Annotated in this window: 53 protein-coding genes and 4 tRNA genes (1 of these 57 cut by a window edge); 3 read left to right on the forward strand and 54 right to left on the reverse strand. The window is 60.6% G+C overall.

The window, feature by feature from the left end:
- Positions 1-955, forward strand: partial view of a diaminopimelate decarboxylase gene (gene lysA / locus QCE88_RS15295; protein ID WP_309903223.1) — the 3' portion only. The gene continues 308 nt to the left of window position 1, outside the view; the window shows 955 of its 1,263 coding nt (coding positions 309-1,263); its start codon lies beyond the left edge, outside the window; the stop codon is at positions 953-955.
- A 49-nt stretch (positions 956-1,004) separates the two neighbouring features.
- Here lysA and msrQ read toward each other — a convergent pair whose 3' ends face one another.
- The 5 genes from msrQ to QCE88_RS15320 form a co-directional block, all read right to left on the reverse strand.
- Entirely contained in the window at positions 1,005-1,649 is a 645-nt protein-coding gene (gene msrQ / locus QCE88_RS15300; RefSeq protein WP_309903226.1) for a protein-methionine-sulfoxide reductase heme-binding subunit MsrQ, read from the reverse strand.
- Between the two features lie 3 nt (positions 1,650-1,652).
- The gene (gene msrP, locus QCE88_RS15305) at positions 1,653-2,642 is read right to left on the reverse strand and encodes a protein-methionine-sulfoxide reductase catalytic subunit MsrP (RefSeq protein WP_309903228.1); all 990 of its coding nucleotides are present in this window, start codon (positions 2,640-2,642) and stop codon (positions 1,653-1,655) included.
- 150 nt (positions 2,643-2,792) lie between these two features.
- Positions 2,793-3,995 carry a c-type cytochrome biogenesis protein CcsB gene (ccsB, locus tag QCE88_RS15310; protein WP_309903230.1) on the reverse strand — a complete coding sequence of 401 codons (1,203 nt, stop codon included), beginning with the start codon at positions 3,993-3,995 and terminating at the stop codon, positions 2,793-2,795.
- 4 nt (positions 3,996-3,999) lie between these two features.
- Entirely contained in the window at positions 4,000-6,231 is a 2,232-nt protein-coding gene (locus QCE88_RS15315) for a cytochrome c biogenesis protein ResB (protein ID WP_309903232.1), read from the reverse strand.
- A 199-nt stretch (positions 6,232-6,430) separates the two neighbouring features.
- Positions 6,431-7,105: a c-type cytochrome gene (locus tag QCE88_RS15320; RefSeq protein ID WP_309903607.1), complete on the reverse strand. Its 675-nt coding sequence runs from the start codon at positions 7,103-7,105 to the stop codon at positions 6,431-6,433.
- Between the two features lie 312 nt (positions 7,106-7,417).
- Here QCE88_RS15320 and yihA point away from each other — a divergent pair, with 312 nt between their 5' ends.
- On the forward strand, positions 7,418-8,080 hold the full coding sequence (yihA, locus tag QCE88_RS15325; RefSeq protein ID WP_309903235.1) for a ribosome biogenesis GTP-binding protein YihA/YsxC: 663 nt from the start codon (positions 7,418-7,420) through the stop codon (positions 8,078-8,080).
- 255 nt (positions 8,081-8,335) lie between these two features.
- Entirely contained in the window at positions 8,336-9,334 is a 999-nt protein-coding gene (gene hemB / locus QCE88_RS15330; RefSeq protein WP_309903237.1) for a porphobilinogen synthase, read from the forward strand.
- 63 nt (positions 9,335-9,397) lie between these two features.
- On the opposite strand, the gene dsbD is transcribed toward hemB, so the two are convergent.
- The 49 genes from dsbD to QCE88_RS15575 form a co-directional block, all read right to left on the reverse strand.
- Positions 9,398-11,227: a protein-disulfide reductase DsbD gene (gene dsbD, locus QCE88_RS15335; RefSeq protein WP_309903239.1), complete on the reverse strand. Its 1,830-nt coding sequence runs from the start codon at positions 11,225-11,227 to the stop codon at positions 9,398-9,400.
- Positions 11,220-11,552, reverse strand: a complete 333-nt coding sequence (gene cutA, locus QCE88_RS15340) for a divalent-cation tolerance protein CutA (RefSeq protein ID WP_309903241.1) — start codon at positions 11,550-11,552, stop codon at positions 11,220-11,222. Before cutA ends, dsbD begins: the two co-directional genes overlap by 8 nt.
- A 171-nt stretch (positions 11,553-11,723) precedes the next feature.
- A complete protein-coding gene (gene rplQ / locus QCE88_RS15345; RefSeq protein WP_309903243.1) occupies positions 11,724-12,119 on the reverse strand; it encodes a 50S ribosomal protein L17 in 396 nt (131 codons plus the stop codon).
- A gap of 147 nt (positions 12,120-12,266) precedes the next feature.
- Positions 12,267-13,244 carry a DNA-directed RNA polymerase subunit alpha gene (locus QCE88_RS15350; RefSeq protein ID WP_309903245.1) on the reverse strand — a complete coding sequence of 326 codons (978 nt, stop codon included), beginning with the start codon at positions 13,242-13,244 and terminating at the stop codon, positions 12,267-12,269.
- Between the two features lie 134 nt (positions 13,245-13,378).
- Complete coding sequence (gene rpsD / locus QCE88_RS15355) at positions 13,379-14,002, reverse strand: 30S ribosomal protein S4 (RefSeq protein WP_309810351.1); 624 nt, start codon at positions 14,000-14,002, stop codon at positions 13,379-13,381.
- A 160-nt stretch (positions 14,003-14,162) separates the two neighbouring features.
- Entirely contained in the window at positions 14,163-14,567 is a 405-nt protein-coding gene (gene rpsK / locus QCE88_RS15360) for a 30S ribosomal protein S11 (protein ID WP_035506748.1), read from the reverse strand.
- 28 nt (positions 14,568-14,595) lie between these two features.
- Positions 14,596-14,961 (reverse strand): 30S ribosomal protein S13, encoded by a 366-nt coding sequence (rpsM, locus tag QCE88_RS15365; RefSeq protein WP_309833588.1) that lies wholly within the window; start codon positions 14,959-14,961, stop codon positions 14,596-14,598.
- A gap of 41 nt (positions 14,962-15,002) precedes the next feature.
- Positions 15,003-15,119, reverse strand: a complete 117-nt coding sequence (rpmJ, locus tag QCE88_RS15370; RefSeq protein ID WP_004199844.1) for a 50S ribosomal protein L36 — start codon at positions 15,117-15,119, stop codon at positions 15,003-15,005.
- Positions 15,120-15,139: 20 nt separating this feature from the next.
- Entirely contained in the window at positions 15,140-15,358 is a 219-nt protein-coding gene (gene infA, locus QCE88_RS15375; RefSeq protein WP_004521905.1) for a translation initiation factor IF-1, read from the reverse strand.
- A gap of 8 nt (positions 15,359-15,366) precedes the next feature.
- Complete coding sequence (gene secY / locus QCE88_RS15380) at positions 15,367-16,713, reverse strand: preprotein translocase subunit SecY (RefSeq protein WP_309903247.1); 1,347 nt, start codon at positions 16,711-16,713, stop codon at positions 15,367-15,369.
- Positions 16,714-16,754: 41 nt separating this feature from the next.
- On the reverse strand, positions 16,755-17,189 hold the full coding sequence (gene rplO, locus QCE88_RS15385) for a 50S ribosomal protein L15 (protein ID WP_309903249.1): 435 nt from the start codon (positions 17,187-17,189) through the stop codon (positions 16,755-16,757).
- Between the two features lie 29 nt (positions 17,190-17,218).
- The gene (gene rpmD, locus QCE88_RS15390; RefSeq protein WP_187609328.1) at positions 17,219-17,401 is read right to left on the reverse strand and encodes a 50S ribosomal protein L30; all 183 of its coding nucleotides are present in this window, start codon (positions 17,399-17,401) and stop codon (positions 17,219-17,221) included.
- A gap of 10 nt (positions 17,402-17,411) precedes the next feature.
- On the reverse strand, positions 17,412-17,930 hold the full coding sequence (gene rpsE / locus QCE88_RS15395) for a 30S ribosomal protein S5 (RefSeq protein WP_061170928.1): 519 nt from the start codon (positions 17,928-17,930) through the stop codon (positions 17,412-17,414).
- 14 nt (positions 17,931-17,944) lie between these two features.
- Positions 17,945-18,310, reverse strand: a complete 366-nt coding sequence (rplR, locus tag QCE88_RS15400) for a 50S ribosomal protein L18 (protein ID WP_061179115.1) — start codon at positions 18,308-18,310, stop codon at positions 17,945-17,947.
- Positions 18,311-18,322: 12 nt separating this feature from the next.
- Positions 18,323-18,856, reverse strand: a complete 534-nt coding sequence (gene rplF, locus QCE88_RS15405; RefSeq protein WP_309903251.1) for a 50S ribosomal protein L6 — start codon at positions 18,854-18,856, stop codon at positions 18,323-18,325.
- An 18-nt stretch (positions 18,857-18,874) separates the two neighbouring features.
- Positions 18,875-19,270 carry a 30S ribosomal protein S8 gene (gene rpsH, locus QCE88_RS15410; RefSeq protein ID WP_309833597.1) on the reverse strand — a complete coding sequence of 132 codons (396 nt, stop codon included), beginning with the start codon at positions 19,268-19,270 and terminating at the stop codon, positions 18,875-18,877.
- 14 nt (positions 19,271-19,284) lie between these two features.
- A complete protein-coding gene (gene rpsN, locus QCE88_RS15415; protein WP_016346471.1) occupies positions 19,285-19,590 on the reverse strand; it encodes a 30S ribosomal protein S14 in 306 nt (101 codons plus the stop codon).
- A 7-nt stretch (positions 19,591-19,597) separates the two neighbouring features.
- Entirely contained in the window at positions 19,598-20,137 is a 540-nt protein-coding gene (rplE, locus tag QCE88_RS15420; RefSeq protein ID WP_087049859.1) for a 50S ribosomal protein L5, read from the reverse strand.
- 14 nt (positions 20,138-20,151) lie between these two features.
- On the reverse strand, positions 20,152-20,460 hold the full coding sequence (gene rplX, locus QCE88_RS15425; RefSeq protein WP_309903254.1) for a 50S ribosomal protein L24: 309 nt from the start codon (positions 20,458-20,460) through the stop codon (positions 20,152-20,154).
- Positions 20,461-20,469: 9 nt separating this feature from the next.
- Positions 20,470-20,838, reverse strand: coding sequence for a 50S ribosomal protein L14 (gene rplN, locus QCE88_RS15430; protein WP_006998478.1), 369 nt, complete (start codon positions 20,836-20,838; stop codon positions 20,470-20,472).
- 295 nt (positions 20,839-21,133) lie between these two features.
- On the reverse strand, positions 21,134-21,406 hold the full coding sequence (gene rpsQ, locus QCE88_RS15435) for a 30S ribosomal protein S17 (RefSeq protein ID WP_309810376.1): 273 nt from the start codon (positions 21,404-21,406) through the stop codon (positions 21,134-21,136).
- Complete coding sequence (gene rpmC, locus QCE88_RS15440; RefSeq protein WP_309811713.1) at positions 21,403-21,597, reverse strand: 50S ribosomal protein L29; 195 nt, start codon at positions 21,595-21,597, stop codon at positions 21,403-21,405. The genes rpsQ and rpmC overlap by 4 nt, the downstream gene beginning before the upstream one ends.
- A gap of 10 nt (positions 21,598-21,607) precedes the next feature.
- Positions 21,608-22,024, reverse strand: a complete 417-nt coding sequence (rplP, locus tag QCE88_RS15445) for a 50S ribosomal protein L16 (RefSeq protein WP_309810379.1) — start codon at positions 22,022-22,024, stop codon at positions 21,608-21,610.
- Between the two features lie 2 nt (positions 22,025-22,026).
- Positions 22,027-22,821: a 30S ribosomal protein S3 gene (gene rpsC, locus QCE88_RS15450; RefSeq protein ID WP_309833599.1), complete on the reverse strand. Its 795-nt coding sequence runs from the start codon at positions 22,819-22,821 to the stop codon at positions 22,027-22,029.
- A gap of 11 nt (positions 22,822-22,832) precedes the next feature.
- On the reverse strand, positions 22,833-23,162 hold the full coding sequence (gene rplV / locus QCE88_RS15455) for a 50S ribosomal protein L22 (protein ID WP_309833602.1): 330 nt from the start codon (positions 23,160-23,162) through the stop codon (positions 22,833-22,835).
- A gap of 12 nt (positions 23,163-23,174) precedes the next feature.
- On the reverse strand, positions 23,175-23,450 hold the full coding sequence (gene rpsS, locus QCE88_RS15460) for a 30S ribosomal protein S19 (RefSeq protein WP_035967602.1): 276 nt from the start codon (positions 23,448-23,450) through the stop codon (positions 23,175-23,177).
- A 10-nt stretch (positions 23,451-23,460) separates the two neighbouring features.
- Positions 23,461-24,288 carry a 50S ribosomal protein L2 gene (rplB, locus tag QCE88_RS15465; protein ID WP_309833604.1) on the reverse strand — a complete coding sequence of 276 codons (828 nt, stop codon included), beginning with the start codon at positions 24,286-24,288 and terminating at the stop codon, positions 23,461-23,463.
- A gap of 2 nt (positions 24,289-24,290) precedes the next feature.
- A complete protein-coding gene (rplW, locus tag QCE88_RS15470) occupies positions 24,291-24,605 on the reverse strand; it encodes a 50S ribosomal protein L23 (protein WP_035967599.1) in 315 nt (104 codons plus the stop codon).
- Positions 24,602-25,222, reverse strand: coding sequence for a 50S ribosomal protein L4 (gene rplD, locus QCE88_RS15475; RefSeq protein WP_309903256.1), 621 nt, complete (start codon positions 25,220-25,222; stop codon positions 24,602-24,604). Before rplD ends, rplW begins: the two co-directional genes overlap by 4 nt.
- Positions 25,222-25,881: a 50S ribosomal protein L3 gene (gene rplC / locus QCE88_RS15480; protein WP_309903258.1), complete on the reverse strand. Its 660-nt coding sequence runs from the start codon at positions 25,879-25,881 to the stop codon at positions 25,222-25,224. The genes rplD and rplC overlap by 1 nt, the downstream gene beginning before the upstream one ends.
- Positions 25,882-26,105: 224 nt before the next feature.
- The gene (gene rpsJ, locus QCE88_RS15485; RefSeq protein WP_006998489.1) at positions 26,106-26,417 is read right to left on the reverse strand and encodes a 30S ribosomal protein S10; all 312 of its coding nucleotides are present in this window, start codon (positions 26,415-26,417) and stop codon (positions 26,106-26,108) included.
- Positions 26,418-26,558: 141 nt separating this feature from the next.
- Complete coding sequence (gene tuf, locus QCE88_RS15490; protein ID WP_309903260.1) at positions 26,559-27,749, reverse strand: elongation factor Tu; 1,191 nt, start codon at positions 27,747-27,749, stop codon at positions 26,559-26,561.
- A gap of 67 nt (positions 27,750-27,816) precedes the next feature.
- Positions 27,817-29,919: an elongation factor G gene (fusA, locus tag QCE88_RS15495; RefSeq protein ID WP_309903262.1), complete on the reverse strand. Its 2,103-nt coding sequence runs from the start codon at positions 29,917-29,919 to the stop codon at positions 27,817-27,819.
- A gap of 120 nt (positions 29,920-30,039) precedes the next feature.
- Positions 30,040-30,510, reverse strand: a complete 471-nt coding sequence (rpsG, locus tag QCE88_RS15500; RefSeq protein ID WP_006053291.1) for a 30S ribosomal protein S7 — start codon at positions 30,508-30,510, stop codon at positions 30,040-30,042.
- A gap of 183 nt (positions 30,511-30,693) precedes the next feature.
- The gene (rpsL, locus tag QCE88_RS15505; protein ID WP_006053290.1) at positions 30,694-31,074 is read right to left on the reverse strand and encodes a 30S ribosomal protein S12; all 381 of its coding nucleotides are present in this window, start codon (positions 31,072-31,074) and stop codon (positions 30,694-30,696) included.
- A gap of 218 nt (positions 31,075-31,292) precedes the next feature.
- Positions 31,293-33,140 (reverse strand): DNA helicase RecQ, encoded by a 1,848-nt coding sequence (gene recQ, locus QCE88_RS15510; protein WP_309903264.1) that lies wholly within the window; start codon positions 33,138-33,140, stop codon positions 31,293-31,295.
- 171 nt (positions 33,141-33,311) lie between these two features.
- On the reverse strand, positions 33,312-37,553 hold the full coding sequence (gene rpoC, locus QCE88_RS15515; RefSeq protein ID WP_309833614.1) for a DNA-directed RNA polymerase subunit beta': 4,242 nt from the start codon (positions 37,551-37,553) through the stop codon (positions 33,312-33,314).
- 21 nt (positions 37,554-37,574) lie between these two features.
- Positions 37,575-41,681 carry a DNA-directed RNA polymerase subunit beta gene (rpoB, locus tag QCE88_RS15520; RefSeq protein WP_309903266.1) on the reverse strand — a complete coding sequence of 1,369 codons (4,107 nt, stop codon included), beginning with the start codon at positions 41,679-41,681 and terminating at the stop codon, positions 37,575-37,577.
- A 367-nt stretch (positions 41,682-42,048) separates the two neighbouring features.
- Positions 42,049-42,423, reverse strand: a complete 375-nt coding sequence (gene rplL / locus QCE88_RS15525; RefSeq protein WP_309903268.1) for a 50S ribosomal protein L7/L12 — start codon at positions 42,421-42,423, stop codon at positions 42,049-42,051.
- 83 nt (positions 42,424-42,506) lie between these two features.
- Complete coding sequence (gene rplJ / locus QCE88_RS15530) at positions 42,507-43,004, reverse strand: 50S ribosomal protein L10 (protein WP_309833617.1); 498 nt, start codon at positions 43,002-43,004, stop codon at positions 42,507-42,509.
- A gap of 304 nt (positions 43,005-43,308) precedes the next feature.
- Entirely contained in the window at positions 43,309-44,007 is a 699-nt protein-coding gene (rplA, locus tag QCE88_RS15535; RefSeq protein WP_309903270.1) for a 50S ribosomal protein L1, read from the reverse strand.
- The gene (gene rplK, locus QCE88_RS15540) at positions 44,008-44,439 is read right to left on the reverse strand and encodes a 50S ribosomal protein L11 (RefSeq protein ID WP_061163555.1); all 432 of its coding nucleotides are present in this window, start codon (positions 44,437-44,439) and stop codon (positions 44,008-44,010) included.
- A gap of 146 nt (positions 44,440-44,585) precedes the next feature.
- Positions 44,586-45,143: a transcription termination/antitermination protein NusG gene (gene nusG / locus QCE88_RS15545; protein WP_050454953.1), complete on the reverse strand. Its 558-nt coding sequence runs from the start codon at positions 45,141-45,143 to the stop codon at positions 44,586-44,588.
- A 1-nt stretch (position 45,144) separates the two neighbouring features.
- Positions 45,145-45,525 (reverse strand): preprotein translocase subunit SecE, encoded by a 381-nt coding sequence (gene secE / locus QCE88_RS15550; RefSeq protein ID WP_309833620.1) that lies wholly within the window; start codon positions 45,523-45,525, stop codon positions 45,145-45,147.
- Positions 45,526-45,561: 36 nt separating this feature from the next.
- Positions 45,562-45,637 (reverse strand) — tRNA-Trp (locus QCE88_RS15555).
- A 66-nt stretch (positions 45,638-45,703) separates the two neighbouring features.
- A complete protein-coding gene (gene tuf / locus QCE88_RS15560) occupies positions 45,704-46,894 on the reverse strand; it encodes an elongation factor Tu (protein ID WP_309903260.1) in 1,191 nt (396 codons plus the stop codon).
- A 62-nt stretch (positions 46,895-46,956) separates the two neighbouring features.
- Positions 46,957-47,031, reverse strand: a tRNA-Thr gene (locus QCE88_RS15565).
- 16 nt (positions 47,032-47,047) lie between these two features.
- Positions 47,048-47,121: transfer RNA gene (locus tag QCE88_RS15570), tRNA-Gly, on the reverse strand.
- Positions 47,122-47,151: 30 nt separating this feature from the next.
- Positions 47,152-47,237 (reverse strand) — tRNA-Tyr (locus QCE88_RS15575).
- Between the last annotated feature and the right edge of the window lie 191 nt (positions 47,238-47,428).

Consider the following 47,428-nt stretch of genomic DNA (forward strand, 5'->3'; position numbering starts at 1 on the left):
TTCGGGCGTCGGCAAGTCGGCGGCGGAGATGCGCGAAGGGCTCGAAGCCGGCGTCAAGTGCTTCAACGTTGAATCGATTCCCGAACTGCATGCGCTGAACGACGTGGCGAAGTCGCTCGGCAAGACGGCGCCGGTGTCGCTGCGCGTGAATCCGGACGTCGATGCGAAGACGCATCCCTACATCTCCACCGGTCTCAAGTCGAACAAGTTCGGCGTGGCCTTCAGCGACGCCCGCGCCACCTACGCGCAGGCGCACGCGATGGCGCATCTCGATGTCGTCGGCATCGACTGCCACATCGGTTCGCAGATCACCGAGATCAGCCCGTATCTCGACGCGCTCGACAAGCTGCTCGAACTCGTGGAGCAGATCGAGGCCGACGGCATGCGCATTCGCCATGTCGATGTCGGCGGCGGACTGGGCATCACCTATGACGATGAAACGCCGCCGGCCATCGGCGACTTCGTGAATACGCTGCTCGATCACATCGAGAAGCGCGGCCATGGCGCGCGCGAAGTGTATTTCGAGCCGGGACGTTCGCTCGTCGGCAATGCCGGCGTGCTGCTCACGCGGGTCGAGTATCTGAAGCCGGGCGAGGAAAAGAACTTCGCCATCGTCGACGCCGCCATGAACGATCTCGCGCGCCCCGCGATGTACGAGGCGTTTCACCGCATCGTGCCGGTCGTGAAGCGCGACGCCGCCGCACACACCTACGACGTCGTCGGTCCGGTCTGCGAAAGCGGCGACTGGCTCGGGCGCGACCGCGAACTGACGCTCGTGCCGGGCGACCTGCTCGCAATCTGCTCGGCGGGCGCGTATGGCTTCGTGATGAGCTCGAACTACAACACGCGTCCGCGCGCCGCTGAAATCATGGTCGATGGCGAACGCGCGCGTCTCGTGCGCGAGCGTGAAGAGGTGAAGCAGTTGTTTGCCGGCGAATCGATTCTTCCGGACTGAAGGCCGGTAGCGCCAAACGGTGAAAAGCGATGCCGAGGCATCGCTTTTTTTATGCGCGCCGGTAGCGCGTACGGAGCCACGCGATCACGCGCCAGCCGAGCAGCACGATCACGATCGCGCCATAGATCTTCGGCAGTTCGAGGTCGTGCTTGCCCGCCTTCATCCACCAGAAATGCAGAATGGCGAGCGTCGCGACCAGATAGATGGTCCGGTGCAACGCCTGCCAGCGCCGTCCGAGCTTGCGCACCATCGCTTTCGGCGACGTTGCCGCAAGCGGGATCAACAGCACGAACGCCGCGAACCCGACCGTGATGAACGGCCGCTTGCCGATGTCCTTCAGCATCGCGGCGACATCGAACCATTTGTCGAACCAGATGTACGTCGTGAAATGCAGCACGGCGAAGAAGAACGCGTACAGGCCGATCATGCGCCGGAAACGCAGCAGCGCCGTGACGCCGGTGAGCCGCCGCAGCGGCGTCACCGCCAGCGTGATGCACAGATACACGAGCGTCCAGAGTCCGGTCGAGCGCGTGATGAATTCGATCGGATTCGCGCCCAGTCCGCCGGTCACGCCGAGCAGGATCAGGCGCGCGAGTGGATACAGCATCGCGACGAACACCACGACCTTGACCGGCACGATCCATCTCGGACCGGTCGCGGCGCGCGTGCTCTTGATCTGGGAAGCGGACGACATCGTTCAGAAGTTCTTCTTCAGATCCATGCCCGTGTACAGCGAGGCGACCTGATCGCCGTAGCCGTTGAACATCAGCGTCTTGCGCTTCGGCGTGAAGAACCCGTCCTCGCCGATGCGCCGCTCGGTGGCCTGGCTCCAGCGCGGATGATCGACGTTCGGATTCACATTCGAGTAGAAGCCGTATTCGCTCGGTGCGTAGAGATTCCAGCTCGTGGCCGGCTGCTTCTCGACAAAGCGAATCTTCACCAGCGACTTCGCACTCTTGAAGCCATATTTCCAGGGCACGACAACGCGCACCGGCGCGCCGTTCTGGTTCGGCAACACCTGTCCATAAAGGCCGACCGTCAGCAACGTGAGCGGGTTCATCGCCTCGTCCATGCGCAGGCCCTCGGAGTAGGGCCATTCGAGGATCGGCGTCGAGAGACCCGGCATCTGCGACGGATCCGCCAGCGTGATGAACTGCACGTACTTCGCGTTGCCCGTCGGCTCGGCGCGCCTGATGAGTTCCGAGAGCGACACGCCGATCCACGGAACCACCATCGACCAGCCTTCGACGCAGCGCAGCCGGTACACGCGCTCTTCGAGCGGCGCGAGCTTGAGCAGGTCGTCGATGTCGTACACTTTCGGATTCTTGATCGCCCCTTCCACCGACACCTTCCACGGCCGCGGACGCAGCGTGCCCGCATGTTCGACGGGATCGCCCTTGTCGGTGCCGAACTCGTAGAAGTTGTTGTAGCTCGTGATGTCCTTGAACGGCGTGGCCTTGTCGAGCGCGACGAATTTCGGATTGGTCGTCGCGGCGAGTTTCGGGCCGCGCGCGTCGGGCGACGTAAGCGTCGCGTGCGCGACGCCGCTCATTCCGGCCAGGCCCGTTGCTGCGAATGCGCCGATCGAGCGCAGCGCGCGCCGCCGGTTTTCGAACACCGCTTGCGGCGTGATTTCATGCCGCGCGATGTCGTCGCCGTAAAGACCGCGGTTTCGTTTGATCCCCATCCCGATTGCTCCAGAACGGCCGCGACAAGACGCAGCCCATGCATTCATATACGGTGAAACAGCAGTTTGGATGCCCGTATTCCAGCGTCGCATAAAAAAACCGCCAGCGGGATGCATGGCGGTTTTCTTCTCGCTTCACGGCACGACGGATCAGAGCTTGCCGTAGCTGTGCAGACCGGACAGGAACATGTTCACGCCGAGGAAGGCGAACGTCGTGACGACCAGACCCGTCAGCGCCCACCACGCGGCCGCAGCGCCGCGCAGGCCCTTCATCAGACGCATGTGCAGCCAGGCCGCGTAGTTCAGCCAGACGATCAGCGCCCAGGTTTCCTTCGGGTCCCAGCTCCAGTAGCCGCCCCACGCTTCCGCGGCCCACAGCGCGCCGAGAATCGTGGCGATAGTGAAGAACGCGAAGCCGACGGCAATCGACTTGTACATCACGTCGTCGAGCACTTCGAGCGACGGCAGGCGATCCGCCAGGAAGCCGCGTTGCTTGGAGAGATAGGCCACCGACACCATCGCCGAGAGCGCGAAGCTGCCGTAGCCGATGAAGTTCGCCGGCACGTGGATCTTCATCCACCAGCTTTGCAGCGCGGGCACGAGCGGCTGGATCTGCTGCGCGTCGCGGGCGATCGAATACCACATCAGGAAGCCGACCGCCGCGCTGATCACGAGCAGCACGAATGCGCCCATTTGTCGCGTCGAATAGTGCTGTTCGTAGTAGAGGTAGAACAGCGCCGTGATCAGGCAGAACAGCACGAACACTTCGTACAGGTTCGAGATGGGAATGTGGCCGACATCCGTGCCGATCAGGTACGACTCGTACCAGCGCACCATCAGCCCGGTGAAGCCCATCAGCACCGCGAACCAGGTCATGCGCGAACCGATCGCGCCGCCCGTCTGCGAGCGCGACACGAGGCCGATCCAGTAGAACAGCGTCGCCAGCACGAACAGCGCGCTCATCCACAGGATCGCCGACTGGCTAGACAGGAAATACTTGAGGAAGAAATTGGTGTCGGCGCGCGCGAGGTCGTGCTGGTACAGCTGAATGGAAAACAGCGACATCACCGCGATCATCGCGATCAGCAGGCGCACCGGTTTCCAGCGCCAGCCGAGCGTCACGAAGGTCGGTACGGCGGCGACCAGCACCGCCATGTCGTACACGTCCATGTGCGTGTGATAGCGGTTCAGCGCGAAACCCGCGCCCGCGACCATGGCGAGCGCAAACAGCCAGTCGATGACAGTGAGCCTGCGGAGGAACGGGCGATCGTCGAAAGCGGCGACGTCGGGGAGAGCCGAAGTCGGACGATCGGTCTTGAGAGGGGCGTGGGAGGAAGACTGTGTGAGGTCCATGATCTTACCGTGTTGAAACTTCCGAGCTCGATGGCTCGGATTGCGAATGCTCGGACGCATCCGATGGCGGGGCCGCGTCGGCCGGCGCGGCGGGTTGGGCGTCGAGCGCTGCGGCAATCCGCGCGCGCGTCTGAACGAATTCCTTCTCGAAGTCGAATGTGCGGCGCGCCGTGGACATCGCCATCAGCACGCTGGCGCCGCCTTGTCCTGAGTCTTTGAGCCAGAACCACAGGCGCCGTTCGCGCACGTAAAACATCGAGAAAATGCCGACCACCAGCAGAAGGCTGCCAAGATACACCAGATTTTTACCCGGCGCGCGCGTCAACTGGAATACCGAAGCTTGCACCTGCTTGAAGGTATCCAGTTGCAGAAAGACTGGAGAACCGTACAGAAAGCTGTCGGAAAGCGCATTGATCGACGACTGTATGAACGCGCTGTTCTTCTCGTCCACTTTGACGGCGGCCTCGCCGTTCTGTTCGCGTGAAATCTGCCAGACGTCCCACATCGCGCCTTCGAGCATGCGCATCAGCAGGCCCGCAGCCTTTTCCTGCTCGGCCTTCGGCACCGATTTGTCGATGAACCCCGCGATGCTCTGGAAACCGCCAATCATCTGCGGATTTTCAAGAGCCTTGCCGGCTTCGTCCGCGCCCGCGAACAGGTTCAGCACGCGAATCGCGCTTTCCTCGAGATGCTTCTGCAACTCGACGTTTTCGTGCGGCACCGAACGCAGTGCGAAGCGGTGCGCCGCCTCGGTGCGCGTCGCCGGATTCGCGAGCGCCGCGCGCAAGTCCATCCATTGCTTGACGGTGCCTTGTGCGTCGGCGGGAATGCGCAGGTAGCGGAACGGATCGTTCGGGCTCAGGCGCATACCGGCAAGGAACATCTGCTGGCCGCTGACATCGACCGGCAGCATGTAGTTGCTGTATTCGCGCGCCTGGCCGTCGGTGCCGCGCACCTTGTACTGCACCGACGGACCGATGTTGCGCAGGTCGGTCGGCCGGGAGGTCTTCGCGCCGGAACCCAGGCGTTCGTCGAAGGCATCGCGCAAGGTTTCCTTCTTGCCGACGCCGCGCGCGTCCGGTGCGCCGTTGCCGTCCGTCATGTTCTCGACGTTGATGGCGCGGAAATCGGTGAACTCGACCGTTTCACCCTGCGCACCCTTGAACTGCGTGCCGATGGGCGCCGTGCCGCCGATCGTGCCCGTGAACGGCTCGGTCTTCGCGCTGCTGCCGGTCATCGGCCACGCGGTCATGTCGAGCTTCGAACCGCCGTCCTGAAAGCTCGACTGGTAGATCGAGATGCCGTCGTAGGTGAAGGGCTTGTTGACTTCGACACGCGCCGGAATGCGCTTGCCCGTCTTGTGATCGATCACGACGATGTCGCTCGCGAACAGCTTCGGCATGCCGGTCGAGTAGTAATCGACGATGAACTTGTTCAGCTGGATGGAGAACGGCAGGTCCTGGATGACCGAGCCTTCCGGCTGGTTCAGGATGGCCGTGCCGACATACTGCCCTTCCGGCACCCACGCGTAGCCACGGAAGGTCGGGTTCGACGTGGACAGGCGATGCTCGGGGGGAATGTCGTTGATGACCGCGTTGCTGTTGATCGGCGACTTGTTGAACATCCACATTTGCAGGCGGATGGGCAGGTTGCTGTCGAGCAGGCCGCCGAGACAGATCACCACGATCGCAAGGTGCGCTGATATGTAGCCGATCTTCGTCATCGCGCCGCGCTTGCCGGCGATGAGCGTGGCGCCCGTGTCGGTCTGGCGCGTGACGGTGCGGTAGCCCATCTTCGCCGAGAGGCGTTCGAGCGTTGCCGCGGTGTGCGCACGATCCGCCGATACCGCGAATTCGCCCTTGTGATGGAACGCGCGCAGTCCGCCTTCGTGCACGCGATCCTTCCAGCTCTTGAGGTCCGCGATCATCTTCGGGCCGTTGCGGATCACGCACAGCGACACCGAGATCACGAGGAAGATCAGGATCAGCATGAACCACCACGCGCTGTACACGGTGTAGATGCTGATGCCGCGGAAGATGTCCGCCCAGAACGGGCCGAACTGATTGACGTAGTTGGGATACGGGTCGTCCTGCGTGAGTACCGTACCGATAATGCTCGCAATGGCCAGGATGACCAGCAAGGCGATGGCGAAGCGCATCGAACTCACGAGTTCGACGAAATGCCTGACGGCGCGGCGACTCGACTTCGACTGCATTCCCGATGTGGTGACGCTCATTCAAACTCCGGCTGGACAGCAAAAAAGGGTGGAGACGCTGACGGTCGACCAGACCGACGTCCCACCCTTTTTCTTGTTTTCGCGCCGGTCTTCTCGGACGTGTCCGGGACCGGCTTCGTAGTATGGGCGATTCCCGTTATGCGCGCTGGGAACCGCTGGACGCTGACTGCTGCGTTTTTAGTGGGATCGCTTCTCGCGATCAATGCAACCCGGCGATGTAGTCGGCTACCGCCTTCATCTCCGCTTCATTCAGGCGTGAGGAGATCTGATGCATGGGCTCGCTGTTGGCGCGTTGTCCCGATGCGAACGCATTCAACTGCGCGACCGTGTATTCGCCCCACTGCCACGACAGCCGCGGATACTGCACCGGAATGCCCATGCCCGTGGCGCCGTGACACGCGGCGCAGGCCGGTACGCCCTTGTCTGCAATACCGCCGCGATAGATCTTCTGACCCAGCGCGACGTCGTTCTTGTCGCGCGCGTAATTGGGCTTGGCCTTCTGCTGCGAGAAGTAGGCGGCGACGTTCAACATGTCCTGATCCGACAGCGCGCCCGCTATGCCCGCCATGATCGGATTGTTACGCGCCGGCGCCTTCGCACCTGGCTGCGTCTTGTAATCCTTCAACTGCTTGACGATGTACTCGGCGTGCTGCCCCGCAAGCTTCGGAAACGCCGCGCCGGCACTGTTGCCGTCTGCCCCGTGGCATGCCGCGCACACCTGCGTGGCGATGGCCTGCCCCCTCGTGGCATCCGGCTTGGCCGGCTGCGCGGGCTCGGCCGCGTTCACTGACATCGATACCGCCAGACCACTCAAACCTGCACCGAAAGCCGCCGCTGCCCGAATCACCACCAGAGACCTGTACAGTCGGTTCATTCGCGTACCCTGTTTTTCGTCTTGTGAGAATGTGAGGTTCTGCAAAAAACGACGGCGATCAATGGTCGCCGCAAGAGTCCCGAACTCGCCGAACGATGAGGCGCCAGAACGCCTCCAGTGTGTCTCGCTCCGATCCCATGAATGCTGTGGGTGCCGCTTGCGGCTTGGGTCTTGCGTGCCCGTGCTGATCTTCAAAAATCCGTCGTATTGTACAATAACCCGCTGCACGCAAAGACGCCAGTCGGGGCATGCCCAGTATTTGCCGGGTTCTCAAGGCTTTGGTTTTCGCAGCTTCTTCGATGGAACCCGCCCATGTCATTCCTGCTTCACCAATCCCGCTTCTTCACCACCGTCAATCATCTGCGCGATCTGCCGCCCACGCCGCAGCCCGAAATCGCGTTTGGCGGACGCTCGAACGCCGGTAAATCGACGGCCATCAACATCCTGTGCAACCAGAAGCGGCTCGCCTTCGCGAGCAAGACGCCCGGGCGCACGCAGCATATCAATTACTTCGCCATCGGGCCGCAGGACGCGCCGGCCGCCTATCTGGTCGATCTCCCCGGCTACGGTTATGCCGAAGTGCCCGGTGCCGCGAAGGAACACTGGCAACGCCTGCTTTCCACCTATTTGCAGAGCCGCGCGCAGCTGCGCGGCATGATCCTGATGATGGACTCGCGCCGGCCGCTGACCGAGCTGGATCGCATCATGATCGACTGGTTTGCGCCCACCGGAAAGCCGATCCACGCGCTGCTCACGAAATGCGACAAATTGACGCGACAGGAGATGATCAACACGCTCCGTTCGACCAAGAAATCGTTCGCGGAGTATCGGGACGCGGGTTATCGCGGCGAGTTGAGCGTCCAGTTGTTCTCCGCGCTCAAGCGCACCGGCCTCGACGAAGCGCATGAACTGATCGAAAGCTGGCTGACGCCCAAGGAAGCGGGCGAGAACGCGCAGGACAGCGCGCCTGAATGAAGGATCGGGAGCACGCCCGAACATAAAAAAACCCGCCGCATGACGGCGGGTTAACAGCCTGATCGAATTCCGACAGGCGCCCGCTCAGGGAGGAGAAGCGGGGAGTCCAGCGACAAGCGCCTCGCTCGATCGGTATGATATACCATTGACCGCTAACGGTTTCAGACGTGCCCAAGTGCTTGTTTGACAAGGATTTACACGTTTTCGAAGTCGCTTTTTGGCATCCTCTGCAGATCACTCACTCGAGTCAAGAACATGAGCTTTTATCCCCATCATCGCCCGCGCCGCATGCGCCGCGATGACTTCTCACGCCGGTTGATGCGCGAGAACATCCTCACCACGAACGACCTCATCTATCCCGTTTTCATCGTTGAAGGCGCGAACGAGCGTCAGGCCGTGCCGTCGATGCCCGGCGTCGAACGCACGTCCGTCGACCTGCTGATGAAGGTTGCGGAGCAATGCGTCGAACTGGGCGTGCCGGTGCTGTCGCTGTTTCCGGCGATCGAGCCGTCGCTCAAGACGCCCGACGGCCGCGAAGCCACCAATCCCGAAGGTCTGATCCCGCGCGCCGTCCGCGAATTGAAGAAGAACTTCCCGATGCTTGGCGTGCTCACCGACGTCGCGCTGGACCCGTACACGAGCCATGGCCAGGACGGCGTGCTCGACGAAGAAGGCTACGTGAAGAACGATGAGACCAGCGAGATTCTTGTCGAGCAGGCGCGCACGCAGGCTGAGGCGGGCGTGGACATCGTGGCGCCGTCGGACATGATGGACGGCCGGATCGGCGCGATTCGCGAGATGCTCGAAAGCGATGGCCACATTCACACGGGCATCATGGCCTACGCGGCGAAGTACGCGTCGGCGTTCTATGGTCCGTTCCGTGATGCCGTAGGCTCGGCGGCGAATCTCGGCAAGAGCAACAAGATGACGTATCAGATGGATCCGGCCAACACCGACGAAGCCATGCGCGAAGTGCGCATGGACATCGAGGAAGGCGCGGACATGGTGATGGTCAAGCCGGGCATGCCGTATCTGGATATCGTGCGACGCGTGAAGGACGAGTTCCGCTTCCCGACTTATGCGTATCAGGTGAGCGGCGAGTACGCGATGATCAAGGCCGCGGCGCAGAACGGCTGGATCGACCATGACAAGGTCATGATGGAAGCACTGCTCGCGTTCAAGCGCGCAGGCGCCGATGGCGTGCTGACCTACTTCGCGCTTGATGCCGCAAGGATTCTGCGAGCGTCGAAATAACGCTGTGCTGATGCGCTAGCGCAATGAACGAAGGGCGATGCTTCGCGGCATCGCCCTTCTTGTTTAACCGTTTGTCGGACCGAGCTTGTCGAGGCTCTTCAGGAACGTTTCCGCCGATTCATACCCGACCACGCGCGCGACTTCGTTGCCTTGCGCGTCGAAGAAGATGATGCCCGGCGGTCCGAACAGCCCGAAGCGCTTGAGCAAGGTCTGATCGTCGGCGTTGTTGGCGGTCACGTCGGCCCGCAGGAGATTGAGTTGCGCGAGGCGCGCCTGCACGCGGGCATCGGAGAAAGTCAGCTTCTCCATTTCCTTGCAGGACACGCACCAGTCGGCATAGAAATCGAGCATCGCGGGCCGCGCCGCCGCCTTCACTGCCGTGTCGAGTTGCGCCGACGAACGCACTGGCGCGAAGATCGGTCCTTGCGTCTGGGCGCTCGTTGCGGCGGAAGCGTCGCCACGCGCGACCAGTACGGCAAGCGGGCGCAGCGGATCGGTCGAGCCGGCGGCGAGCCCCACGATCAGCGTGGCTGCCCAGATCGCCAGGGCCGCGCCCAGGCCGCGTCCGAGCCGCTTCCAGATGCCAGTGGGGACGTTGCCGTCCGGCGAAAACAGTCCGAGCGACGCCGCCGCAATCAGCAGCCACAGCGCGGCCAGCAACATCTGTACGGCACCGCCAAGCACCGGCCAGACGATCCACAGCGCAGCCGCCAGCAACACGACACCGAAGAACACTTTCACGCCGTCCATCCAGACGCCGGCGCGCGGCAGAATGGAACCCGCGCCGAGCCCGATCACGAGCAAGGGCACGCCGAGTCCGACGCCCATCGCAAACAGCGCCGCGCCGCCGAGCAGCGCGTTGCCCGTGTGCGCGATGAAGGCGAGCACCGCGAACAACGGCGCCGTCATGCACGCGCCGACGACCAGCGCCGACAGCGCGCCCATCACGGCCACGGCGACGAACTTGCCGCCGCTGCGCTTTTGCGACGCCTGGTTCACGCCGCTCTGCCAGCGTTCGGGCAGGGCGATGTCCATTCCGGAGATGAGCGTGAGCGCAAACGCCGCGAGCAGCACGCCGAACGCGCCGAGCACCCAGGGATTCTGCAGCCACGCGCCGAGACTTTGACCGACCAGCGCGGCCGCGATGCCGAGCACGGTATAGACGAGCGCCATGCCGATCACATACGACACCGACAGCGTGAATCCGCGCGTCCGCGTCACGCGGGCGCCCTCGCCGACGATGATGGCGGAGAGGATCGGGATCATCGGATATGAGCACGGCAGGAGGCTGAGCACCATGCCCGCCAGGAAGTACAAGCCGACGACCGTGAAGAAGCCGCCGCCCTCCAGCATGGACTGCGCATAGTCGGCGCTTGTCGCGCGTTCGAACCAGGAAGTGTGGGTGTCCGTGGACGGTGTGTTCGCGGTTGCGGCCGGCTGGAGAGCCTCGCCTTTCACGCGATACGTCTTCTCCATCGGCGGATAACAAATGCCCTGGTCCGCGCAGCCCTGCGAGGTCACCGCGAGTTCGAACGGCCCTTTCGCCTGCGTGACCGGAATGCGGATCAGCAACTCGCCGCGATAGGTCTCGACGTCCTTGTTGAAGGTCTGATCGAAGTGGACTTTTCCAGGCGGCAGTTGCGCCGTGCCGATCGTCGCGTCGCCGCTCTTCACCGCGAACGCGAAGCGCTCGCGGTACATGTAGTAGCCGTCCGCGATCTTGTAGCGCACGTCGACCTCGCCGGGCTTTTCAGACGCGCTGAACTTGAAGGCGACGGAGGGATCGAGGAAGTCGTCGGCGGCATGAGCACCTGCCGACAGCAGCACGAAAGCGGTGAGAAGCAGGCACGCGGCCAGGATCCGGCGCGCGACAAAACGAGGAAGCTCAAACATGAATAGGGCGCTGCGTTTCTGCGTTGACCCATTGGCCATAATCCGGCGATGCATCCACCTGCCAGATGAGGATTTCGGGTGTTTCATAAGGATGACGGGCGCTCACGAAGCGCTGCAGTTCGTCCGCCCGCGCGACGCTCGTCTTGAACAACAACTGCACCTCGTGCGCGGTTTCCAGCGCGCCCTTCCAATGATAATGCGATGCCACGGCGCCGAGATTCGTCACGCACGCCGCGAGACGCGCTTCGAGCACTGCTTGCGCCAGTGTGTCGGCGGCGGCTGCGTCGGGCAGCGTGGACAGCATCAACACAACGGGAACGTTCACTCGGAAACTCCAGAACGGCGGCGCGGCATCTTGCGTATCGTAGCATCGAGGCCGTGGGCTCACCTCGGTCGCCCTGCGCGCTGAAAAGCCGCAGCCAAGAGACGCACCCGAAAAAGCAAAAAGGCCAAGCTATGCGCCTGGCCTTTTCGTGAACACGTGCTGCCGCGAAACTTATTCGGCTTCTTGCACGTCGTCCGCTTCTTCGACTTCCGGACGATCCATCAGCTGGACCAGTGCCATCGGTGCGTTGTCGCCGACGCGGAAACCGAACTTCAGGATGCTGAGGTAGCCGCCCGGACGGTTTGCGTAGCGCGGGCCGAGCACGTCGAACAGCTTCGTGACCGAATCGCGATCGCGCAGGCGGTTGAACGCCAGGCGACGGTTCGCGAGCGACGGCTTCTTGCCCAGCGTGATGAGGGGCTCGACGACCTTGCGCAGTTCCTTGGCCTTCGGGAGCGTCGTCTTGATGACTTCGTGCTCGATGAGCGAGTTCGACATATTGCGGAGCATTGCCAGACGATGGCTGCTCGTGCGGTTCAGTTTCCGCAGACCATGCTTATGACGCATTTGAGTTCCTTAACGAGTTTAGAGCCAGCTCTTCTATTGCGCCCCGAAATGTCGAATGGGGTGCACGGGCCGGTCGAACAAAAAAAGCAAGACGCGGATTCTAAAGGAAAATCCGCGCCCTTGCCAGTATCGCTTGAGACTTCGTTCTTACTTGTCGAGACCAGCCGGCGGCCAGTTTTCGAGCTTCATGCCGAGCGTCAGACCACGCGAAGCCAGAACTTCCTTGATTTCGTTCAGCGACTTGCGGCCCAGGTTCGGCGTCTTCAGCAGCTCGTTTTCCGTGCGCTGGATCAGGTCGCCGATGTAGTAGATGTTCTCGGCCTTCAGGCAGTTCGCCGAGCGAACCGTGAGTTCGAGGTCATCCACCGGACGCAGCAGGATCGGATCGATCTGCGGTGCACGCGAAGGCGCTTCCGCAGCCGCTTCCGTACCTTCCAGCGCCGCGAACACCGACAGCTGATCGACCAGAATGCGGGCCGACTGGCGGATCGCTTCTTCCGGCGAGATCACGCCATTGGTTTCGATGTTCATGACGAGCTTGTCGAGGTCGGTACGCTGCTCGACACGCGCGCTTTCCACTGCGTAGCTCACGCGGCGAACCGGCGAGAACGAAGCATCCAGCACGATGCGGCCGATGATCTTGGCCGACTCTTCGCCGTAGCGGCGCACGTTGCCCGGCACATAGCCGCGGCCCTTCTCGATCTTGATCTGCACGTCGAGCTTGCCGCCCTTCGACAGATGCGCGATCACGTGCCCGGGATTGATGACCTCGCAGTCGTGCGCGAGCTCGATGTCCCCGGCCGTAACAACGCCTTCGCCTTCCTTGCGCAGCGTCACCGTGACTTCGTCGCGGTTATGCAGCTTGAAGACCACACCCTTCAGGTTCAACAGCAGGTTGACCACATCCTCTTGCACACCGTCGAGCGTCGAGTATTCGTGCACGACGCCTGCGATCGTCACTTCGGTCGGCGCGTAGCCGATCATCGACGACAGCAGCACACGCCGAAGCGCATTACCCAAGGTGTGGCCATAGCCGCGTTCGAACGGCTCCATAACCACTTTCGCGTGGTTCTCACCAAGCGATTCAACTGCAATGATCTTGGGCTTCAACAAACTGGTTTGCATAGGTTTTCCTTTTCAATACCCTCGGCTCGTTACACCGATAAGGCTGACCGGTGACAACCTGAAAATAAACAGCCGAGGCCACCTCTTGCCACGAGCAATCAGGCTCCCCGGCTGTCCATCCGTTACCGCCGCGATTAACGCGAATACAATTCGACGATCAGGCTTTCGTTGATGTCACCGGCGATGTCGCTACGCTCGGGCATCGACTTGAACGTGCCTTCGAACTTCTTTGCATCGACCGACACCCAGCTCGCCATGCCGCCTTGCTCCGCCAGCGACAGGGCTTCGACGATACGGGCTTGCTTGCGCGATTGTTCGCGCACGGACACGACATCACCCGACTTGACTTGCAGCGACGGGATGTTCGCGACCTGGCCGTTCACCATGATCGACTTGTGGCTGACGAGCTGGCGTGCTTCCGCGCGCGTCGAGCCGAAGCCCATGCGATACACCACGTTGTCGAGACGCGATTCGAGCAATTGCAGCAGGTTTTCGCCCGTCGGGCCCTTGCGGCGGTCGGCTTCAGCGAAGTAGCGGCGGAACTGACGTTCCAGCACGCCGTAGATGCGCTTCACTTTCTGCTTTTCGCGCAGCTGGGTGCCGTAGTCGGACGTACGCGCGCCCGAGGTGCGGCCGTGCTGGCCGGGCTTGCTGTCGAGCTTGCACTTGTCGGCGAGCGAACGGCGTGCGCTCTTCAGGAACAGATCGGTGCCTTCACGGCGGGACAGCTTTGCTTTGGGACCGGTATAGCGTGCCACTTTGCATCCTTAAAAATTGATCACGCAGACGTCACTGCAGCGTCCATCTGCGCTAGTCCGAACCCTTTGGGTCGAACGGTGGGCTTAGTCAAAACTTCATAACGCACGAAACCCGCCGATACTCACGCATCGACAGGAAACATGCGGTCGCGTCGTCGACTTAGATACGACGGCGCTTCGGCGGACGGCAACCGTTGTGCGGGACCGGCGTCACGTCGGAGATCGCGGTGATCTTGATGCCAAGACCATGCAACGCGCGCACCGCCGATTCACGGCCAGGACCGGGGCCCTTGATCCGCACTTCGAGGTTCTTCACGCCGTATTCCAGTGCCACACGGCCTGCCGACTCGGCTGCGACCTGGGCTGCAAACGGGGTCGATTTGCGCGAACCCTTGAAGCCCTGACCACCGGAGGTTGCCCATGCCAGCGCATTACCTTGACGGTCGGTGATCGTGATAATGGTGTTGTTGAACGACGCGTGAACGTGAACCACGCCCTCGGCGACGTTCTTCTTGACCTTCTTGCGAACGCGTTGCGCCGCGGAGTTGTTCGAAGCCTTAGCCATTACGTTTTCCTGTAACTGTCAGTTCCGCTTACTTCTTCAGCGATTGCGCTGCACGACGCGGACCCTTGCGCGTACGGGCATTCGTGCGCGTGCGCTGGCCACGCAGGGGCAGACCCTTGCGATGGCGCATGCCGCGGTAGCAACCCAAGTCCATCAGGCGCTTGATATTCATCGTCACTTCACGGCGCAGGTCGCCTTCGACGATGAACTTGCCCACTTCGTCACGCAGCTTTTCGAGGTCTGCGTCGGTGAGGTCCTTGACCTTCTTCGAAAATTCAACACCAGCGGAGGTGCAGATGCCGCGCGAACGCGTGCGACCGATGCCGAAGATTGCCGTCAGGCCGATCTCGGTATGCTGGTGATTCGGGATGTTAACCCCTGCGATACGAGCCATTGTTTTTCCTCAAACAAAAAGCGCAAGCAAAAGCGCGGCGTTCAGCCTTGACGCTGTTTGTGGCGCGGATCAGAGCTGCAAATCACGCGCACAACGCCCTTGCGCTTGATGATCTTGCAATTGCGGCAAATGCGCTTAACCGATGCCATCACTTTCATGATATTACCCTTTTTTCAAATCACTTCGCCCGGAACACGATCCGTGCACGAGACAGATCGTAAGGCGTCAATTCAACCGTAACCTTGTCGCCCGGAAGAATGCGGATGTAGTGCATCCGCATCTTTCCGGAAATATGACCCAGGACGACATGGCCATTTTCCAATTTCACCCGGAAAGTAGCGTTGGGGAGGTTTTCAATGACCTCACCCTGCATCTGGATAACATCGTCTTTGGCCATGGTCCTAATCAACGCATCGGGACGTTGCCACCCTTGAAGTTCGCCTTCTTGAGCAGCGATTCATATTGTTGCGACATAACGTACGACTGCACCTGAGCCATGAAGTCCATCGTGACGACGACAATGATCAGCAGCGACGTTCCACCAAAATAAAACGGCACATTCCAGCGCAACACCAGAAACTCAGGCAGCAGGCACACGAATACGATGTAGATCGCCCCCGCCAGCGTCAGACGCGTGAGGATGCGGTCGATATATCGTGCAGTCTGATCGCCCGGACGGATACCCGGAACGAATGCACCGCTCTTCTTCAAGTTGTCGGCGGTCTCCCGGCTGTTGAACACCAGTGCGGTGTAGAAGAAGCAGAAGAAGACGATCGCCAACGCATACAGCAGCACGTACACAGGTTGACCAGGCTTCAGGGCCTCGGCCACATTGTGCAGCGTGTTCGCGAACCAGCCGGTGCGCGACCCCGAACTGAACCAGTTCAGGATGGTTGCCGGGAAGAGGATGATCGACGACGCGAAGATCGGCGGAATCACACCCGACATGTTCAACTTCAGCGGCAGATGAGACGACTGTCCGCCGTAAATCTTGTTACCGACCTGGCGCTTCGCATAGTTCACGAGGATCTTGCGTTGACCGCGTTCGATGAACACGACCAGATACGTGACCGCCGCGATCAGCACGACGATGATGATCGCCGAGATGATGCTCATTGAACCGGTGCGAACCAGCTCGAACAGACCACCGATTGCGTTCGGGAAACCCGCCGCGATACCGCCGAAGATGATGATCGAAATGCCGTTGCCAAGCCCGCGTTCCGTGATCTGCTCACCGAGCCACATCAGGAACATCGTGCCCGTCACCAGCGTGACAACCGTCGTCAGCCTGAACACCATGCCCGGGTCGAGTACGAGGCCCGGTTGATTTTCCAGCGCAACCGCGATACCGAACGCCTGGAAGGTTGCGAGCACCACGGTGAATATCCGCGTGTACTGCGTGATCTTGCGTTGCCCCGCCTGCCCTTCCTTCTTCAGCGCCTCCATCTGCGGCGAAACGATCGACAGCAACTGCATGATGATCGACGACGAGATGTAGGGCATGATGCCCAACGCAAAGATCGTGAACCGTGACAGCGCGCCACCCGAGAACATGTTGAACATGCCGAGGATGCCGCCTGACTGGCTTTGGAACAGCTTCGCCAGTTGGTCCGGATCAATGCCAGGAACCGGAATATGCGCACCAATGCGGTAGACGACCAGCGCCAGCAGCAGGAACACTGCCCGCCGGCGCAAATCGCCAAATTTCGCCGCGCTTCGACCGGTTTTTGCGAGACTCGGGCTGTTAGCCAAGAACCTTCTCCGATGCTAGTGCTAGTAACGGCGAAAGCGCGTTACTCGGCGAACGAGCCGCCAGCGGCTTCGATTGCAGCGCGAGCGCCCTTCGTTGCCATCAGGCCCTTCACCGTAACCTTGCGGGTGATCTCGCCGGTCTTGATGATCTTCGCGCTCTTGATGAGCTCGCCGACCAGACCTGCTTGCTTCAGCGCCAGAAGATCGATTTCGTCGACCGGCAGCTTTTCGAGATCGGTAAGGCGCACTTCACCAACGAATTCCTTCGTCAGCGAGGTGAAGCCGCGCTTCGGCAGACGGCGTTGCAGAGGCATCTGACCGCCTTCGAAGCCGACCTTGTGAAAGCCGCCCGAACGCGATTTCTGTCCCTTGTGGCCGCGACCTGCAGTCTTGCCCAGGCCCGAACCGATGCCGCGGCCGACGCGACGCTTTGCGTGCTTCGCGCCTGCTGCCGGCTTCAGGTTATTCAATTCCATGTTCAACTCCTTGGATCCGTAGGTCGCGCTCAGGCGATGACCTTAACGAGGTACGAGACCTTGTTGATCATCCCGCGCACTGCCGGCGTGTCCTGCAACTCGGAAACCGAGTTCAGGCGACGCAGGCCGAGGCCACGCACCGTAGCGCGGTGCGTTTCGCGGGTCCCGATCAGGCTCTTCACGAGCTGAACCTTGACAGTTTTATCAGACATGGTGACCACCTTAGCCCAGAATGTCTTCGACGGACTTACCGCGCTTCGCCGCAATGTCAGCCGGCGTGGACTGCTTGCGCAGACCGTCCAGCGTTGCACGAACGAGGTTGTACGGGTTCGTCGAACCGTGGCTCTTGGCCACGACGTTTTGCACGCCCATCACGTCGAACACTGCGCGCATCGGGCCGCCAGCGATCACGCCAGTACCGTCCTTCGCCGGAGCGAGGAGGACTGCCGAGGCGCCGTGCTTGCCGTGCACTTCGTGTTGCAGCGTGCCGTTCTTCAGGGGCACCTTGAACATGTTGCGGCGGGCTTGTTCCATTGCCTTCTGAACGGCAACCGGAACTTCCTTTGCCTTGCCCTTGCCCATGCCGACGCGGCCATCACCGTCGCCAACCACGGTCAGTGCGGCGAAGCCGAGAATCCGGCCACCCTTCACGACCTTGGTCACGCGGTTGACCGAAATCATCTTTTCGCGCAGGCCGTCGTCGCGTTCGTCAGCCTGAACTTTCGCTTGCATCTTTGCCATGACGAATTCTTCCCTTAGAACTTGAGCCCGGCTTCACGCGCCGCATCAGCCAGCGCCTTCACGCGGCCGTGGTAGCGGAAACCCGAGCGGTCAAAGGCGACGGATTCGATGCCGGCTGCCTTGGCCTTTTCGGCGATACGCTTGCCGATCAAGGTCGCGGCGTTGACGTTGCCGCCCTTGCCCGACTTGTCGGCCAGTTCGGCACGCACTTCAGCTTCCAGCGTCGAGGCGCTTGCCACGACCTTCGTGCCGCATGCCGAGAACACTTGCGCGTAGATATGCGTGTTCGTGCGATGCACGGCCAGACGCGGAACCTGCAGCTCAGCGATCTTGACACGCGTCTGACGAGCGCGGCGCAGGCGAGATTGAGTCTTATCCATGATTGCGCACCCTTACTTCTTCTTCGTTTCTTTGAGGATCACGACCTCGTCGGAATAGCGCACGCCCTTGCCCTTATAAGGCTCCGGCGGACGATATCCGCGCACTTCCGCCGCGGTCTGCCCGACTTTCTGCTTGTCGATCCCCTTGATCACGATTTCGGTCTGCGACGGGGTTTCAGCCTTGACGCCTTCCGGCATCTGGTGCACCACGGGGTGCGAGAAACCCAGCGACAGGTTCAGCTTGTCGCCTTGCGCTTGCGCACGATAACCGACGCCAACCAGCGTCAACTTGCGCTCGAAACCCTTGGTAACGCCCTGCACCATGTTCGCCACCAGGGCGCGCATCGTGCCGGACATCGCGTTTGCTTCGCGGCTCTCGTTCGTCGGAGCGAGTTGCAGCGTGCCGTTTTCGTTCGTCAGGCTCACCAGCTTGTTGGCCGGCTGCGAAACGGTACCGAGCGGGCCCTTAACGGTGATGACGTCGCCCTTGACGGCCACTTCGGCGCCTTGCGGCAGCACGATCGGGCTCTTACCTACTCGAGACATGTTTCTTCTCCTTAGGCGTTAAGCGACGTAGCAGATGACTTCGCCGCCGACGCCGGTCTGGCGCGCCTTGCGGTCGGTCATCACACCCTTCGGCGTCGACACGATTGCAACACCGAGGCCATTCATGACCTGCGGAATGTCGTTGCGACCGCGGTACACGCGCAGGCCAGGCTTCGAAACGCGCTCGAGGCGTTCGATGACCGGGCGGCCGGCGTAGTACTTCAACGCGATATTCAATTCGATTTTCGCGCCTTCAGCCTTCACCGCGAAATCGTCGATATAACCTTCGTCCTTCAAAACCTGCGCAATCGCAACCTTGACTTTTGACGAGGGCATAGTCACCGAAACTTTCTCGACCATCTGCGCATTGCGGATGCGAGTCAGCATATCGGCGATAGGATCACTCATGCTCATTTATGTTTCTCCTATTACCAGCTCGCCTTGGTCAGGCCAGGGATTTCGCCGCGGAAAGCGATCTCACGAATCTTGCCGCGGGCGAGTCCGAACTTGCGGAACGTGCCACGCGGACGACCCGTGATCGCGCAGCGGTTACGCTTGCGAGTGGGGTTCGAATTACGCGGCAGTTGTTGCAGCGCCAGACGTGCGAAGTAACGCTCTTCGTCCGACTTGCTTGCGTCGTCGATCACAGCCTTCAGCTCAGCACGCTTCGGAGCGTACTTGGCTGCCAGGCGCGCGCGCTTCTTTTCACGTTCGATCAGTGCCAGTTTAGCCACGGTAACCTCAGTTTCTGAACGGGAACTTGAAGCCGGCGAGCAGCGCCTTTGCTTCATCGTCAGTCTTCGCGGTAGTCGTGATGCTGATGTTCAGCCCACGCAGCGCGTCGATCTTGTCGTAGTCGATCTCGGGGAAAATGATCTGCTCTTTCACACCGATGTTGTAGTTGCCACGACCGTCGAATGCACGGCCCGACACGCCACGAAAGTCACGCACACGGGGCAGCGCAACGGTCACGAAACGGTCGAGGAATTCGTACATCGCTTGGCCGCGCAGCGTGACCATCGCGCCGATCGGGTAGCCCTGACGAATCTTGAAGCCTGCGATTGCCTTGCGCGCCTTCGTGATGACCGGCTTCTGGCCGGCAATCTTCGTCAGGTCGCCCACGGCGTTTTCGATGATCTTCTTGTCAGCGACGGCTTCGCCAAGGCCCATGTTCAGGGTGATCTTGGTGATGCGCGGCACTTCCATGATGGACTTGTAGCCGAACTTTTCCACCAGTTGCGGCACAACCTTTTCTTTGTAAATCTCTTGCAGACGAGCCATTTTTTAACTCCGCGTCAGGCGTTGAGCGTGGCGCCCGTCGACTTCAAGAAGCGAACCTTCTTGCCGTCTTCGAGCTTGATGCCTACGCGTGACGCCTTGCCATTCGCGTCGATCAGAGCGACGTTCGAAATATGCAGCGGCATCGACTTAGCTTCCACGCCGCCTGTCGTTCCCTTCATCGGGTTCGGCTTCACGTGCTTCTTGACGAGATTGATGCCCTCGACGGTGACACGGTCTTCCGCAACGACCAGCACGGTACCGCGCTTGCCCTTGTCTTTGCCGGCTGTGACGATGACTTCGTCACCCTTGCGAATCTTGTTCATCGCGACTCCTTACAGCACTTCCGGCGCGAGCGAAACGATCTTCATGAATCGTTCGCTACGCAGTTCACGCGTAACCGGCCCGAAAATACGCGTTCCGATCGGCTCGAGCTTCGTGTTCAGCAGAACGGCGGCATTGCCGTCGAACTTGATGAGCGAACCATCCTGGCGACGCACGCCCTTGGCCGTACGAACGACCACGGCGTTGTAAATTTCGCCCTTTTTCACGCGTCCGCGCGGCGTCGCTTCCTTGACGGTCACCTTGATGATGTCGCCAATGCTTGCGTAACGACGCTTCGAGCCGCCGAGCACCTTGATGCACATGACTTCACGCGCACCCGTGTTGTCGGCCACTTCAAGCCGAGTTTCGGTCTGGATCATGGTTTATCTTTCCCAACTTAATCCGATTGCACCACCATGGCGCAGCCGGTCAGTCTTGGTCCCGTCAGCCAAATGGCTGCTTGGGTTAGAACAGGCAGCAACGGCAGACGAAACCCGCCATCGCAATCCGGTGAATCTGTCGACTCAGGCTGACGCCTAAGCCGGCTTCCCCCACCAATTTCGCCCGCGACGGGGCTCCCACAAAGAGGGAAGACCGAGATTATAACAAACAATCTCGGTCTTGCAAGCGAAACTTACTGCGATACAACTACTACAGCATCGCCGAGAATCGGCTTCAGATCACGCGAGCGGCTTCAACCAGCTTCGACACAACCCAGGCCTTCGTCTTCGAAATCGGACGGGTTTCCTGGATTTCGACGAGATCGCCTTCGTTGTACGTGTTCGCGTCATCATGCGCGTGGTACTTCTTGGAGCGCACGACGTACTTGCCGTAGATCGGATGCTTCACGCGGTGCTCGACCAGCACGGTGACCGTCTTGTCCATCTTATTGCTGACGACCTTGCCGACCAGAGTCCGCTTGAGCGAGGTTTTTACGCTTTCGTTCATTTCTGGTTCGCCTTCTCAGTCATGACGGTGCGCACACGCGCGATGTCGCGACGGACCTTCTTCAGCTGGCTCGTGTTGGTGAGCTGCTGTGTCGCGAGTTGCATGCGCAGGCCGAATTGCGCCTTCAGCAGGTCCGACAGCTCTTTGTTGAGCGCGGCCTGGTCTTTCTGGTGAAGTTCAGATGCCTTCATCATTTACTCCTTAGGCGCCGAGCTGACGCACGACGAAGTATGTCTTGAGCGGCAGCTTGGCTGCAGCCAGACGGAACGCTTCGCGCGCCAGTTCTTCGGTGACACCGTCCATTTCGTACAGCATCTTGCCCGGTTGAATTTCAGCGACGTAGTACTCCGGGTTACCTTTACCGTTACCCATACGCACTTCGGCCGGCTTTTGCGAAATCGGCTTGTCCGGGAAAATACGGATCCAGATCCGGCCACCACGCTTGATGTGACGCGTCATCGCACGACGCGCAGCTTCGATCTGACGGGCGGTCAAACGGCCGCGACCGATAGCCTTCAGGCCGAACTCACCAAACGACACTGCGTTGCCGCGCGTCGCCTTGCCGGTGTTACGACCCTTCTGCTCTTTGCGATACTTTCTGCGTTTCGGTTGCAGCATCGTTATTCTCCAGTCTTCGCGTCACCGCCAGCGCGACGGGGTGCACCGCGACGCGCGCCAGCCGGAGCGCCTTCACCGTCACGACGCGGACGGCGGTCGCCACCCGGACGTGCGTTGCGGCGCGGACGCTTTTCTTCCGCCGCTTCTTCCACGACCGGCGCTTCGTTGCGGCCCAGGGTGTCGCCCTTGTAGACCCACACCTTCACGCCGATGATGCCGTACGTCGTCTTCGCTTCCGACGTCGCGTAGTCGATATCCGCACGCAGCGTATGGAGGGGCACGCGACCTTCGCGATACCACTCGGTACGAGCGATTTCGATACCGTTCAGACGACCCGCGCTCATGATCTTGATGCCCTGGGCACCGAGACGCATCGCGTTCTGCATCGCGCGCTTCATCGCGCGGCGGAACATGATCCGGCGCTCGAGCTGTTGCGTGATCGAATCAGCGATGAGCTGAGCATCCGTTTCCGGCTTGCGGATTTCTTCGATGTTGACGTGAACCGGAACGCCCATGCGCTTTTGCAGCTCGGACTTCAGCAGTTCGATGTCTTCACCCTTCTTGCCGATGACGACGCCCGGACGCGAGCTGTAAATCGTGATGCGTGCGTTCTTCGCCGGACGCTCGATGACGACGCGACCGACCGAAGCGTTCTTCAGCTTCTTCTTCAGATATTCACGAACACCGATGTCTTCCTGCAACATCGCCGCGAAATTGTTGTTGTTCGCGTACCAGCGCGAAGCCCAATTGCGGCTGACGGCCAAACGGAAGCCAGTCGGATGAATTTTCTGTCCCATCGTATGGCTCCTTAATTCCCGACCGTCACAGTGATGTGACAGGATTGCTTCTCGATGCGGTTACCGCGACCCTTAGCGCGTGCGGTGAAACGCTTTAGCGAAGCAGCCTTGTCGACGAAGATGCTCGTGATCTTGAGCTCGTCGATATCAGCGCCTTCGTTGTGTTCCGCATTCGCGATCGCAGACAGCACGACCTTCTTGACGATACCCGCCGCCTTCTTCGGCGAGAACGTCAGAACGTTCAGCGCCTTGTCGACCGGCAGACCACGGATCTGGTCAGCCACAAGGCGCGTTTTCTGCGCCGAGATGCGGGCACCGCGATGAATTGCCTTCACTTCCATCTTGATAGCCCCTTATTTCTTGGCCTTCTTGTCGGCTGCGTGACCCTTGAACGTACGGGTCAGTGCGAACTCGCCAAGCTTGTGGCCGACCATGTTTTCCGTGACATACACCGGAACGTGTTGACGGCCGTTGTGAACAGCGATCGTCAGACCGATGAAGTCCGGCAGAATCGTCGAACGACGCGACCAGGTCTTGATCGGCTTCTTGTCACGCGTCGATGCAGCCGACTCAACCTTCTTCAGCAAATGAGCGTCGCAGAACGGACCTTTTTTAGCAGAACGTGTCATTGCCTACTCCTTAACGCTTGTGACGGCGCTGGACGATCATCGTCGTCGTGCGCTTGTTGCTACGGGTGCGATAGCCCTTCGTCGGCGTACCCCACGGGCTCACCGGATCGCGACCTGCAGCCGTCTTGCCTTCACCACCGCCGTGCGGGTGATCGACCGGGTTCATTGCAACGCCGCGCACCGTCGGACGGATACCGCGCCAGCGGTTCGCGCCTGCCTTGCCGATTTGACGGAGGCTATGCTCTTCGTTGCCCACTTCACCGATCGTCGCGCGGCACTCGACGTGCACGCGGCGGATTTCGCCCGAGCGCAGACGCACTTGTGCGTACACGCCTTCACGAGCCAGCAGCATGGCCGACGTACCAGCCGAACGCGCCATCTGCGCGCCCTTGCCCGGCAGCATTTCGATGCAGTGAATCGTCGTACCGACCGGGATGTTGCGGATCGGCAGGGTGTTACCCGCGCGGATCGGCGCTTCCGAACCGGACATGAGTTGCGTGCCGACCGCCACGCCCTTCGGCGCGATGATGTAGCGACGCTCGCCGTCTGCGTACAGAACCAGCGCGATGTTTGCGCTACGGTTCGGGTCGTACTCGAGACGCTCGACCTTTGCCGCGATGCCGTCCTTGTTGCGACGGAAATCGACGATACGGTATTGCTGCTTGTGACCACCGCCCTGGTGACGCGTGGTGATACGGCCGTTGTTGTTACGGCCCGCCGACTTGGATTGCGAGTCGAGCAGCGCTGCGTGCGGCTTGCCCTTATGCAGATCCTTGTTGACGATCTTGACCATCGCGCGGCGACCCGGCGAGGTCGGCTTAACTTTCACGATTGCCATGATTACTTGGCCTCCGCTTCAAAGTTGATTTCCTGGCCGGGCTTCAGGCAGACGTACGCCTTCTTCACGTCCTTGCGCTTGCCGTTGAAACGGCCAAAGCGCTTTGCCTTGCCTTTCGTGACGAGCACATTGACGGAATTGACTTCGACCTTGAACAGCAGCTCGACAGCAGCCTTGACTTCCTGCTTCGTGGCGTCCGGTGCGACTTCGAACACGACTTGTTCGTTCTTGTCGGCAACCAGCGTCGCCTTTTCGGAGATCACCGGCGCGAGCAGAACTTGCATCAAACGATGATCGTTTTTGCGAACTTCGCTCATGACAGCAACTCCTCGATCTGAGCGACCGCAGCCTTCGTGATCAGGATCTTCTTGAAGTAGATCAGCGAGAGCGGGTCGGCGTAACGCGGCTCGACAACGGCCACGTGGGCCAGGTTGCGCGACGCGAGGTACAGGTTCTCGTCGACCGTATCGGTGATGACCAACACGGAATCGAGACCCATGGCCTTGAATTTTTCGGCCAGCAGCTTGGTCTTCGGCGCTTCGAGCGTGAGCTCTTCAACCACCGAGATACGGCCTTCGCGAGCCAACTGCGAGAAGATCGAGCGCAGACCTGCGCGATGCATCTTCTTGTTGACCTTGTGCGAGAAGTTCTCTTCCGGCGAGTTCGGGAAGATACGGCCACCGCCGCGCCACAACGGGCTCGACGACATACCGGCACGAGCGCGGCCCGTACCCTTCTGACGCCACGGCTTCTTCGTGGTGTGCTTGACCTGCTCGCGGTCCTTCTGCGCGCGGTTGCCGCTGCGTGCGTTCGCCTGATAGGCGACGACGACCTGGTGAATCAGGGCTTCGTTGTAATCGCGACCGAACACGACGTCCGATGCGTTCACGCCAGCGCCTTCCTGACCATTGGCATTCAGGAGCTTAAGTTCCATTATTTCGCTCCTTTCACAGCGCGCGTCTTGACGGCCGGGGTCACGAAGACCTTGCCGCCCTTCGCACCCGGAACAGCGCCGCGGACGAGCAGCAGGCTGCGCTCGGCGTCGATGCGGGCGATTTCGAGGTTTTGAACCGTGACGGTGTCGTCACCGAGGTGACCCGTCATGCGCTTGCCCGGGAACACACGACCCGGATCCTGCGCCATACCGATCGAACCCGGAACGTTGTGCGAACGCGAGTTACCGTGCGATGCACGGCCCGATGCGAAGTTGTAGCGCTTGATCGTGCCGGCGTAGCCCTTACCGATCGACGTGCCTTGCACATCAACCTTCTGGCCCACTTCGAAGATATCCGCTGCGATGACGGCGCCATTCGACAGTTCACCTGCCTTGGCTGCATCGACGGGGAATTCCTTGAGGATTTCACCGGCTTGAACGCCGGCTTTGGCGAGGTGACCCGCCAACGGCTTCGTCACGCGCGATGCGCGGCGAGTACCGAATGCAACCTGAACGGCGGTATAACCATCCGTTTCAACGGTCTTGATCTGCGTCACGCGGTTGTCCGACACGTCCAGCACGGTGACGGGGATCGAGTCCCCTTCAGGCGTGAAGATACGGGTCATACCAACCTTGCGACCTACGAGTCCAAGGCTCATCGTTTTCTCCATTCCCAACTGCGATTGGTCGGGGCTGATTTACAAGTGCCGCCTGCGTCACGGAAGACTGGAGCGGCTTTTCAAACGCATTTTTCGTGCGGATAGGCGCGAAAAGCCTTGGAGTATAACAAGGCATTTCGATTCCCGCAAGCAATTCAAAGACTTAGCGCTCCGTGTCGGCTGCCTTTGTCAGATGACAACGTGCCGCCGGAGCTTTTTGAGACTTACTGCAGCTTGATTTCGACGTCGACGCCAGCGGGCAGGTCGAGCTTCATCAGCGCGTCAACGGTCTTGTCCGTCGGATCGACGATGTCCATCAGGCGCTGGTGCGTACGAATTTCGAGCTGGTCGCGCGACGTCTTGTTGACGTGCGGCGAACGCAGGATGTCAAAACGCTGAATGCGCGTCGGCAGCGGCACCGGGCCACGGACGATTGCGCCAGTCCGCTTCGCCGTATCGACGATTTCGGCTGCCGATTGATCGATCAGGCGATAGTCGAAAGCCTTCAGACGAATCCGGATTTTTTGGTTCTGCATGACAATTCCTTGGAAAGAGCGAGGCGGTCTTGCACCGCCGATTGGCAAAAGAGCGTGGAACCGGACACACGTGGAGGACGCGCATCCGGTCCCGGTCTGTTACTGCTTTACTACGAGTTCAAATCGAGCAAGCCCGATATATTACTCGATAATCTTCGCCACGACACCGGCGCCGACGGTACGACCGCCTTCACGGATAGCGAAACGCAGACCTTCTTCCATGGCGATCGGGGCGATCAGCTTGACCGTGATCGACACGTTGTCGCCCGGCATCACCATTTCCTTGTCCTTCGGCAGCTCGATCGAGCCCGTCACGTCCGTCGTACGGAAGTAGAACTGCGGACGGTAGTTGTTGAAGAACGGCGTGTGACGGCCGCCTTCGTCCTTGCTCAGCACATACACTTCAGCCGTGAAGTGCGTGTGCGGCGTGATCGAACCCGGCTTGGCCAGAACCTGGCCACGCTCCACGTCTTCACGCTTCGTGCCGCGCAGCAGGATACCAACGTTGTCGCCTGCCTGACCCTGGTCGAGCAGCTTGCGGAACATTTCCACGCCCGTGCACGTCGTCTTCACCGTCGCCTTGATGCCGATGATTTCGATTTCTTCGCCGACCTTCACGACGCCACGCTCGATACGACCCGTCACCACCGTGCCGCGACCCGAGATCGAGAACACGTCTTCCACCGGCATCAGGAACGAACCGTCAATGGCGCGTTCCGGCGTCGGGATGTACGAGTCCAGCGCGTCGGCCAGGCTCATGATCGCCACTTCGCCCAGCTCGCCCGTGTCGCCTTCCAGCGCCAGCTTGGCCGAACCCTTCACGATCGGCGTGTCGTCGCCCGGGAAGTCGTACTTCGACAGAAGCTCGCGCACTTCCATTTCGACCAGCTCGAGCAGCTCGGCGTCGTCGACCATGTCGCACTTGTTCAGGAACACGATGATGTACGGCACACCGACCTGACGCGCCAGCAGGATGTGCTCACGCGTTTGCGGCATCGGGCCGTCAGCGGCCGAGCACACCAGGATCGCGCCGTCCATCTGTGCGGCGCCCGTGATCATGTTCTTCACATAGTCAGCGTGGCCCGGGCAGTCGACGTGTGCGTAGTGGCGGTTAGCCGTTTCGTACTCGACGTGCGCGGTGTTGATCGTGATGCCGCGTGCCTTTTCTTCCGGTGCCGCGTCGATCTGGTCGTATGCCTTCGCTTCGCCGCCGAACTTCTTCGTCAGCACCGTCGTGATCGCTGCCGTCAGCGTGGTCTTGCCGTGGTCAACGTGACCGATCGTGCCCACGTTCACGTGCGGCTTGGTCCGCTCGAATTTACCTTTTGCCATGATTACCTTCTTTCAGAGATTGTTTGTCGGTTGAAGCTTGTGGCTTGCGCCGAATGACTTGCGGGTATTACTTACCCTTGGCGTTGATGATCGCTTCGGAGACGTTGCGCGGAGCTTCGGCGTAATGCTTGAACTCCATCGTGTACGTTGCGCGGCCTTGCGTCAGCGAGCGCAGCGACGTCGAGTAGCCGAACATTTCCGACAGCGGCACTTCGGCGCGAACGATCTTGCCGCCGCCAATCATGTCTTCCATGCCCTGGACGATACCGCGACGGCCCGACAGGTCGCCCATCACGTTGCCCATGTAGTCTTCCGGCGTTTCGACTTCAACGGCCATCATCGGTTCAAGGATGACCGGGCTTGCCTTGCGCATTGCTTCCTTGAAGGCCATCGAGCCGGCCATGCGGAATGCGTTTTCGTTCGAGTCCACGTCGTGGTACGAACCGAACGTCAGGTGCACCTTCACGTCCACGACCGGGAAGCCAGCCAGCACGCCCGACTTCAGCGTTTCCTGGATACCCTTGTCCACGGCCGGGATGTATTCGCGCGGAATCACGCCGCCCTTGATCTCGTCCAGGAACTCGTAGCCCTTGCCCTGCTCGTTCGGCTCGAGCGTGATGACCGCGTGACCGTACTGGCCGCGACCACCCGACTGCTTGACGAACTTGCCGTCGACGTCTTCGGCCTTGCTGCGGATCGTTTCGCGGTAAGCCACCTGCGGCTTGCCGACGGTCGCTTCCACGCCGAATTCGCGACGCATACGGTCGACCAGAATTTCCAGGTGGAGCTCGCCCATGCCGGAAATAATGGTTTGGCCCGATTCCTCGTCCGTTTGAACGCGGAACGACGGATCTTCCTGTGCCAGACGGTTCAGCGCCAGACCCATTTTTTCCTGGTCGGGCTTCGTCTTCGGCTCGACGGCCTGGGAAATCACCGGCTCCGGGAAAATCATGCGCTCGAGCACGATCGGGTGCTGCGGATCGCACAGCGTGTCGCCCGTGGTCGCTTCCTTCAGGCCCACTGCCGCCGCGATGTCGCCCGCGCGCACTTCCTTGATTTCTTCGCGCTGGTTCGCGTGCATCTGCAGAATACGGCCAAGGCGTTCCTTCTTGTCCTTGGTCGCGTTCAGCACGGTGTCACCCGAGTTCACGATGCCCGAATACACGCGGAAGAAGATCAGCTGGCCGACGAACGGGTCCGTCATGATCTTGAACGCGAGCGCCGAGAACTTCTCGTCGTCCGCTGCACGGCGCTGTGCCTTCTCGCCGCTTTCGAGTTCGCCTGTAACCGGCGGAATGTCAACCGGCGACGGCAGGAAGTCGATCACGGCGTCCAGCATGCGCTGCACGCCCTTGTTCTTGAACGCGGTGCCGCACAGCATCGGCTGGATTTCGCACGCGATGGTCCGGTCGCGGATCGCCTTGACGATTTCCGCTTCGCTCAGCTCTTCGCCGCCGAGATACTTTTCCATCAGCTCTTCGGTGGCTTCCGCCGCCGATTCGATCATCTTCTCGCGCCACTCGTTGCACGTGTCGACGAGTTCAGCCGGAATGTCGACGTAGTCGAACTTCGTGCCTTGGGACGCTTCATCCCAAATGATCGCCTTCATCTTGATCAGGTCGACCACGCCGGTGAACGTGTCTTCCGCGCCGATCGGCACGACGACGGGAACCGGATTCGCCTTCAAACGCGTCTTCAGCTGGTCATAGACCTTGAAGAAGTTCGCGCCGGTGCGGTCCATCTTGTTGACGAATGCGAGACGGGGAACCTTGTACTTGTTCGCCTGACGCCACACGGTTTCCGACTGCGGCTGCACGCCGCCCACTGCGCAGTAGACCATGCACGCGCCGTCGAGGACGCGCATCGAGCGCTCCACTTCGATCGTGAAGTCGACGTGCCCCGGGGTGTCGATGATGTTGATGCGGTGCTCGGGATAGTTGCCGCCCATGCCCTTCCAGAAGGCGGTGGTGGCAGCCGACGTGATCGTGATGCCGCGCTCCTGCTCCTGCTCCATCCAGTCCATCGTTGCGGCGCCGTCGTGAACTTCACCAATCTTGTGGTTCACGCCCGTGTAAAACAGGATGCGCTCGGTCGTCGTCGTTTTGCCGGCGTCGATGTGAGCGCTAATACCGATATTGCGGTAGCGCTCGATAGGTGTCTTGCGAGCCACTTTGGATCCTTTTTCGGGTCGACGCGACGGCCAATTGCCGACCGCGTCCTAAGACAAACGGGCGAGGCGCCTGGAGTAGCGCACCCGCCCTGATTTTCCGTTATGCCCTGGAGCGGGAGCTTAGAAACGGAAGTGCGAGAATGCCTTGTTGGCCTCTGCCATGCGGTGAACTTCGTCGCGCTTCTTCATTGCGCCGCCACGGCCTTCAGCCGCTTCCGAGAGTTCGCCTGCAAGACGCAGGGCCATCGACTTTTCGCTGCGCTTCTTCGCGGCTTCACGCAACCAACGCATCGCCAATGCCATACGACGCGAGGGACGCACTTCGACCGGAACCTGGTAGTTGGCACCACCAACGCGACGGCTCTTCACTTCGACCACCGGCTTCACGTTGTTGAGCGCAACCGTGAACACTTCCAGCGGGTCCTTGCCACCCTTGGTCTGGATCTGTTCAAAAGCGCCGTACACGATACGCTCGGCAACCGACTTCTTGCCGGAGAGCATCAGCACGTTCATGAACTTGGCTACATCTACGTTACCGAACTTCGGATCCGGCAACACTTCCCGCTTGGGGACTTCGCGACGACGCGGCATGATTCTTCCTTTACTTTTTCAGTTGGAGCAGTTTTCCGCTCCGCGGCCACCAACAAACCCGATCCATCTCTTCGACTAAACCAGCTTGGCCGGGTGACCACTTACTCGACAGCACCGGCATGTCCGGCACTACCGCCTTAACCGCCTTGCGGCGACCTGATTGTCCTGCAGCAGACCAGCGACTTACTTGCCGGCCTTGGCACGCTTCGCGCCGTACTTCGAGCGAGCTTGCTTACGATCCTTGACGCCCTGGGTATCCAGCGAGCCGCGGACCATGTGGTAACGCACACCCGGCAAGTCCTTCACACGGCCGCCGCGAATCAGCACGACCGAGTGCTCTTGCAGGTTGTGGCCTTCACCGCCGATGTACGAGATGACTTCGAAACCGTTCGTCAGACGAACCTTGGCAACTTTACGAAGTGCCGAGTTCGGCTTCTTCGGGGTCGTGGTGTACACGCGAGTGCACACGCCACGACGTTGCGGGCAGTCCTGCAGGGCCGGCGACTTGCTCTTCGTCGTTTCCGACGTGCGGCCTTTGCGAACCAGTTGATTGATGGTTGGCATTGTTTAATCCTAAAAATGAACAGAATCAGCGCAATTCCAGTCGGGCAAAGCGAACAAAATTGCGCGTTTTGTGCTCTCGCCGATGGTTTTCACTCCCAGCGCCCGCTAAGCAAGCGGTACGGAGGAATTCCAAAAACGAGAACCAAGCATGATATTCTGAAAATCCCAATCGGGTCAATACGTTGCGCCGAAATCAGAGGGTTTTCAGAGAACGTGACTCAGGCGGAGCCGACTACATCGAGCAACTCGTCACCAAAGCGTTCCAGCTTGCGAACGCCAATGCCGGGAATATGCCGAAGATCGTCGATCGTATCGGGGTCGCTGCGAGCGATTTCCGCCAGCGTCGCGTCATGGAAGATGACATAGGCCGGCACGCCGTCGCTTTTGGCCGTGTCGGACCGCCAGGCCCGCAGGCGTTCCCAACGCGTCTTCTCCCGCGCAGACATGCCGGCAGTGGGATCGGCGCGTTCACCGGTCCGCGCAGAGCCTTGACGGCTGCGCGCAGGCTTCACGTACTTGCGCAGCGTGACACTCTCCTCGCCCTTGAGTACGGGCTTGCTGGCATCGGTCAGCACGAGCGCGCCGAAGCCGTCGTGGTCCACGGCCAGATAGCCGAACGCCACCAGTTGGCGGAACACCGCACGCCATTCGGCTTCTGCAAGGGCCTCGCCCAGGCCAAAGGTTGAGAGCTTCTCGTGCCCCCGCTGCAGCACCTTTTCGCTGCGCACGCCCCGCAGAATGTCGATTAGATGTCCCGCACCGAAATGAAAGCCGCTCGCCTTCTGTGCACGATACACGCACGACAGCGCCATCTGCGCCTCGCGAGTGGCGTCGAAGGACGCGGGCGGCTCGAGACAGGTATCGCAATTGCCACACGGCGTACTGTGTTCACCGAAATACGCCAGCAGCCGCACGCGCCGGCAGGACGCGACTTCACAGAGGCCCAGCAACGCATCGAGCTTGCCGGTCTGCACGCGCTTGTGCGCGTCGTCCGCCTCCGACTCGTCGATCATCTTGCGTTGCTGCACGACGTCGCCGAGACCGTAGGCCATCCACGCATTCGCGGGCATGCCGTCGCGGCCGGCCCGTCCGGTCTCCTGATAGTAGCCTTCGACGCTCTTCGGCAAATCCAGGTGCGCCACGAAGCGCACGTCCGGTTTGTCGATGCCCATGCCGAAAGCGATCGTCGCGCACATGACGACGCCGTCCTCGCGCTGGAACATTTCCTGATGGCGCTGGCGCTTCTCGAACTCCATGCCCGCGTGATACGGCAACGCGTGAAGGCCCTGCCCCTTCAGCCATTCCGCCGTCTCTTCCACCTTGCGGCGCGACAGGCAATAAATGACGCCCGCATCCGTGGTGCCGTCCTTGTTCGTGTGTTCGGCGCGGATGAAATCCAGCAACTGTGAACGGGCATTGTCCTTCTCGACGATCCGGTAGCGAATGTTCGGCCGATCGAAGCTCGAAACGAAGATGCGCGCTTCATCCAACGCGAGACGGTGCACGATTTCGTCGCGCGTAATGGCGTCCGCCGTTGCTGTGAGCGCGATGCGCGGCACATTCGGGAAGCGCTCGTGCAGAACGGATAGCTGGATGTACTCCGGCCGGAAATCGTGCCCCCACTGCGACACGCAGTGCGCTTCGTCGATGGCGAACAGGCCGACTGGCGCGCTGTCGAGCAGATCGAGAAAGCGCGGCGTCATCAGCCGTTCTGGCGCGACATAGAGCAGGTCGATCTCGCCGTTGCGCAGCGCGCGCTCCGTGGCCGCCGCCTCGGCGCCCGACAGCGTGGAATTCAGATACGCGGCACGCACGCCGACCTCGGTCAGCGCGGCCACCTGGTCCTGCATCAGCGCGATCAGCGGCGACACCACGATGCCCGCGCCGAAGCCCGCCTCACGCCGCACCAGTGACGGAATCTGATAACAGAGCGATTTGCCGCCGCCCGTGGGCATCAGCACGAGCGAGTCGCCGCCGTTCGCAACATGCTCGACGATATCCGCCTGTTGTCCGCGAAAAGCGGGATAGCCGAAGATTTCGTTGAGTATTTCGAGCGACCGGGACATGGAGAAAGCGCGCACGGCGAAACAGAGATAACGAATTCTACCAACGCATTGATGTGCTTCGAGTCCGGTCGAGCATTGTTGGCCGAATGGACGAGGGCAGCAGGAACCGCAGGGCGAAAAAAAACCGCCCGGTAAAAACCGGGCGGTTTGATGTGACAACGAGCGAGAGACTTACTCGTTGGTATGCGGCTGCTGTTCCGCCGCCGGGGTTTCCGGCGTGCCGAAGTCGAACGACTCTTCGGCTGCGATCTGGTCGAAACGCTCGCGATCCGACGACTCCTTCGCACGGCGCGCCTTGTGGAACGCGAGACCCGTACCCGCCGGAATCAGACGGCCGACGATCACGTTTTCCTTCAGGCCACGCAGATCATCACGCTTGCCCATGATCGCCGCTTCGGTCAGCACGCGGGTCGTTTCCTGGAACGACGCCGCCGAGATGAACGAATCGGTCGACAGAGAAGCCTTCGTGATACCCAGCAGCACGTTGTCGTACGAAGCCGGGCGCTTGTCGTCGGCGACCATGCTGTCGTTCTCGTCCAGCATGTCCGAACGCTCGACCTGCTCGCCCGGGATGAAGCGCGTATCGCCGTTGTCGACGATCTGCACACGACGCAGCATCTGACGCACGATCACTTCAATGTGCTTGTCGTTGATCTTCACGCCCTGCAGACGGTACACGTCCTGCACTTCGTCCACGATGTAGCGCGACAGCGCCTCGATACCCTGCAGACGCAGGATGTCGTGCGGATCCGCAGGGCCGTCAACGATCATTTCGCCCTTGTTGACGACCTGACCATCGTGCACCAGCACCTGCTTTTCCTTCGCGATCAGGAACTCGTGCTGATTGCCCTCGAGGTCCGTGATGACGAGACGCTGCTTGCCCTTCGTGTCCTTGCCGAACGACGTCGTGCCCGTGACTTCCGCCAGAATGCCGGCGTCCTTCGGCGAGCGCGCTTCGAACAGTTCGGCCACACGCGGCAGACCACCGGTAATGTCACGCGTCTTCTGCGCTTCAACCGGGATACGCGCCAGCACTTCACCGACCTGCACTTGCTGACCATCCTTCACGGTGATCAGTGCGCCGACCTGGAAGCCGATCTGCACCGAATGCTCGGTGTTCGGGATCTTCACTTCCTCGCCGTTCGCGTCGAGCAGCTTCACCTGCGGACGCACGCTCTTCGAAGCCTGCGAACCGCGACGCTTCACGTCGATCACGACCAGGGTCGAAAGACCGGTCACGTCGTCGATCTGCTTCGCCACGGTCACGCCTTCCTCGACGTTCTCGAACTTCACCGTACCGCCCCACTCGGTGATGATCGGACGCGTCAGCGGGTCCCATTGCGCGAGTTGCGCACCGGCCTTGATCTGCGCGCCGTCGAGTTGCAGCAGCGTCGCGCCGTACGGCACCTTGTGACGCTCACGCTCACGGCCGAAATCGTCAGCGATGATCGCCTCGCCCGAACGCGAGATGACGACCTGCTCGCCCTTCGCGTTGGTGACGTAACGCATGGTGGCCGTGAAGCGCACCGTACCGTTCGACTTCGCTTCCACCGTCGAAGCCACCGCCGCACGCGATGCCGCACCACCGATGTGGAACGTCCGCATGGTCAGCTGCGTGCCCGGCTCGCCGATCGACTGCGCGGCGATCACGCCGACAGCTTCACCCACGTTCACACGCGAACCGCGGCCGAGGTCGCGGCCGTAGCACGAAGCGCACAGGCCATAGCGCGTTTCGCAGGTCAGCGGCGTGCGCACGCGCACTTCGTCGATACCCAGGCGCTCGATTTCTTCCACTGCATCTTCGTCGAGCAGATCGCCCGAGGCGTACAGCGTCTCTTGCGTTTCCGGATTGACGACGTCCGCCACCGCGACGCGACCGAGAATCCGGTCACGCAGCGCTTCGACGACTTCACCGCCTTCGACCAGCGCCTTCATGGCCACGCCGTTCGAGGTGCCGCAATCTTCTTCGACCACTACCAGATCCTGCGTCACGTCGACCAGACGACGTGTCAGGTAACCCGAGTTCGCCGTCTTCAGTGCCGTATCAGCCAGACCCTTACGTGCACCGTGGGTCGAGATGAAGTACTGCAACACGTTCAGGCCTTCGCGGAAGTTCGCGGTAATCGGCGTCTCGATAATGGAGCCGTCCGGCTTCGCCATCAGGCCGCGCATACCGGCCAGCTGACGAATCTGCGTCGCGGAACCGCGCGCGCCCGAGTCGGCCATCATGTAGATCGAGTTGAACGATTCCTGACGCGTGTCCTTGCCGTCGCGATCGACCACCGGTTCCGTCGAGAGCTGCTCCATCATCGCCTTGCCGACCGCTTCCGACGTGTTCGACCAGATGTCGACCACGTTGTTGTAGCGTTCCTGCGCGGTGACGAGACCCGACATGTACTGACGGTCGTATTCCTTCACCTTCTTCGCGGCGTCGCCGACGATGGTCTCTTTCTGCGGCGGCACGAGCATGTCGTCCACGCAGATCGAAATACCGGCGCGCGTGGCCAGGCGGAAGCCCATCTGCATCAGCTGGTCGGCGAAGATCACCGTTTCGCGCAGACCGCACTTGCGGAACGCCGTGTTGATCAGCTGCGAGATCTGCTTCTTCTTCAGCGGCTTGTTCAGCACCGTGAACGGCAGGCCCGGCGGCAGGATTTCCGACAGGATCGAACGTCCGACCGTGGTCGCATACAGCGAGACCTTCGGCACGAACGCCGGCGCGCCTTCGCTCGTGTCTTCGTTCGCCACCATTTCGGTGATACGCACGTTGACGCGCGAAGCCAGCTCGACTTCCTTGTTCTCGTACGCGCGGATGGCTTCCGACACGTCCGTGAATGTCAGGCCTTCGCCCTTGCCGTTGATCGCTTCACGCGACGCGTAGTACAGGCCGAGCACGATATCCTGCGACGGCACGATCGACGGATCGCCATTGGCCGGGAACAGGACGTTGTTCGACGCCAGCATCAGCGTGCGCGCTTCCATCTGCGCTTCCAGCGACAGCGGCACGTGAACGGCCATCTGGTCACCGTCGAAGTCGGCGTTGAACGCCGCGCAGACGAGCGGGTGAAGCTGAATGGCCTTGCCTTCGATCAGCACCGGCTCGAACGCCTGAATGCCGAGACGGTGAAGCGTAGGCGCGCGGTTCAGCATGACCGGATGTTCGCGAATGACTTCTTCGAGAATGTCCCACACCACCGGCGTCTGGTTCTCGACTTCCTTCTTCGCAGCCTTGATGGTCGTGGCAACGCCCATCACTTCCAGCTTGTTGAAGATGAACGGCTTGAACAGTTCGAGCGCCATCAGCTTCGGCAGACCGCACTGATGCAGCTTGAGCGTCGGGCCGACCACGATCACCGAACGGCCCGAGTAGTCGACGCGCTTACCCAACAGGTTTTGACGGAAACGACCGCCCTTACCCTTGATCATGTCGGCGAGCGACTTCAGCGGACGCTTGTTCGCGCCGGTCATCGCCTTGCCGCGACGGCCGTTGTCGAGCAGCGAGTCAACGGCTTCCTGCAGCATCCGCTTTTCGTTGCGGACGATGATTTCAGGCGCCTTCAGCTCGAGCAGACGCTTCAACCGGTTGTTACGGTTGATCACGCGGCGATACAGGTCGTTCAGGTCCGACGTCGCGAAACGGCCGCCGTCCAGCGGCACGAGCGGACGCAGTTCCGGCGGCAGCACCGGCAGCACTTCGAGCACCATCCAGTCCGGCTTGATGCCCGAACGCTGGAAAGCCTCGAGCACCTTGAGGCGCTTCGCGTACTTCTTGATCTTCGCTTCGGAACCGGTGTTCTTCAGTTCCGTGCGCAGCATCTCGACCTGTTCGTCGATGTTGATCGCGCGCAGCAGCTCGCGCACGCCTTCCGCGCCCATTTCAGCACGGAATTCGTCGCCGTATTCCTCGACCTTGTTGTAGTAATCCTCTTCCGTCATGATCTGCCGCGCTTTCAGCGGCGTCATGCCCGGATCGATCACCACATACGCTTCGAAGTACAGCACGCGCTCGATGTCGCGCAGCGTCATGTCGAGCACCATGCCCAGACGCGACGGCAGCGACTTCAGGAACCAGATGTGCGCGACCGGCGAGGCCAGTTCGATGTGGCCCATCCGTTCACGACGCACCTTCGCCAGCGTCACTTCGACGCCGCACTTCTCGCAGATCACGCCGCGATGCTTGAGGCGCTTGTACTTGCCGCACAGGCACTCGTAGTCCTTGATCGGACCGAAGATCTTCGCGCAGAACAGGCCATCCCGCTCCGGCTTGAAGGTGCGGTAGTTGATGGTCTCCGGCTTCTTCACTTCGCCGAACGACCAGGAGCGGATCTTGTCGGGCGACGCGAGGCCGATCTTGATCGCATCAAAAACTTCTTCTTGTTGGACTTGCTTGAATAGATCGAGCAGAGCTTTCATTGCTTTCTCTCCGTAGTCCGATTAGTTGCGGTCGAGATCGATGTCGATGCCGAGCGAGCGGATTTCCTTCACCAGCACGTTGAAGGATTCCGGCATGCCCGCGTCGATCACGTGATCGCCCTTGACGAGGTTCTCATAAACCTTGGTCCGGCCGTTCACATCGTCCGACTTGACCGTCAGCATTTCCTGCAGCACATACGACGCGCCATACGCTTCGAGTGCCCACACTTCCATTTCACCGAAGCGCTGGCCACCGAACTGCGCCTTACCACCCAGCGGCTGCTGCGTGACGAGCGAGTACGGACCGGTCGAACGCGCGTGCATCTTGTCGTCGACCAAGTGGTGCAGCTTCAGGTAGTGCATGTAACCCACCGTGACCGTGCGCTCGAATGCCTCGCCCGTGCGGCCGTCGTACAGCGTGACCTGGTTCTTCGAAGGCGTCATGCCGAGGTTCTTGGCGATGTCGTCCGGGTAAGCCAGATCCAGCGCGCGCGACATTTCGTCTTCCGTTGCGCCGTCGAACACCGGCGTCGCGAACGGCACGCCTTCGCGCAGGTTCTTTGCCAGTTCGAGGATCTCGTCGTCGGAGAAGTTTTCCAGCTCTTCCTGACGGCCCGACTCGTTGTAGATCTTCGTCAGGAACGCGCGCATTTCCTCGATCTTCGACTGACGCTGCAGCATTTCGCCGATACGCCAGCCAAGACCCTTCGCGGCCCAGCCCAGATGCACTTCGAGAATCTGACCCACGTTCATCCGCGACGGCACGCCGAGCGGATTCAGCACCACATCTGCCGGACGGCCATCGGCCATGTAGGGCATGTCTTCGATCGGCACGATCTTCGACACGACACCCTTGTTGCCGTGACGACCCGCCATCTTGTCGCCAGGCTGCAGGCGACGCTTCACGGCGAGATAGACCTTGACCATCTTCAGCACGCCCGGCGGCAGTTCGTCGCCTTGCGTGAGCTTCTTGCGCTTCTCTTCGAACGCGAGGTCGAACTGGTGACGCTTCTGCTCGATCGAGTCCTTGATTGCTTCCAGCTGTGCCGCTGCTTCTTCGTCCGCCAGGCGGATGTCGAACCAATGGTAGTGGTCGAGATCTTCGAGGTACGCGAGGTCGATCTTCGTGCCCTTCGCGAGCTTCTTCGGACCGCCGTTCGCGACCTTGCCGTTCAGCATGCGGGCGAGACGCGAGAACGCGTCGCCTTCCACGATGCGCAGCTGGTCGTTCAAGTCGAGGCGATAACGCTTCAGTTCATCGTCGATGATCTGTTGCGCGCGCTTGTCACGCGTGATGCCTTCGCGCGTGAACACCTGCACGTCGATCACGGTGCCGCTCATGCCCGACGGCACGCGCAGCGACGTGTCCTTCACGTCCGAGGCCTTCTCGCCGAAGATGGCGCGCAGCAGCTTTTCTTCCGGCGTCAGCTGGGTTTCGCCCTTCGGCGTGACCTTGCCGACCAGCACGTCGCCTGCTTCGACTTCCGCGCCGATGTACACGATGCCCGACTCGTCGAGACGGCCAAGTTGCACTTCGGCCAGGTTCGAGATGTCGCGCGTGATTTCTTCCGGTCCGAGCTTCGTGTCGCGAGCCACGACGTTCAGTTCTTCGATGTGGATCGACGTGTAACGGTCATCCGCCACGACCTTTTCCGAGATCAGGATCGAGTCTTCGAAGTTGTAGCCGTTCCACGGCATGAACGCGACCAGCATGTTCTGGCCGAGCGCGAGCTCGCCCAGATCGGTCGAGGCGCCGTCGGCCAGCACGTCGCCGCGTGCAACCTTGTCGCCGACCTTCGCGATCGGACGCTGGTTGATGTTCGTGTTCTGGTTCGAACGCGTGTACTTGATCAGGTTGTAGATGTCCACGCCGACGTCGCCGGCGACGGCTTCATCGTCGTTCACGCGGATCACGATACGGCCTGCGTCGACGTAATCCACCACACCGCCACGCAGTGCCTGAACCGTCGTACCCGAGTCGACCGCCACCGTGCGCTCGATGCCCGTACCGACGACCGGCTTTTCCGGACGCAGGCAAGGCACGGCCTGACGCTGCATGTTCGAACCCATCAATGCGCGGTTCGCGTCGTCGTGCTCGAGGAACGGAATCAGCGATGCCGCCACCGACACGATCTGCGACGGCGCCACGTCCATGTACTGGATGCGGTCCGGCGTGACCATCAGCGTTTCGCCGGCTTCACGCGACGACACGAGTTCGTCGGTCAGCGTGCCGTCTTCGGCTACCGCCGCGTTCGCCTGAGCGATCACGTAACGGCCTTCTTCGATCGCCGACAGGTAGTCGATCTGATCCGTCACCTTGCTGTCCGTGACCTTGCGATACGGCGTTTCGAGGAAGCCGTATTCGTTCAGGTGCGCGTACAGCGCGAGCGAGTTGATCAGGCCGATGTTCGGACCTTCCGGCGTTTCAATCGGGCACACGCGGCCATAGTGGGTCGGATGCACGTCGCGGACTTCGAAGCCTGCGCGTTCACGCGTCAGACCGCCCGGGCCCAGTGCGGAAACACGGCGCTTGTGCGTGATTTCCGACAGCGGGTTGGTCTGGTCCATGAACTGCGACAACTGCGACGAACCGAAGAACTCGCGAATGGCCGACGAAATCGGCTTCGAGTTGATCAGGTCGTGCGGCATCAGGTTTTCGCTTTCTGCCTGGCCGAGACGTTCCTTCACGGCGCGCTCGACACGCACGAGACCCGCGCGGAACTGGTTCTCCGCGAGTTCGCCGACGCAACGCACGCGACGATTGCCCAAGTGGTCGATATCGTCCACTTCGCCTTTGCCGTTGCGCAGCTCGACGAGGATCTTGATGGTCGCGAGGATGTCGTCGTCCTGCAGCGTCATCGGTCCGATGATTTCATCGCGGCCCACGCGGCGGTTGAACTTCATGCGGCCGACCTTCGACAGGTCGTAGGCGTCTTCGCTGTAGAACAGGCGGTTGAACAGCGCCTCGACTGCTTCTTCGGTCGGCGGCTCGCCCGGACGCATCATGCGGTAGATCGCGATGCGCGCGGCCATGCGGTCCGCGGTTTCGTCGATACGCAGCGTCGACGAGATGTACGGGCCCTGGTCCAGGTCGTTCGTGTAGAGCGTCTGGATGTCCTTGACCTTCGCTTCGCGCAGCTTTTCGAGGACCGTTTCGGTGATTTCCTCGTTGGCGTTCGCGATCACTTCGCCCGTTTCCGGATCGATCACGTTCTTCGCCAGCACGCGGCCGAGCAGATAGTCCTCGGGCACCGAGATGAACTTCGTCTTGGCGTTTTCGAGGTCGCGAATGTGCTTCGCGTTGATCCGCTTGTCCTTCGTGACGATGACGTTGCCTTCGCGATCCTGGATGTCGAAGCGCGCGACTTCACCGCGCAGACGCTCGGGCACGAACTCCATTTGCGCGCCTTCGCTCATCAACTGGAAGTTGTCGAAGACGAAGAAGTTCGCGAGGATCTGTTCCGGCGAAAGACCGATGGCCTTCAGCAGGATGGTGACCGGCATCTTGCGACGACGGTCGACGCGGAAGTACAGCACGTCCTTCGGGTCAAATTCGAAGTCGAGCCACGAGCCACGGTAAGGGATGATGCGCGCCGAGAACAGCAGCTTGCCGGAGCTGTGCGTCTTGCCCTTGTCGTGCTCGAAGAACACGCCAGGCGAACGGTGGAGCTGCGACACGATCACGCGCTCGGTGCCGTTGATGACGAACGAGCCGGTCGGCGTCATGAGCGGAATTTCGCCCATGTAGACTTCCTGCTCTTTCACTTCCTTGACGACGGGCTTGCTCGGCGATTCCTTGTCGAGCAGCACCAGGCGCACTTTTGCGCGCAGAGCCGAGCAGTACGTCAGGCCACGCTGCTGGCATTCCTTGATGTTGAAGGCGGGCGGCGACAGCATGTAGCTGACGAACTCGAGCCGCGCGAAACCGTTGTGCGAAACGATCGGGAAGACAGAGCTGAACGCAGCCTGCAAGCCTTCTGCCTTGCGCTGCGACGAGGACGTATCCGCTTGCAGAAACGTCTGGAATGATTCAAGCTGGGTTGCCAGCAAGAAGGGAACTTGGTGAACGATGGGGCGCTTCGCGAAACTCTTGCGAATACGCTTCTTCTCGGTGAAGGAATATTGCATACGATCTCCGAATCACGGCGGGCGTTGCCGAGGCGGGATACCTCGGCGTCACCGCCCGGTGTTCACCGACTGAGACCCGCGCAGCTGTCCGGGGAGGACGCGCGGATCTAGAAGCTTGGTGGTTGGCCGCTACCAACCGCTGGCTGACGGCAGCGGATGCCTGTGTTTCCCGCTACCCGACCAAACTTGCCTTCTGCAGTCGCTTCAGAAGACAAAGAAAACTGCCGGAAAACTCTACTGATCCGACTGTCATCTTTGGCCTCTATGAGGACTTTCGTACCTGCTGACATGCACGAAAACTACGCCCCCACAAAGCACAAAAAGGCCGGCGGTAAAAACCGCCAGCCTTCGCGTAGCGCGCTGAAACTTACTTGATTTCAGCCTTTGCGCCAGCTTCTTCCAGCTTCTTCTTCGCTTCTTCAGCGGCAGCCTTCGGAACTGCTTCCTTGACAGGCTTCGGTGCGCCGTCGACCAGATCCTTCGCTTCCTTCAGGCCGAGACCCGTCAGTTCGCGAACAGCCTTAATGACGGAAACCTTGTTCGCGCCCACTTCGACCAGGTTCACGGTGAACTCGGTTTGCTCTTCGACAGCAGCAGCACCGCCAGCACCTGCCGGGCCAGCGACTGCAACAGCAGCTGCCGACACGCCAAACTTCTCTTCGAACGCCTTGACCAGCTCGTTCAGTTCCAGAACGGACATCGAGCCAACGGCTTCGAGGATGTCTTCTTTTGCGATTGCCATGTGAAATACTCCTAGATTGAATTCGGATCGAGCTAGCGATCTAGCTTTGCCTAACTTAAGCGACTAGCGCCCAAGCGTGATCGTTACGCAGCTTCGCTCTGCTTCTTTTCAGCCAGCGCGGCGAGAGCGCGCGCAAAGCCGGAAACAGGCGCCTGCATGACGAACAGCAGCTTGGAGAGCAGTTCTTCGCGGCTCGGGATGCTGGCCAGCGCTTGCACGCCTGCCTTGTCCATCACTTTGCCTTCGTAGGAACCAGCCTTGATGATCAACTTGTCATTGCTCTTGCCGAAGTCATTGACGACCTTGGCAGCGGCAATGGCATCTTCCGAGATGCCGTAGATCAGAGGACCGGTCATCTGCTCAGCCAGCGGAGCGAACGGGGTACCTTCGACGGCGCGACGCGCCAGCGTGTTCTTCAACACGCGGAGATACACCTGTTGCTCACGCGCTTTCGCGCGCAGCTTGGTCAGATCGCCAACCGTGATCCCACGATACTCAGCGAGCACCATCGTCTGAGCCTTCGCGACTTCCGCGGCGACTTCAGCGACGACTGCCTGCTTATCTTCTTTGTTCAGTGGCACGGTTAAACCTCCAGATTCGATGCATTCGGGCCACAAACCCTGGTGCACCACGTTCAAAACGGCGTCCGACTGTTAGGAGTATCTCGATCGATCGGTGACCGTCCTGTTAGACGATCGACAACCGACTTCAACCACTGCAAAACTGTTTCGGGTTCGCCATCTGCGTTGGTTCGAATTAAGGCGATGCCTGCCTGCTGCATCGCCGCCAACGGTCTTTGACAACCGGTCGCAAGATTCGGAACTGCAATCCTGCGACCGCCCAAAGCCCTTTATCAGCGCGATCATCCGATCGCGCCCGACATTCTTACTGTTGCGCCAGCGTGCCTTGATCCACGCGAACGCCGACACCCATCGTGCTCGACACGGCGATCTTGCGCAGGTAGACACCCTTGCTCGTTGCCGGCTTTGCCTTTTGCAGCGCTTCGATCAGCGCGGCGAGGTTCTGACGCAGCGATGCGGATTCGAACGATGCGCGACCGATCGTGCCATGAATGATACCGGCCTTGTCAACGCGGAACTGGACTTGACCAGCCTTTGCGTTCTTGACGGCCTGCGCCACGTCCGGCGTGACCGTGCCGACCTTCGGGTTCGGCATCAGGCCGCGCGGGCCGAGAATCTGACCCAGCGTACCGACGACGCGCATCGTGTCCGGCGAAGCGATCACGATGTCGAAATTCAGATTACCGGCCTTGACTTGCTCGGCCAGGTCTTCCATGCCGACGATGTCTGCGCCAGCAGCACGAGCTTGCTCGGCCTTCTCGCCCTGTGCGAACACAGCGACGCGAACCGACTTGCCGGTACCGGCCGGCAGAACCACCGAGCCGCGAACGACTTGGTCCGACTTCTTCGCGTCGATGCCGAGTTGGACGGCAACGTCGATCGACTCGTCGAACTTCGCGCTCGCGCATTCCTTCACGAGAGCCAGTGCGTCGTCGATCGCGTACAGCTTCTGACGATCGATCTTGCTTGCGAATGCCTGAAGGCGCTTAGAAAGCTTGGCCATTTACACGCCCTCCACAGTGATGCCCATCGAACGCGCGCTGCCGGCGATCGTGCGCACGGCTGCATCCAGATCGGCTGCCGTAAGATCCGGCATCTTCGTCTTTGCGATTTCTTCCGCTTGAGCGCGGGTGATGTTACCGACCTTGTCGGTGTGCGGCTTGGCCGAGCCCTTCTGCACTGCTGCTGCCTTCTTGATCAGAACGGTAGCGGGCGGCGTCTTCATGATGAAGGTGAAGCTCTTGTCCGCGAATGCCGTGATGACGACCGGCACCGGCAGACCCGGCTCCATACCTTGAGTCTGCGCGTTGAACGCCTTGCAGAACTCCATGATGTTCAGGCCGCGCTGGCCCAGTGCCGGACCGACCGGCGGCGACGGGTTGGCTTTACCTGCAGGAATCTGCAGCTTGATAAAGCCGATGATTTTCTTTGCCATGTTGAAAACCTCTGCTGAACGCGTGAGCGTTCGGTGAGTGATAGCGCGCGTTCGACTCGACGCCTACTGACGCTCCTCAACAGCCATGACGCGGGCTGTAAGCGCGAATCGCGCGATGACCGCGAGGTCACGCGCGAGAATGAGATTCAAGTCTTCTCGACCTGACCGAACTCGAGTTCGACTGGCGTTGATCGTCCAAAAATGGTCACGGAGACACGCACCTTGGACTTTTCGTAGTTCACTTCCTCGACATTGCCGTTGAAGTCGGTGAACGGACCTTCCTTCACCCGAACCATTTCGCCGACTTCGAAGAGCGTCTTCGGCCGCGGCTTCTCGACACCTTCCTGCATCTGCGACATGATTTTTTCGACTTCACGCGGGGAGATCGGGCTGGGCCGATTGCGCGCTCCGCCAACGAATCCGGTGACCTTCGCCGTGTTCTTGACGAGATGCCACGTTTCGTCCGTCATTTCCATCTCAACCAGGACGTAGCCCGGGAAGAAACGACGCTCGGTGACCGATTTGTGGCCACCCTTGACTTCTACCACTTCCTCAGTCGGCACTAGAATCTGGCCGAACTGGTCCTGCATACCTGCCCGATCGATGCGCTCCTGAAGCGCACGTTGCACGCTCTTCTCCATACCGGAGTAGGCGTGCACCACGTACCAACGCTTTCCGCTCGGGGATGTCGGAGTATCGCTCATATCATTTCCAACCCAGAATCGCCGAGAAAATCACCCATTCGATTGACTTGTCGCTAAGCCAAAGGAATATGGCCATGATCAGTACAAACGCGAAGACCACCAAGGTTGTTTGCGTAGCCTCTTTGCGAGTAGGCCACACGACCTTGCGGACTTCCTTGTACGAGTCCTTGGCGAAAGCGATGAACCCCTTTCCCGGCGCAGAGAAAAGACCGACCGCGACACCCGCGATGACGCCGACAGCAAGGGCCGCTCCGCGGAAGTACCATTCTTGGCTAGAAAGCCAGAAGAAACCCACGAACCCGGCCAAGACCAACAATACGCCAGCCACCAACATCAACTTGTCGCCGGAAGTATTTACAGTTTCGACGGAAGGATTCGCCATAACACCTTAAACACAGCGCCACAAGGCGCAAGAATTTGGCAGGGGCAGAGGGAATCGAACCCCCAACCTTCGGTTTTGGAGACCGACGCTCTGCCAGTTGAGCTATACCCCTAAACCATTTGGAGTCGCCGAAAGCCGACGACTCCGAAACCACAAATTACCGAGAGATTTCTGGCTCTTACTCGATAATCTTCGCCACGACACCGGCGCCGACGGTGCGACCGCCTTCACGGATAGCGAAACGCAGACCTTCTTCCATGGCGATCGGGGCGATCAGCTTGACCGTGATCGACACGTTGTCGCCCGGCATCACCATTTCCTTGTCCTTCGGCAGCTCGATCGAGCCCGTCACGTCCGTCGTACGGAAGTAGAACTGCGGACGGTAGTTGTTGAAGAACGGCGTGTGACGGCCGCCTTCGTCCTTGCTCAGCACATACACTTCAGCCGTGAAGTGCGTGTGCGGCGTGATCGAACCCGGCTTGGCCAGAACCTGGCCACGCTCCACGTCTTCACGCTTCGTGCCGCGCAGCAGGATACCAACGTTGTCGCCTGCCTGACCCTGGTCGAGCAGCTTGCGGAACATTTCCACGCCCGTGCACGTCGTCTTCACCGTCGCCTTGATGCCGATGATTTCGATTTCTTCGCCGACCTTCACGACGCCACGCTCGATACGACCCGTCACCACCGTGCCGCGACCCGAGATCGAGAACACGTCTTCCACCGGCATCAGGAACGAACCGTCAATGGCGCGTTCCGGCGTCGGGATGTACGAGTCCAGCGCGTCGGCCAGGCTCATGATCGCCACTTCGCCCAGCTCGCCCGTGTCGCCTTCCAGCGCCAGCTTGGCCGAACCCTTCACGATCGGCGTGTCGTCGCCCGGGAAGTCGTACTTCGACAGAAGCTCGCGCACTTCCATTTCGACCAGCTCGAGCAGCTCGGCGTCGTCGACCATGTCGCACTTGTTCAGGAACACGATGATGTACGGCACACCGACCTGACGCGCCAGCAGGATGTGCTCACGCGTTTGCGGCATCGGGCCGTCAGCGGCCGAGCACACCAGGATCGCGCCGTCCATCTGTGCGGCGCCCGTGATCATGTTCTTCACATAGTCAGCGTGGCCCGGGCAGTCGACGTGTGCGTAGTGGCGGTTAGCCGTTTCGTACTCGACGTGCGCGGTGTTGATCGTGATGCCGCGTGCCTTTTCTTCCGGTGCCGCGTCGATCTGGTCGTATGCCTTCGCTTCGCCGCCGAACTTCTTCGTCAGCACCGTCGTGATCGCTGCCGTCAGCGTGGTCTTGCCGTGGTCAACGTGACCGATCGTGCCCACGTTCACGTGCGGCTTGGTCCGCTCGAATTTACCTTTGGCCATTTTCGACTCCTAACAGGATTTTCGCACCTTGCGCCGCGCGCAACTTACTGGACAGATACTGCTGGTGCCCATGGGCAGGATCGAACTGCCGACCTCTCCCTTACCAAGGGAGTGCTCTACCACTGAGCCACATGGGCACTGCTAAACCGACACTGGAGCGGGTGAAGGGAATCGAACCCTCGTCATAAGCTTGGAAGGCTTCTGCTCTACCATTGAGCTACACCCGCGAGGGTTGGATTCCCTTACCGCTCGAATTCTGGTGGAGGAGGTTGGATTCGAACCAACGTAGGCGTAAGCCAACAGATTTACAGTCTGCCCCCTTTAGCCACTCGGGCACCCCTCCGCAGAGAACTATCGATTATGGGGTAACAACACGCTGTTGTCAAGCGCTTCTTACGTCCCAGAGCACGACGCCCTCACTAATAGTGAGAGACAAAACGCAAAAACCCCACCTTTGCGGGGTGGGGTTTTTGTTTGCGGCATGAGGAGCCTGACGATTACCTACTTTCACACGGGAATCCGCACTATCATCGG

This window comes from Caballeronia sp. LZ035 (assembly GCF_031451175.1).
Lineage (GTDB): Bacteria > Pseudomonadota > Gammaproteobacteria > Burkholderiales > Burkholderiaceae > Caballeronia.

What these genes read in the sequence shown, in the direction of transcription:
- msrQ (WP_309903226.1), bottom strand. Translation starts at nt 1,649, where the DNA reads ATGTCGTCCGCTTCCCAGATCAAGAGCACGCGCGCCGCGACCGGTCCG.
- msrP (WP_309903228.1), bottom strand. Translation starts at nt 2,642, where the DNA reads ATGGGGATCAAACGAAACCGCGGTCTTTACGGCGACGACATCGCGCGG.
- ccsB (WP_309903230.1), bottom strand. Translation starts at nt 3,995, where the DNA reads ATGGACCTCACACAGTCTTCCTCCCACGCCCCTCTCAAGACCGATCGT.
- QCE88_RS15315 (WP_309903232.1), bottom strand. Translation starts at nt 6,231, where the DNA reads ATGAGCGTCACCACATCGGGAATGCAGTCGAAGTCGAGTCGCCGCGCC.
- QCE88_RS15320 (WP_309903607.1), bottom strand. Translation starts at nt 7,105, where the DNA reads ATGAACCGACTGTACAGGTCTCTGGTGGTGATTCGGGCAGCGGCGGCT.
- yihA (WP_309903235.1), top strand. Translation starts at nt 7,418, where the DNA reads ATGTCATTCCTGCTTCACCAATCCCGCTTCTTCACCACCGTCAATCAT.
- hemB (WP_309903237.1), top strand. Translation starts at nt 8,336, where the DNA reads ATGAGCTTTTATCCCCATCATCGCCCGCGCCGCATGCGCCGCGATGAC.
- dsbD (WP_309903239.1), bottom strand. Translation starts at nt 11,227, where the DNA reads ATGTTTGAGCTTCCTCGTTTTGTCGCGCGCCGGATCCTGGCCGCGTGC.
- rplQ (WP_309903243.1), bottom strand. Translation starts at nt 12,119, where the DNA reads ATGCGTCATAAGCATGGTCTGCGGAAACTGAACCGCACGAGCAGCCAT.
- QCE88_RS15350 (WP_309903245.1), bottom strand. Translation starts at nt 13,244, where the DNA reads ATGCAAACCAGTTTGTTGAAGCCCAAGATCATTGCAGTTGAATCGCTT.
- rpsK (WP_035506748.1), bottom strand. Translation starts at nt 14,567, where the DNA reads ATGGCTAAGGCTTCGAACAACTCCGCGGCGCAACGCGTTCGCAAGAAG.
- rpsM (WP_309833588.1), bottom strand. Translation starts at nt 14,961, where the DNA reads ATGGCTCGTATCGCAGGGGTTAACATCCCGAATCACCAGCATACCGAG.
- rpmJ (WP_004199844.1), bottom strand. Translation starts at nt 15,119, where the DNA reads ATGAAAGTGATGGCATCGGTTAAGCGCATTTGCCGCAATTGCAAGATC.
- infA (WP_004521905.1), bottom strand. Translation starts at nt 15,358, where the DNA reads ATGGCCAAAGACGATGTTATCCAGATGCAGGGTGAGGTCATTGAAAAC.
- rplO (WP_309903249.1), bottom strand. Translation starts at nt 17,189, where the DNA reads ATGGAATTGAATAACCTGAAGCCGGCAGCAGGCGCGAAGCACGCAAAG.
- rpmD (WP_187609328.1), bottom strand. Translation starts at nt 17,401, where the DNA reads ATGTCTGATAAAACTGTCAAGGTTCAGCTCGTGAAGAGCCTGATCGGG.
- rpsE (WP_061170928.1), bottom strand. Translation starts at nt 17,930, where the DNA reads ATGGCAAAGATGCAAGCGAAAGTTCAGGCTGACGAACGCGACGACGGC.
- rplR (WP_061179115.1), bottom strand. Translation starts at nt 18,310, where the DNA reads ATGGATAAGACTCAATCTCGCCTGCGCCGCGCTCGTCAGACGCGTGTC.
- rplF (WP_309903251.1), bottom strand. Translation starts at nt 18,856, where the DNA reads ATGTCTCGAGTAGGTAAGAGCCCGATCGTGCTGCCGCAAGGCGCCGAA.
- rpsH (WP_309833597.1), bottom strand. Translation starts at nt 19,270, where the DNA reads ATGAGCATGAGTGATCCTATCGCCGATATGCTGACTCGCATCCGCAAT.
- rplE (WP_087049859.1), bottom strand. Translation starts at nt 20,137, where the DNA reads ATGGCTCGTCTGCAAGAGATTTACAAAGAAAAGGTTGTGCCGCAACTG.
- rplX (WP_309903254.1), bottom strand. Translation starts at nt 20,460, where the DNA reads ATGAACAAGATTCGCAAGGGTGACGAAGTCATCGTCACAGCCGGCAAA.
- rplN (WP_006998478.1), bottom strand. Translation starts at nt 20,838, where the DNA reads ATGATCCAGACCGAAACTCGGCTTGAAGTGGCCGACAACACGGGTGCG.
- rpsQ (WP_309810376.1), bottom strand. Translation starts at nt 21,406, where the DNA reads ATGAACGAAAGCGTAAAAACCTCGCTCAAGCGGACTCTGGTCGGCAAG.
- rpmC (WP_309811713.1), bottom strand. Translation starts at nt 21,597, where the DNA reads ATGAAGGCATCTGAACTTCACCAGAAAGACCAGGCCGCGCTCAACAAA.
- rplP (WP_309810379.1), bottom strand. Translation starts at nt 22,024, where the DNA reads ATGCTGCAACCGAAACGCAGAAAGTATCGCAAAGAGCAGAAGGGTCGT.
- rpsC (WP_309833599.1), bottom strand. Translation starts at nt 22,821, where the DNA reads ATGGGACAGAAAATTCATCCGACTGGCTTCCGTTTGGCCGTCAGCCGC.
- rplV (WP_309833602.1), bottom strand. Translation starts at nt 23,162, where the DNA reads ATGGAAGTGAAGGCAATTCATCGCGGTGCCCGCATCTCGGCGCAGAAA.
- rpsS (WP_035967602.1), bottom strand. Translation starts at nt 23,450, where the DNA reads ATGACACGTTCTGCTAAAAAAGGTCCGTTCTGCGACGCTCATTTGCTG.
- rplB (WP_309833604.1), bottom strand. Translation starts at nt 24,288, where the DNA reads ATGGCAATCGTGAAAGTTAAGCCGACCTCGCCGGGTCGCCGCGCGATG.
- rplW (WP_035967599.1), bottom strand. Translation starts at nt 24,605, where the DNA reads ATGAGCGAAGTTCGCAAAAACGATCATCGTTTGATGCAAGTTCTGCTC.
- rplD (WP_309903256.1), bottom strand. Translation starts at nt 25,222, where the DNA reads ATGGAACTTAAGCTCCTGAATGCCAATGGTCAGGAAGGCGCTGGCGTG.
- rplC (WP_309903258.1), bottom strand. Translation starts at nt 25,881, where the DNA reads ATGAGCCTTGGACTCGTAGGTCGCAAGGTTGGTATGACCCGTATCTTC.
- rpsJ (WP_006998489.1), bottom strand. Translation starts at nt 26,417, where the DNA reads ATGCAGAACCAAAAAATCCGGATTCGTCTGAAGGCTTTCGACTATCGC.
- tuf (WP_309903260.1), bottom strand. Translation starts at nt 27,749, where the DNA reads ATGGCAAAAGGTAAATTCGAGCGGACCAAGCCGCACGTGAACGTGGGC.
- rpsG (WP_006053291.1), bottom strand. Translation starts at nt 30,510, where the DNA reads ATGCCGCGTCGTCGCGAAGTCCCCAAGCGGGAAGTGTTGCCGGATCCG.
- rpsL (WP_006053290.1), bottom strand. Translation starts at nt 31,074, where the DNA reads ATGCCAACCATCAATCAACTGGTTCGCAAAGGCCGCACGTCGGAAACG.
- recQ (WP_309903264.1), bottom strand. Translation starts at nt 33,140, where the DNA reads ATGTCCCGGTCGCTCGAAATACTCAACGAAATCTTCGGCTATCCCGCT.
- rpoC (WP_309833614.1), bottom strand. Translation starts at nt 37,553, where the DNA reads ATGAAAGCTCTGCTCGATCTATTCAAGCAAGTCCAACAAGAAGAAGTT.
- rpoB (WP_309903266.1), bottom strand. Translation starts at nt 41,681, where the DNA reads ATGCAATATTCCTTCACCGAGAAGAAGCGTATTCGCAAGAGTTTCGCG.
- rplL (WP_309903268.1), bottom strand. Translation starts at nt 42,423, where the DNA reads ATGGCAATCGCAAAAGAAGACATCCTCGAAGCCGTTGGCTCGATGTCC.
- rplA (WP_309903270.1), bottom strand. Translation starts at nt 44,007, where the DNA reads ATGGCCAAGCTTTCTAAGCGCCTTCAGGCATTCGCAAGCAAGATCGAT.
- rplK (WP_061163555.1), bottom strand. Translation starts at nt 44,439, where the DNA reads ATGGCAAAGAAAATCATCGGCTTTATCAAGCTGCAGATTCCTGCAGGT.
- nusG (WP_050454953.1), bottom strand. Translation starts at nt 45,143, where the DNA reads ATGAGCGATACTCCGACATCCCCGAGCGGAAAGCGTTGGTACGTGGTG.
- secE (WP_309833620.1), bottom strand. Translation starts at nt 45,525, where the DNA reads ATGGCGAATCCTTCCGTCGAAACTGTAAATACTTCCGGCGACAAGTTG.
- tuf (WP_309903260.1), bottom strand. Translation starts at nt 46,894, where the DNA reads ATGGCCAAAGGTAAATTCGAGCGGACCAAGCCGCACGTGAACGTGGGC.